The 56,821-nt window shown below is 74.1% G+C and carries 49 protein-coding genes (2 of these 49 running past the window's edge); 27 read left to right on the top strand and 22 right to left on the bottom strand.

The annotated features are described in order from the left end of the window. The 6 genes from ACWEN6_RS29805 to ACWEN6_RS29780 all read left to right on the top strand — a co-directional run. A protein-coding gene (locus ACWEN6_RS29805) for an aminoglycoside phosphotransferase family protein (protein WP_354846786.1) crosses the window boundary here: on the top strand, positions 1–218 show its 3' portion. It extends 778 nt beyond the left edge of the window; 218 of the gene's 996 nt are visible here — the last part of the coding sequence; its start codon lies beyond the left edge, outside the window; it ends in the stop codon at positions 216–218. Then, positions 203–958, top strand: a complete 756-nt coding sequence (locus ACWEN6_RS29800; RefSeq protein WP_452574799.1) for a class I SAM-dependent methyltransferase — start codon at positions 203–205, stop codon at positions 956–958. Before ACWEN6_RS29805 ends, ACWEN6_RS29800 begins: the two co-directional genes overlap by 16 nt. Before the next feature lie 170 nt (positions 959–1,128). Then, on the top strand, positions 1,129–2,016 hold the full coding sequence (locus tag ACWEN6_RS29795; RefSeq protein WP_452574797.1) for an ABC transporter permease: 888 nt from the start codon (positions 1,129–1,131) through the stop codon (positions 2,014–2,016). A 27-nt stretch (positions 2,017–2,043) separates the two neighbouring features. After that, a complete protein-coding gene (locus tag ACWEN6_RS29790) occupies positions 2,044–3,102 on the top strand; it encodes a taurine ABC transporter substrate-binding protein (protein WP_354846778.1) in 1,059 nt (352 codons plus the stop codon). Further along, the gene (locus ACWEN6_RS29785) at positions 3,089–3,910 is read left to right on the top strand and encodes an ABC transporter ATP-binding protein (RefSeq protein WP_452574795.1); all 822 of its coding nucleotides are present in this window, start codon (positions 3,089–3,091) and stop codon (positions 3,908–3,910) included. The genes ACWEN6_RS29790 and ACWEN6_RS29785 overlap by 14 nt, the downstream gene beginning before the upstream one ends. Before the next feature lie 49 nt (positions 3,911–3,959). After that, positions 3,960–4,844 (top strand): TauD/TfdA dioxygenase family protein, encoded by an 885-nt coding sequence (locus tag ACWEN6_RS29780; RefSeq protein WP_380832155.1) that lies wholly within the window; start codon positions 3,960–3,962, stop codon positions 4,842–4,844. A 23-nt stretch (positions 4,845–4,867) separates the two neighbouring features. Here ACWEN6_RS29780 and ACWEN6_RS29775 read toward each other — a convergent pair whose 3' ends face one another. The 6 genes from ACWEN6_RS29775 to ACWEN6_RS29750 form a co-directional block, all read right to left on the bottom strand. After that, positions 4,868–7,027 carry a hypothetical protein gene (locus tag ACWEN6_RS29775; RefSeq protein WP_452574793.1) on the bottom strand — a complete coding sequence of 720 codons (2,160 nt, stop codon included), beginning with the start codon at positions 7,025–7,027 and terminating at the stop codon, positions 4,868–4,870. Between the two features lie 283 nt (positions 7,028–7,310). After that, complete coding sequence (egtD, locus tag ACWEN6_RS29770; protein ID WP_452574791.1) at positions 7,311–8,339, bottom strand: L-histidine N(alpha)-methyltransferase; 1,029 nt, start codon at positions 8,337–8,339, stop codon at positions 7,311–7,313. A gap of 34 nt (positions 8,340–8,373) precedes the next feature. Further along, positions 8,374–9,084, bottom strand: coding sequence for an ergothioneine biosynthesis protein EgtC (egtC, locus tag ACWEN6_RS29765; RefSeq protein ID WP_354846767.1), 711 nt, complete (start codon positions 9,082–9,084; stop codon positions 8,374–8,376). Beyond that, positions 9,085–10,386 carry an ergothioneine biosynthesis protein EgtB gene (gene egtB, locus ACWEN6_RS29760; RefSeq protein ID WP_354920862.1) on the bottom strand — a complete coding sequence of 434 codons (1,302 nt, stop codon included), beginning with the start codon at positions 10,384–10,386 and terminating at the stop codon, positions 9,085–9,087. Further along, positions 10,383–11,615 carry a glutamate-cysteine ligase family protein gene (locus tag ACWEN6_RS29755; RefSeq protein ID WP_354920859.1) on the bottom strand — a complete coding sequence of 411 codons (1,233 nt, stop codon included), beginning with the start codon at positions 11,613–11,615 and terminating at the stop codon, positions 10,383–10,385. Before ACWEN6_RS29755 ends, egtB begins: the two co-directional genes overlap by 4 nt. Before the next feature lie 677 nt (positions 11,616–12,292). Next, positions 12,293–13,402 (bottom strand): glycerophosphodiester phosphodiesterase, encoded by a 1,110-nt coding sequence (locus ACWEN6_RS29750; protein WP_452574790.1) that lies wholly within the window; start codon positions 13,400–13,402, stop codon positions 12,293–12,295. A 193-nt stretch (positions 13,403–13,595) separates the two neighbouring features. Between ACWEN6_RS29750 and ACWEN6_RS29745 the strand changes: the two genes are divergently transcribed. Beyond that, a complete protein-coding gene (locus tag ACWEN6_RS29745; RefSeq protein ID WP_452574788.1) occupies positions 13,596–14,969 on the top strand; it encodes a GH1 family beta-glucosidase in 1,374 nt (457 codons plus the stop codon). A 126-nt stretch (positions 14,970–15,095) separates the two neighbouring features. Here ACWEN6_RS29745 and ACWEN6_RS29740 read toward each other — a convergent pair whose 3' ends face one another. Then, on the bottom strand, positions 15,096–15,626 hold the full coding sequence (locus ACWEN6_RS29740; protein ID WP_354846755.1) for an HAD domain-containing protein: 531 nt from the start codon (positions 15,624–15,626) through the stop codon (positions 15,096–15,098). A gap of 212 nt (positions 15,627–15,838) precedes the next feature. On the opposite strand from ACWEN6_RS29740, the gene sigK reads away from it, so the two are divergent. Both sigK and ACWEN6_RS29730 read left to right on the top strand, forming a co-directional pair. Continuing rightward, a complete protein-coding gene (sigK, locus tag ACWEN6_RS29735; protein ID WP_354920846.1) occupies positions 15,839–16,429 on the top strand; it encodes an ECF RNA polymerase sigma factor SigK in 591 nt (196 codons plus the stop codon). After that, positions 16,426–17,421 carry an anti-sigma factor gene (locus ACWEN6_RS29730; protein ID WP_452574786.1) on the top strand — a complete coding sequence of 332 codons (996 nt, stop codon included), beginning with the start codon at positions 16,426–16,428 and terminating at the stop codon, positions 17,419–17,421. The genes sigK and ACWEN6_RS29730 overlap by 4 nt, the downstream gene beginning before the upstream one ends. 41 nt (positions 17,422–17,462) lie before the next feature. Here ACWEN6_RS29730 and ACWEN6_RS29725 read toward each other — a convergent pair whose 3' ends face one another. Next, the gene (locus ACWEN6_RS29725) at positions 17,463–18,614 is read right to left on the bottom strand and encodes a baeRF10 domain-containing protein (protein ID WP_354920840.1); all 1,152 of its coding nucleotides are present in this window, start codon (positions 18,612–18,614) and stop codon (positions 17,463–17,465) included. Between the two features lie 329 nt (positions 18,615–18,943). On the opposite strand from ACWEN6_RS29725, the gene ACWEN6_RS29720 reads away from it, so the two are divergent. Continuing rightward, a complete protein-coding gene (locus ACWEN6_RS29720; RefSeq protein WP_354846744.1) occupies positions 18,944–19,174 on the top strand; it encodes a hypothetical protein in 231 nt (76 codons plus the stop codon). A gap of 118 nt (positions 19,175–19,292) precedes the next feature. Here ACWEN6_RS29720 and ACWEN6_RS29715 read toward each other — a convergent pair whose 3' ends face one another. After that, the gene (locus tag ACWEN6_RS29715; protein WP_452574784.1) at positions 19,293–22,145 is read right to left on the bottom strand and encodes a helix-turn-helix transcriptional regulator; all 2,853 of its coding nucleotides are present in this window, start codon (positions 22,143–22,145) and stop codon (positions 19,293–19,295) included. 127 nt (positions 22,146–22,272) lie between these two features. Here ACWEN6_RS29715 and ACWEN6_RS29710 point away from each other — a divergent pair, with 127 nt between their 5' ends. From ACWEN6_RS29710 to mtnK, 7 genes are all read left to right on the top strand, one after another. Next, positions 22,273–22,461, top strand: coding sequence for a hypothetical protein (locus ACWEN6_RS29710; RefSeq protein WP_354846738.1), 189 nt, complete (start codon positions 22,273–22,275; stop codon positions 22,459–22,461). A gap of 39 nt (positions 22,462–22,500) precedes the next feature. Then, a complete protein-coding gene (locus ACWEN6_RS29705; protein WP_452574782.1) occupies positions 22,501–25,971 on the top strand; it encodes a hypothetical protein in 3,471 nt (1,156 codons plus the stop codon). Further along, on the top strand, positions 25,968–28,295 hold the full coding sequence (locus ACWEN6_RS29700) for a hypothetical protein (RefSeq protein WP_452574780.1): 2,328 nt from the start codon (positions 25,968–25,970) through the stop codon (positions 28,293–28,295). Before ACWEN6_RS29705 ends, ACWEN6_RS29700 begins: the two co-directional genes overlap by 4 nt. Then, positions 28,292–29,536 carry a ferritin-like domain-containing protein gene (locus tag ACWEN6_RS29695; protein WP_452574778.1) on the top strand — a complete coding sequence of 415 codons (1,245 nt, stop codon included), beginning with the start codon at positions 28,292–28,294 and terminating at the stop codon, positions 29,534–29,536. Before ACWEN6_RS29700 ends, ACWEN6_RS29695 begins: the two co-directional genes overlap by 4 nt. 17 nt (positions 29,537–29,553) lie before the next feature. Beyond that, positions 29,554–31,284 carry a LodA/GoxA family CTQ-dependent oxidase gene (locus ACWEN6_RS29690; RefSeq protein WP_354920823.1) on the top strand — a complete coding sequence of 577 codons (1,731 nt, stop codon included), beginning with the start codon at positions 29,554–29,556 and terminating at the stop codon, positions 31,282–31,284. Further along, positions 31,281–32,510 carry an FAD-dependent monooxygenase gene (locus tag ACWEN6_RS29685; protein WP_452574776.1) on the top strand — a complete coding sequence of 410 codons (1,230 nt, stop codon included), beginning with the start codon at positions 31,281–31,283 and terminating at the stop codon, positions 32,508–32,510. The genes ACWEN6_RS29690 and ACWEN6_RS29685 overlap by 4 nt, the downstream gene beginning before the upstream one ends. Before the next feature lie 207 nt (positions 32,511–32,717). Then, complete coding sequence (mtnK, locus tag ACWEN6_RS29680; RefSeq protein WP_452574774.1) at positions 32,718–33,971, top strand: S-methyl-5-thioribose kinase; 1,254 nt, start codon at positions 32,718–32,720, stop codon at positions 33,969–33,971. Positions 33,972–34,017: 46 nt separating this feature from the next. On the opposite strand, the gene ACWEN6_RS29675 is transcribed toward mtnK, so the two are convergent. Continuing rightward, complete coding sequence (locus ACWEN6_RS29675; RefSeq protein ID WP_452574772.1) at positions 34,018–35,043, bottom strand: nucleoside hydrolase; 1,026 nt, start codon at positions 35,041–35,043, stop codon at positions 34,018–34,020. 29 nt (positions 35,044–35,072) lie between these two features. Then, positions 35,073–36,398 (bottom strand): hypothetical protein, encoded by a 1,326-nt coding sequence (locus ACWEN6_RS29670; RefSeq protein WP_452574770.1) that lies wholly within the window; start codon positions 36,396–36,398, stop codon positions 35,073–35,075. A gap of 376 nt (positions 36,399–36,774) precedes the next feature. On the opposite strand from ACWEN6_RS29670, the gene ACWEN6_RS29665 reads away from it, so the two are divergent. Continuing rightward, a complete protein-coding gene (locus tag ACWEN6_RS29665; protein WP_452574768.1) occupies positions 36,775–38,118 on the top strand; it encodes a lanthionine synthetase LanC family protein in 1,344 nt (447 codons plus the stop codon). Between the two features lie 27 nt (positions 38,119–38,145). On the opposite strand, the gene ACWEN6_RS29660 is transcribed toward ACWEN6_RS29665, so the two are convergent. The 4 genes from ACWEN6_RS29660 to ACWEN6_RS29645 form a co-directional block, all read right to left on the bottom strand. Then, the gene (locus tag ACWEN6_RS29660; RefSeq protein WP_354920808.1) at positions 38,146–39,540 is read right to left on the bottom strand and encodes a sensor histidine kinase; all 1,395 of its coding nucleotides are present in this window, start codon (positions 39,538–39,540) and stop codon (positions 38,146–38,148) included. Positions 39,541–39,634: 94 nt separating this feature from the next. Further along, on the bottom strand, positions 39,635–39,787 hold the full coding sequence (locus ACWEN6_RS29655) for a hypothetical protein (protein WP_354846709.1): 153 nt from the start codon (positions 39,785–39,787) through the stop codon (positions 39,635–39,637). Positions 39,788–39,947: 160 nt separating this feature from the next. Then, the gene (locus tag ACWEN6_RS29650) at positions 39,948–40,646 is read right to left on the bottom strand and encodes an ABC transporter ATP-binding protein (RefSeq protein ID WP_452574766.1); all 699 of its coding nucleotides are present in this window, start codon (positions 40,644–40,646) and stop codon (positions 39,948–39,950) included. Continuing rightward, positions 40,643–41,464, bottom strand: a complete 822-nt coding sequence (locus tag ACWEN6_RS29645) for an ABC transporter permease (RefSeq protein WP_452574764.1) — start codon at positions 41,462–41,464, stop codon at positions 40,643–40,645. Before ACWEN6_RS29645 ends, ACWEN6_RS29650 begins: the two co-directional genes overlap by 4 nt. Positions 41,465–41,583: 119 nt before the next feature. Here ACWEN6_RS29645 and ACWEN6_RS29640 point away from each other — a divergent pair, with 119 nt between their 5' ends. Continuing rightward, a complete protein-coding gene (locus tag ACWEN6_RS29640; protein WP_452574762.1) occupies positions 41,584–42,408 on the top strand; it encodes a DUF1206 domain-containing protein in 825 nt (274 codons plus the stop codon). Between the two features lie 111 nt (positions 42,409–42,519). On the opposite strand, the gene icmF is transcribed toward ACWEN6_RS29640, so the two are convergent. Next, positions 42,520–45,744 carry a fused isobutyryl-CoA mutase/GTPase IcmF gene (gene icmF, locus ACWEN6_RS29635; protein ID WP_354920796.1) on the bottom strand — a complete coding sequence of 1,075 codons (3,225 nt, stop codon included), beginning with the start codon at positions 45,742–45,744 and terminating at the stop codon, positions 42,520–42,522. A gap of 292 nt (positions 45,745–46,036) precedes the next feature. On the opposite strand from icmF, the gene ACWEN6_RS29630 reads away from it, so the two are divergent. The 3 genes from ACWEN6_RS29630 (at position 46,037) to ACWEN6_RS29620 (ending at position 47,212) form a co-directional block, all read left to right on the top strand. After that, positions 46,037–46,573, top strand: a complete 537-nt coding sequence (locus ACWEN6_RS29630) for a MarR family winged helix-turn-helix transcriptional regulator (protein ID WP_354846694.1) — start codon at positions 46,037–46,039, stop codon at positions 46,571–46,573. 170 nt (positions 46,574–46,743) lie between these two features. After that, a complete protein-coding gene (locus ACWEN6_RS29625; RefSeq protein ID WP_354920792.1) occupies positions 46,744–46,992 on the top strand; it encodes a DUF6400 family protein in 249 nt (82 codons plus the stop codon). Further along, positions 46,979–47,212, top strand: coding sequence for a hypothetical protein (locus tag ACWEN6_RS29620; protein ID WP_354846688.1), 234 nt, complete (start codon positions 46,979–46,981; stop codon positions 47,210–47,212). The genes ACWEN6_RS29625 and ACWEN6_RS29620 overlap by 14 nt, the downstream gene beginning before the upstream one ends. Positions 47,213–47,279: 67 nt before the next feature. On the opposite strand, the gene ACWEN6_RS29615 is transcribed toward ACWEN6_RS29620, so the two are convergent. Beyond that, positions 47,280–48,041 (bottom strand): MOSC domain-containing protein, encoded by a 762-nt coding sequence (locus ACWEN6_RS29615; protein ID WP_354920789.1) that lies wholly within the window; start codon positions 48,039–48,041, stop codon positions 47,280–47,282. Between the two features lie 37 nt (positions 48,042–48,078). Beyond that, positions 48,079–49,092: a ketopantoate reductase family protein gene (locus ACWEN6_RS29610; protein ID WP_354920786.1), complete on the bottom strand. Its 1,014-nt coding sequence runs from the start codon at positions 49,090–49,092 to the stop codon at positions 48,079–48,081. A gap of 283 nt (positions 49,093–49,375) precedes the next feature. Between ACWEN6_RS29610 and ACWEN6_RS29605 the strand changes: the two genes are divergently transcribed. The 5 genes from ACWEN6_RS29605 (at position 49,376) to ACWEN6_RS29585 (ending at position 52,943) form a co-directional block, all read left to right on the top strand. Continuing rightward, the gene (locus ACWEN6_RS29605; RefSeq protein ID WP_354920783.1) at positions 49,376–49,534 is read left to right on the top strand and encodes a hypothetical protein; all 159 of its coding nucleotides are present in this window, start codon (positions 49,376–49,378) and stop codon (positions 49,532–49,534) included. A gap of 70 nt (positions 49,535–49,604) precedes the next feature. Further along, positions 49,605–50,111 (top strand): MauE/DoxX family redox-associated membrane protein, encoded by a 507-nt coding sequence (locus ACWEN6_RS29600; protein WP_354920780.1) that lies wholly within the window; start codon positions 49,605–49,607, stop codon positions 50,109–50,111. Continuing rightward, positions 50,111–50,623: a TlpA family protein disulfide reductase gene (locus tag ACWEN6_RS29595; protein ID WP_354920777.1), complete on the top strand. Its 513-nt coding sequence runs from the start codon at positions 50,111–50,113 to the stop codon at positions 50,621–50,623. Before ACWEN6_RS29600 ends, ACWEN6_RS29595 begins: the two co-directional genes overlap by 1 nt. Then, on the top strand, positions 50,620–52,449 hold the full coding sequence (locus ACWEN6_RS29590; protein WP_354920775.1) for an ABC transporter ATP-binding protein: 1,830 nt from the start codon (positions 50,620–50,622) through the stop codon (positions 52,447–52,449). The genes ACWEN6_RS29595 and ACWEN6_RS29590 overlap by 4 nt, the downstream gene beginning before the upstream one ends. Next, a complete protein-coding gene (locus tag ACWEN6_RS29585; RefSeq protein WP_354920772.1) occupies positions 52,446–52,943 on the top strand; it encodes a S26 family signal peptidase in 498 nt (165 codons plus the stop codon). Before ACWEN6_RS29590 ends, ACWEN6_RS29585 begins: the two co-directional genes overlap by 4 nt. 108 nt (positions 52,944–53,051) lie before the next feature. On the opposite strand, the gene ACWEN6_RS29580 is transcribed toward ACWEN6_RS29585, so the two are convergent. The 4 genes in view from ACWEN6_RS29580 to ACWEN6_RS29565 are tightly spaced (at most 5 nt apart) and all read right to left on the bottom strand, a layout consistent with a single transcriptional unit that may run on beyond the window. Then, positions 53,052–54,056: a LacI family DNA-binding transcriptional regulator gene (locus ACWEN6_RS29580; RefSeq protein WP_354846664.1), complete on the bottom strand. Its 1,005-nt coding sequence runs from the start codon at positions 54,054–54,056 to the stop codon at positions 53,052–53,054. A gap of 5 nt (positions 54,057–54,061) precedes the next feature. After that, positions 54,062–54,949 (bottom strand): carbohydrate ABC transporter permease, encoded by an 888-nt coding sequence (locus tag ACWEN6_RS29575; protein ID WP_452574760.1) that lies wholly within the window; start codon positions 54,947–54,949, stop codon positions 54,062–54,064. Continuing rightward, positions 54,946–55,872 (bottom strand): carbohydrate ABC transporter permease, encoded by a 927-nt coding sequence (locus ACWEN6_RS29570; RefSeq protein ID WP_452574758.1) that lies wholly within the window; start codon positions 55,870–55,872, stop codon positions 54,946–54,948. The genes ACWEN6_RS29575 and ACWEN6_RS29570 overlap by 4 nt, the downstream gene beginning before the upstream one ends. Further along, positions 55,869–56,821, bottom strand: the 3' portion of a protein-coding gene (locus ACWEN6_RS29565) for an ABC transporter substrate-binding protein (RefSeq protein ID WP_452574756.1). Its footprint extends 373 nt past the window's final position; the window shows 953 of its 1,326 coding nt (coding positions 374–1,326); the start codon falls outside the window, past its right edge — the gene reads right to left on this strand; it ends in the stop codon at positions 55,869–55,871. Before ACWEN6_RS29565 ends, ACWEN6_RS29570 begins: the two co-directional genes overlap by 4 nt.

The raw sequence follows: 56,821 nt of genomic DNA, 5'->3' as shown, positions 1-56,821 counted from the left end.
AGGTCTACCTGGCCCACGAGCAGATCAAGTCGGCCGTCGTGGACACCGTCCGCTACGCCCAGCTGTTCGTGGATCCCGACTCCGCCCCCGAACCCGAGCCCGAGCTGGTCGCCAAGCTCACCGAGAAGCTCAACAACGCCTACCGCCACTGGGGCGTCTCCCCGCGGGCCGAGGAGGACCAGGTCGAGGCCACCCTGCAGCGGTGGGCGCGGCGGTGATCCGTTTCCGCGGCGAGCTGGCGCGCAACTACGTGGACGGTCGCCGGCTTCCCGAGGAGACGGTGGCCGTGTGGATGCGCGCCGTGGCGCCCTGCATCGCCGTCTCCGGGGGCCCGGTGCTCGACCTGGGGGCGGGCACGGGGCGCTTCTCCCGCGCGCTGGCCGGGCACTTCTCCGTACGGGTGGTCGCCGTCGAGCCCTCGGCGGAGATGCGCGCGGCCGCGGCGGCCGCGGCCGGCCCCGACGTCGGTGTGGTGGGCGGCCGGGCCGAGGCCGTCCCATGCGGGTCCCGGGCCTTCCAGGCGATCTGGGCCTCCCAGGTGGTCCACCACATCGAGGACTTCGACCGGTGCGCCGCCGAGGTGCGCCGGGTTCTGGTCCCGGGGGGCCGGTTCGTCGTCCGCGGCGCCTTCCACGACGCCGAGCGGACGACGCTGTTCCATACCTACTTTCCCGACCTCGTCGTCCTGGCCGAGGAGAGAGGCCGTGCTCTGGCGGCCCTGACGCGCGCGCTGGAAGGGGCCGGGATGGCCGCCGAGCGCCGCGACACGGTCGTCCAGACCTCGGCGCCGACCCTGGCCGCGTTCGCCGGCCAGGTGGCGCTGCGTGCGCACAGCCCGCTGCGCCGCCTGAGCGACGACCGGTTCGCCGAGGGGCTCGAACGCCTGAGGAAGGACGCCGCCCGCTCCCCGGACAGTGGGCCCATCACCAGCGCCATGGATCTCGTCGTCTACTCCTGAGCACACCTCGGCCCGTCCCGCGTTGACGCCGTCCTGCCGTGCGGTCTTTCCGGTGCGCATCGCGCCCTGACCGCGGGGCCGGGCGAGACCGTTGCGCTATTCATGTATTTACGGTAGGAAATACCTATGAAGATGCTGGTCTGTCGGTGGGGGAGCCGGTGAGCTCGTCGGTGTCCGTTCGCTCCGATGTCGTGGGCGCGTCCGGTCCCGGCCGGACCGGCGGCGCGGGCGTGGAGCGTGGTCCCGGACCGTCGGCGGGCGCGCGGAAGGCTCGCCGGGGACGGGTGCGCCGGCTCGGCGCGCGCTTGTTGTCGCTGGTGGTCCTGCTGGTGCTGTGGCAGCTCGTGGCCGTCGCCATGCGCAACCCCTCCTTCATCCCGCCGCCCAGGGCGGTGTGGGACCAGCTCGTGCTCACCTCCACCGTCCACGGCGGCGTCCGGGGGTACAGCGGGCACCTGCTCGTGGAGCACCTGGCGGTCAGCCTGCGCCGCATCCTGATCGGCTCGGTGCTCGGCGTCGCGGCCGGGCTCGCTCTCGGCGTGGTCATGGGCACCGTGTCCTGGATCCGCGTGGTGGCCGAGCCGGTGGTCACCTTCGTCCGCGCCCTGCCGCCGCTGGCCTACTTCAGCCTGCTGGTCATCTGGTTCGGCATCGACGAGAGCCCCAAGCTGTGGCTGCTGACCATCGCCGCGCTCCCGCCGGTCGCCGTCGCCACCGCGTCGGCCGTCTACGGCGCCCCCGGGGAGCTGGTGGAGGCGGCGCGGGCCCTCGGCGCGCGGCGGCGGGACGTCATCGGCGACGTCGTGCTGCCCAGCGCCCTGCCGGAGATCTTCACCGGCGTGCGGCTGGCCGTGGGCATCGCCTACTCCTCGGTCGTCGCGGCGGAGACCATCAACGGCGTTCCCGGCATCGGCGGCATGGTCCGCGACGCCCAGCGTTACCTGCAGACCGACGTCGTGGTGCTCGGGCTGCTCGCCATCGGCATCTCCGGCCTGCTGATCGACGGCGCCCTGCGCCTGCTGGAGCACAGGCTCATCCCCTGGCGCGGCCGCGCCTGAGCCGCGCCCTGAAAGGAAACCCCCGAAATGACCGGAACAGGCCCGCGCCGCCTGCTGCCCCTCGCCGCGATCGCCCTGGCGGCCTGCCTGCTGGCCGCCTGCGGTGACGGCACCGCCTCGGGCGGGCCCGGCGGCGGCGCCTCCGCGGCGGGCAAGACCATCCGCCTGGCCTACCAGGCCTTCCCCAGCGGCGACCTCATCGTGAAGAACAAGCGCTGGCTGGAGGAGGCGCTGCCCGGCTACCGCATCACCTGGACCAAGTTCGACTCCGGCGCCGACATCAACACCGCGTTCGTCGCCAAGAGCGTCGACATCGCCGCCATCGGCTCCAGCCCGGTGGCCCGCGGGCTGTCGGCGCCGCTGAACATCCCTTACCAGGTGGCCTTCGTGCTGGACGTGGCCGGTGACAACGAGGCCCTGGTCGCCCGCGACGGCAGCGGCGTCACCTCGGTGGCCGGGCTGCGCGGCAAGAAGGTGGCCAGCCCATTCGCCTCCACCTCCCACTACAGCCTGCTCGCCGCCCTGGACCGGGCCAAGGTACGCGAGTCGGAGCTGACCGTCGTCGACCTGGAGCCGCAGGACATCCTGGCGGCCTGGACGCGCGGCGACATCGACGCCGCCTACGTGTGGCTGCCGGTGCTGGACACCCTGAAGAAGAACGGCAAGGTGCTGGTCACCAGCCGCGAGCTGGCCACGGCGGGCAAGCCCACCCTGGACCTCGGCGTGGTGTCCACCGCGTTCGCGCAGGCCCACCCCGACGCGGTCGACGCCTGGCGTAAGGCCGAGGCCAGGGCGCTGGACCTGCTCGCGAGCGACCGCGCCGCCGCGGCGGCGGCCGTCGGAGCCGAGCTCAACATCAGCCCCGCCGACGCCGGGCACCAGCTCGACCTCGGCGTCTTCCTCAAGCCCGCCGACCTGCCGGGCCCCGAGTGGCTGGGCACGCCCGGCAAGCCCGGCGGCCTCGCCCGCGACCTGCTCAGCGCCGCGGAGTTCCTGAAGTCCCAGCAGAAGATCGACGCGGTGCCCGACCTCGCGACCGTGGGCGACGCCATCTACAACAAGGGGCTTCCCGATGCCCTCTCCTGACGCCACGGGCACGGCGGCCCCGGACACCGCCCGCCCCTCCGAGCGTGCCGCCGCCGTGGAGGTGCGCGAGGTGGAGCACGTGTACGGCCGGGGCGCGAGCGCCGTCGCCGCGCTCGGGCCGCTGTCGCTGACCGTCGCCGACGGCGCCTTCCTGGTCCTGGTCGGCGCCTCGGGCTGCGGCAAGACCACCCTGCTGCGGCTGGTCGCCGGCTTCGAGCCGCCCACCGCCGGGACGGTCCGCGTCGCCGGCGCCGCGCCGGTGCCCGGCAAGGGGGCCGGCGTCGTGTTCCAGCAGCCGCGGCTGTTCCCCTGGAAGACCGTCGGCGGCAACGTCGAGCTCGCGCTGCGCTACGCCGGGGTGCCCCGCCAGGAGCGCCCCCGAAGGGCTGGGGAGCTGCTGCGGCGGGTGGGCCTGCACGATGTCGCCGCCCGCCGCGTCTGGGAGATCTCCGGCGGCCAGCGGCAGCGCGTCGCGATCGCCCGCGCCCTGGCCGGCGACGACCCGCTGCTGCTGCTCGACGAGCCGTTCGCCGCGCTGGACGCCCTCACCCGCGAGCGGCTGCAGGAGGACCTGCGCCGGATGAGCGCCGAGACCGGACGCACCTCGGTGTTCGTCACCCACAGCATCGACGAGGCGGTGTTCCTCGGCAGCCGCGTCATCGTGCTGAGCGCCCGCCCCGGGCGCGTCGCCCTCGACGTCGAGGTCGACCTGCCGAGGACCGGGCTGGAACCCGACGAGCTGCGCGGCCTGCCACGGTACGCCGCGTTGCGCGCCGAGATCGGCCACGCCGTCCGCGCCGCCGCCTGACCCGGCGGCCACCCACCGCACCGCCGTACGATCGGAACGGAGCAACGAGATGACCTCCACCACAGAGCACCCGGCCGCGACGCTGACGCTCGACCCGCTCGGACCCGCCTTCGGGGCCGAGGTCCTCGGGCTGGACCTGGCCGCCGCGACCGACGCCGAGCTGGCCGCCGTGCGGGCCGCGCTCGTCGAGCGCAAGGTGCTGTTCTTCAGGGGACAGGGCCTCGACGAGGACGGCCAGATCGCCCTCGGGCGGCGGCTGGGCGAGCTGACCCCCTCCCACCCGGTCGTCGCCGGCGTGGACGAGGCCCACCCGGAGATCTACGCCATCGACAGCGCGGACAACGGCTTCGCGGACGTGTGGCACACCGACGTCACCTTCATGCCGCGCCCGCCGCTCGGCTCCATCCTGCGCGCCGTGCGGCTGCCGGAGTCCGGCGGCGACACCAGCTGGGCCGACGGCCAGCTCGCCTACGACTCGCTGTCGCGGCCGGTGCGCGACCTGGTGGACCGGCTGACCGCGGTGCACGACGGCAACCGGGAGTTCGGTTACTACCTCGCCCAGCGGCGCGGCGGCAGGGGCAACGTGTGGGAGGGCGAGACCGTCACCCGCCTTGACCCGGTGGAGCATCCGGTGGTCCGCGTCCACCCCGAGACCGGGCGCAAGGGCATCTTCGTCAACCCCGGTTTCACCTCCCACATCGTCGGCGTCTCCGAGGCCGAGAGCCGCGGCATCCTCGACCTGCTCTACGCCCATCTGACCAAGCCCGAGCACATCGTGCGTCACCGGTGGCGGGCCGGCGACGTGGCCATGTGGGACAACCGCAGCACCTCCCACTACGCCAACCGCGACTACGGCGCCGCGCACCGCGTCATGCACCGCATCACGCTGCGCGGCGACCGGCCGGTCGGGCCGTCCGGCCCCGTCACGGCATAGCGGTGCCCGTCAGGCGCGGCGGTTCAGGCGTCCTCCCACAGCACCTGGCGCGGGACGCGCGGCAGGTGGACGGCGCCGCTGCGGTCGGCCAGCACCATGGCCTTGAGCAGCAGCGGATGCCCCTCGCCCAGGGCGGGCCGGCCGTGGGCGAGGGGAGTGCGGTCCAGCAGCGGGGCGAGCAGGGCGTCCAGGCCCTCGAAGCGGCCGGTCTCGAAGCGGCGCACCGCCTCGTCGTAGCGGCCCTCCAGCAGCAGCGGATGCGACGGGTCCAGCCCGCCCCCGGCCAGGGCCGCGAGCGCGGCGCGGTGGCGGCCGGCCGCCGCGTCGTCGCCGCGGGCGTCCTCGCAGCGGGCGGCGAGCAGCAGCGTCCGCGCGCGGCCCGGGGGATCGCCCGGGACGGCCTCGCACTCCCGCACCCTGGTCAGCAGGCCGGCGGCGGTCTCGGCGTCGCCTCCCATGAGTTCGGCCTCGGCCAGGGCGCGCCGCGCGGCGGCCGTGAGGGCCTCGCCGCCCGGGCCCCCCTCCAGCCGGCCGGCCAGCTCGGCCAGGGCGCCGCGCGCCGCCGCCGCGTCGCCGGCCAGGGCGGTGGCCAGCCCGTGCGCGATGCGCGCCTCGGCCCACAGCCGGAACGACACGTGCGCGGCGAACCACTCGGAAAGGACGGGGGAGCGTTCGAGCAGCCGCAGGACGGTGGCCGGCTCGCGCAGGGCCAGCTCCACCTGGGCGAGGCGCACGGTGTCGTAGTTGGGCCAGTAGGCGATCGGCTGCAGCAGTTCGGCGCGGTGGCGGCGGGCCTCCTGGAGCAGGTGGCGCGCCTCGATCGGCTGGCCCGCCTCCAGCAGGGTCTCGGCGAGCGACACCCGCGCGGCCACCACGTTGATGTCGCCCGGCTCGCCGAGGCGGGCCTGCCGGTCGTCGACCACGGCCTCGGCCAGGCGCAGCCCTGCCACGACGTCGCCGGAGCGCGCCGCCGCGCGGGCGGCCGCCTGGGCGGTCACGGTGTAGCGGCGCCAGGCCGGGGACAGGCCCGCGCCGGGGGCGGCGCCCTCGGCGCGGGCCGACCGGGCCCTTTCGATCAGCTGGGCGGCCTCGGCGGGCCGGCCGGCCTCCATCAGCAGCTCGCCGAGGTTGTGCCGCGCCCGGGCGGCGTACGCGACGCCCTCGGCCGGCTCCCGCGCGGCCAGCTCGTTCTCGGCGACGGCCAGGCAGTCCATGAGGCACGCGCGTGCGGCCTCGAGGTCGCCGTACCTGGCCAGGGCCAGGCCACGGCGGCCGTGCACGTCGCACAGCGAGCTCAGGTCGCCGCCCGGCTCGCCCGGCCGGGGCAGCAGGCGCGTCAGCTCGGCGGCCTCGTCGGCGGCGCGGCGCAGCAGGATGCCGGTGTCGGCGACCGAGCGCAGGACGCCGGCCTGGGCGTCGGTCTCGGCCCGGGTGCCGGGTGCCGAGCGGCGGGCCAGGTCCAGGACGCGTTCGGCCACGTCCAGGTCGTTGATCCACGACCCCGCGAGGGGCACCAGGTGCCGCTCGTACCAGTGGGCGCCCAGCGCCGCCGCCTGACGGTCCACCGGACCGTCGGGATCGTCGGTGAGGGCGTCGAAGGCCAGGTCGGAGAGCTTCTCGGCGCAGGACTCCGCCCATCCGGGCGGCGGCGGGCACACCGCCTGGGCCGCCGCCGCGAGCACGGGGGTCAGATGGCGGGCGTAGGCCAGCACGCGGCCGGCCCAGCCGGCGGAGGCGACCCGCCCGATCGCGCTGCCGGGCCAGCTCGGCGGCTCCTGCGGCGCGGACTGGCGCTTCTCGGAGGTGGCGATGTCGCCGATGCCGAGCTGGACCTGCTGGGTGAGGAAGGACTCGGCGCGGTGGAAGCGGGCGACCAGCAGCAGCGCCTGGGTGACCTGGTCGCGCGCCTCGACCAGGCTGGCCGGCACCGAGGGCGGCTCCTGCGGGCCGTTGCGCTCGGCGAACTCGGCGAAGGCGTGGTCCAGGGCGAGGGCCACCAGCACCCTGCGGCTCTTGACCTCGTTGTAGAGCCAGACCGCGCTGCGCCGGCCGCTGTGGCCCTCGCGGGAGAGCCGCACGGCCGCGGCGACGTCTTCGGCGCGGACGAGGTGGTAGGCCGTGGTGCGGAGGACACCGGCCGCGGCCTCCCCGATCGCCGAGAGGCGTCTTTCCTGCGCCGACACCCTGCGAACCTCCTCGGCCGGTCTTGCGGTATACGCGTCGAGGGATACCGACGGCGAAACGCCAGAGTGATGTCAAAGCATATATCCGGTTCGCGGCAAAGGCCGCATGGGGTGACCCGCTGAGGGATGCCCGTTCACCAGGGGCGGGGCGCGGGCCACCACCATTTCGACCGCATACCGGCACAGAGCCATGGGTTTCCCTGCTTGCCGGAATCCCTCGCCTCTTATGGTTTGTTCCCCAGAAACCGCCGGATGTGGTCAATGTCAGGAAAATTCCACAAAGTTATGTGTGGTGGCGGTCGGCTCCACCTCCGCGCGGTTCCGGGACGAAGGCCAGGACCACGGCGAAGTCCTGCGCCGGGTCGGTGTACCAGCGGGACACCGCGAACCCGGCGCGCTGCAACTCGCGCTCCAGCCGGTAGCGGTAGAACTTCGTGCTGATCTCGGTGCGCATCTCCTCCCCGGCCCGGAAGGGCACCGTCAGCGCCGGCTCGCGGAAGTGGACGCGCATGGGACGAGTGGCCCGCAGCCGCATCTCGACGCGGTGCAGCCGGCCGTCGTACAGGGCGACGTGCTCGAAGGCCTGCGGGGCGAAGTCGGCGCCGAGCTCGCGGTTCATCACGGCGAGCACGTTGCGGTTGAAGGCCGCCGTCACCCCGGCGCCGTCGTCGTAGGCGGCCACCAGCCGCCCGGTGTCCTTCACCAGGTCGGCGCCCAGCAGCAGGCCGTCGCCGGGGGACAGGGTGGCGTGCAGCTCCGACAGGAACGACGCCCGCGCCCGGTCGTCGAGGTTGCCGACGGTGCCGCCGAGGAAGGCGACCAGCCGCCGGCCGATGCGCGGCAGCCGGGCCAGGTGCCGCTCGAAGTCGGCGCAGATCGCCCACACGGCCAGGCCGGGATGGGCGGAGGCGACCCGGCGGGCCGCCGCGTCCAGGGTGGCGGCGTCCACGTCGACCGGCATGTAGGTCTTCAGCGTGCCGGCCCGCGACAGCGCGCCCAGCAGCAGCCCGGTCTTCTCGCTGGTGCCCGAGCCGAGCTCGGCCAGCGTGTCGGCGCCGGACAGCGCGGCGATCTCCTCGGCGTGCTCGCGCAGGATGGCCGTCTCCCGGCGCGCCGGGTAGTACTCCGGCAGCCGGGTGATCCGGGAGAACAGCTCGCTCCCGGTGGCGTCGTAGAACCACTTGGGCGGCAGCCACTTGGGCGCCGAGGTGAGCCCGGCGCGGACGTCCTCGGCCAGCGCGCGGCGCAGGTGGTCGGGGCCGAGGTGGTTGACCGTGTACAGGAACGGCAGCGGGATCTGGGTGACGGACACGCGGGCCTCCTGGTGTGACGGTTGGGCGGGCCGGTCAGAGAGGGTCGGCGCGGACGCCGTCGGGGGTGGCCAGCACCAGGTGCCGGTCCGGGACCGGCTCCCAGCCGGGACGCTCGTCCAGCGGCTCGCTGGCCAGCAGCACCCCCTGGCCGAGGTGGACGAACAGGGTCTCGTTCCACGCGGTCGCGGCCACCGCGTCCCCGTCGCTGACGAGCAGGTTGAGCCGGGCCCCGGGGTCGGCCGTCCCGGCGCCCGCCACCACCTCGCCCACCGCCTCGCACAGCGGGGCGCCCCGGCCGAGCCGGGCGAACACCGCCGCGGCCACCCACGCCGAGTCGCAGGCGCTCTCGGGCTCCCGGCCGTCGATGAGCGGGCCGAGCGCGGACCGCGACACCCGCCCGTTGTGGCTGAGCAGCCACGGCCCCTCGGTGAACGGCGCGGTCGCCGTCTCCTCGACCGGCATGCCGGGGCTGGCCGAGCGGACCGCCGCCATCAGGCAGCCCGAGCGGGCGATCGCGGCCAGCCCGGGGAGGTTGGCGTCGGACCAGATCGGCACCGAGCGCCGGTAGCGCACCGGCTCACGGCGGTGGGCGTCGTACCAGCCGACGCCGAACCCATCGGCGTTGACCGCGCCGCACCGTTGCAGGCGCGGCGCGTACGACTGGCGCAGCAGGCCGTTCCCGGGGTCGCGCAGCAGCGACGCCAGCGGGCGCGGGGCGCCGAGCCAGGCCGCGTGCCGGCACATCTACGCCTCCCCGGGCGCGGCCGGACGGGCGCACCGCAACCCGGCGAAGATCTGCCGGCGGTGCGGAAGGTCCCAGTTGCGGAACGTCGTGCGGACCGCCGAGGGATGGGTGGCCCACGAGCCGCCGCGCAGCACCCGGTAGTGGTCGCCGAAGAACACCTCGCTGTACTGCCGGTAGGGGAAGGCGCGAAAGCCCGGGTAGGGCAGGAAGCAGGACGAGGTCCACTCCCACACCTCCCCGATCATCTGCTCGGCGCCGCACGGGCTCGCCCCGGAGGGGAAGGCGCCCACGGGCGCGGGCCGCGACGCCCTGTGCCCGAGGTTGGCGTGCCGGGGCCCGGGCTCGGCGTCCCCCCACGGGTAGGCGCGGGCCCGTCCGGCGTGGGGGTCCCATCCGCACGCCTTCTCCCACTCGGCCTCGGTGGGCAGCCGCCGGCCGGCCCAGCGGGCGTAGGCGTCGGCCTCGAACCAGCTCACGTGCTGCACCGGCTCCTCGGCGGGCACCGGCTCGGGCCGCCCGAACCGGGTGCGCCACCACGCGCCGGCCTCGCGCGTCCAGAACAACGGCGCCCGGACCTCCCGGCGGACCCGCCACTCCCAGCCGCCCGGGCTCCACCAGCGCGGGTCCTCGTAGCCGCCGTCGTCGAGGAACGCGGTGTAGGCGCCGCAGGTCACCGGGAAGCGGTCGATCCAGTAGGCCGGCAGGTCGACCCGGTGGGCGGGCCGCTCGTTGTCGTAGGCCCACGGCAGCGCGCCGGTCCCGGCGGTGAACGGGCCGGCCGGGACCAGCACCTCGGCGGCGCCCGCCGGCCGTCCGGCGGGCAGGTCGCCGTCGCGCACCAGCCCCGGCAGCCCGCACAGCTGCAAGGTGGCCAGCATCGTCTCGTCGTGCTGGTGCTCGTGCTGCATGACCAGCCCGAACACCAGGCCCTGCGAGCACAGTGGGTCCGGGCGGGACAGGTCGGCGGCGTCCAGCACGTCCAGCACCCGGCCCCGCACGCCGGCGATGTACGCGCGGGCCTCGTCCGGGCGCAGCAGCGGCAGCGCGGGCCGCTCCCCGCGGGGATGGGCGAACGCGTCGTACATCTCGTCGATCTCCGGGCGCAGCGGGGTCAGCCCCCCGGCCTCGCGCAGCACCCACAGCTCCTCGTAGTTGCCGACGTGGGCCAGGTCCCACACCAGGGGGGACATGATGGGGGAGTGCTGGCGCACCAGCACCTCGTCGTCCACGTCGGTGTAGGCCAGCGACCTGGCCCGTCCCGCCTCGAGCTCGGCGGCGATCCGCTCCTTCAGCCCGCTCACGCCGGCACCTCCTCGCCGGTCCAGGGCAGTGGGCCCGTGCCCCGGTCGCGGGCGCGCAGCAGGTCCAGCGCCGGCGAGCGCCCGGGCACCACGTGACGCTCGGCGAAGGACTCCACGCCCGCGACCAGGCCGGGCCCGGCGCCCAGGCGGGGCAGCGCCTCGGCGGCGGCCAGGAAACAGGCCTCCGCGGCGCGCCTGATCCGCGGGTCGCCGAGGCCGGCCTGCGCGCACTGCCACCAGCGGCCGGCGAAGGGCTCGGCCGCGGCGAGCGCGGCGCCGGCGGCCCGGTCGTCCAGCAGCAGCGCCGAGGTCACCGCGACGCAGGCCGGCCACCAGCGGGGGTGCACGGCGTCCAGGTAGCGGATCTCCAGCCATCCGCGCGGCCGGACCGGCGGGAACACCGTCGTCGCGTGGTAGGCCAGGTCGGCGGCCGTGGGCGGGTGGCCGCCGAGGCGGGGCGCCTTCAGCCACCGGCCGAAGGTGGCCCGGTTCGGCGGGGTGGTGCGGCGCGGGCGTTTCTCCGGGACGAGCATGAGGCGGGCGTCCATCAAGTAGCGCGCCCACGCCGCGGCCGGGTCGTCGCCGGAGACGACCGGGTGCGTGCGGGTCGGGTCCAGGTGCAGCCACACGGCCTGGCGGCCCGACATCCACCCGCACGGGCGCCCGTCCAGGATGGGGGAGTTGGCGAAGCAGGCGCTGAGCAGCGGGCCGAGGCGCACGGCGCGATCCCAGCGCTCCGCGGGCCGTGCGCCGAAGTCCACGTTGACCTGGACCGACGCGGTCAGGCACATCATGATCGGCCCGTAGGGCACGCCGAGCAGCTCGGCCATCGCCTCGTAGCGGGGCTGGCGTAGCTGGCGCAGCGGCGTCCGCACCGGGTCCAGGCCCATCCCGGCCAGCACCAGCCCCTCCTCGCGCAGGGCCGCGCGGACGGAGGCGAGGTCGGCGGCCAGGGCTCGCACGGCGTCGGGCAGGGCGCCGGGCGGGCCGGACAGCTCCAGCTGGCCGCCGGGCTCGAAGCTCACGGCGCTGCCTCCGGCGAGCGTGGGGAGCGCCTCGGCGGTCCGCTCGACCCGGACGTGCCGGGAGGGGTCCTCGCGGTCGAAGACCAGGAACTCCAGCTCGACGCCGACGCGGTCGCCGGGGGTGCCCTGGAAGCACCGCCGTGCGAACTCCTCCACCTCCGCCGGGCCGCGGACCCGCGCGTCGCTGTTCTCCGTACCGGTCATGGGCCCTCCTTGGCGGGTGGGACGGTCGGCGGCGAAGCTGGACGGCCTCCTTCGTTCACGACGGTTCACGAGGATTCACGGCGGTTCGCGCGGGTTCGCAAGGGTTCGCAAGGGTCGACGAGGGTCGTGGGGGCGTGCGGTGGCGTGGGAGCGACCTGTGGCGGCGCGCGCGAGGTGCGCGGCGGTGGCCGCCCGCGCGAGGCGGGCGCGATCGCGCGCGGCCGGACGCGGCCGTGCGAGCGGTGGCGGACGGGCGGCGTACCCGTGCCCTCCCGTCAGGGACGGGCTGGGTGGGCAAGGTCAGGATGTAGGGGCCGTTGACGAGGCCTCGGGCCTCGCGGTGGTGAGGTGCGGCCGGGCCGTCCTGCGGCCTCGGCGAGATCGAGCGGACCGATGGGATGGGTTGACCGCCTGCGGACCTCCGTGTCTCCGATCACCGGGGTGTCCTGCTAAGCGTCTGGTACCCGGTCACTACCCGCGATAAAGCACAAATGGGACGATCGACTCAAAGACTCTGATCTACGGATATATGTGAAGGATAAGATCGACCATCGATGGGCGTCGGACATGCGAACGCCCCCGGAGGGCCGGACGGCCTCCGGGGGCGGGGAGCTTCCGGGAGACCCGGGAGCCTTCCTGCCGGCTTTCCGGCCGGCCCGCGAGCGGGCCGGCCGGGCTCAGTCCTCCAGCAGGCGGTCGCGGACCGCGCGGGCGATGCCCGGGTCGTCGGAGAACACCCCGTCCACCCCGAGCGTCAGCAGCCGCTCCAGCCAGCCCATGACGTCGCCGGTCGCGCCGGCGAAGGCCGGGCTGGCCGGGTCGCCGAGCCGGTAGTCGACCGGCAGTTGCGAGTTCTCCGGGCGGATCGTCCAGGTGTGCACCAGCAGCCCGCGCCGGTGCGCGTCCTTGATCAGGCTCGTCGGCGCCAGCAGCCGGCCGTCCGCTCCGGTCGGCACGACGCGGCTGGTCGCCACGCCCACCGCGTCGGCGTACCGGGAGATCTCCCGCAGGCCCTCGGGGGTGACCAGGTCGGCGTAGGTGCGCGGGTCGCCCGCCGCCACCAGGTCGTACGGCGCGCCGCTGGAGTTGATGAGCTGGACCAGCCGCAGCCGGGTCAGCGCTCGCAGCCGCTTGAGGTTGCCGGTCTCGAACGACTGGACGAACACCGGCGCCCGCTCGCCGTCCCAGCCGTACCGCCTGAGGGTGGCCAGCAGCGGCTCCTCCAGAGGCAGGCCGATCGAGGCGAAGTAGGACGGGTGCTTGGTCTCGGGGTAGACGCCCACGCCGTTCTTCTGCGCCAGTTGGACGACCTCCTCGAACGTCGGGATCTGCGCGAGCCCGTCGAAGGCGGTGTTGTCCGGCCGCAGGTCGGGGATGCGCTCCTTGGCCCGCAGCGTGCGCAATTCCGCCAGCGTGAAGTCCTCGGTGAACCAGCCCGTCACCGGCGTGCCGTCGATCGTCTTGGTCGTCCTGCGTCCCGCGAACTCGGGGTGGGCGGCGACGTCGGTGGTCTGGGAGATCTCGTTCTCGTGCCGCGCCACCAGCACGTGGTCCTTGGTGGACACCAGGTCGGGCTCGATGTAGTCGGCCCCGAGCTTGATGGCCGCCTCGTAGGACAACAGCGTGTGCTCGGGCCTGATCGCGCTCGCGCCCCGGTGCCCGATCACCAGCGCGCCGCGCTGCTCGTGCCCCCGCCTGTCGGCCGTCGCGATCTCCGGTCGCAGGGCGACCAGCGCCACCCCGCCCGCCAGAACGGCCAGCGCGCCGGCCATGAACTTCCTCACCATCGGGCACACCCCAACTCTCTCGTCGTCGCGGGGCACGCTAACGGCGAGATCTGTACCCGAAGTGGCGCAGCGGTTAACGACGTCCCGGCCCGGCGGGACCTCCCGGCGGCCGGTACCGTTCTGGCGACCGCACCCGCCCCGCGAGGCGCGGGGCGGCGCGGCATCGGCGGACCACGTCAGGAGCGATCGAGGGATGAGCGTGACACAGGGACGGCAGACGGGCCCGGCGGCCTACCCGCCCGGATTCGTCTGGGGCACGGCGACCGCCGCCTACCAGATCGAGGGCGCGGCGGGCGAGGACGGGCGAGGACCGTCCATCTGGGACGTCTTCTGCCGCGTCCCGGGCGCGGTCGCCGGCGGGGACACCGGCGAGGTGGCCTGCGACCACTACCACCGCTGGCCGGAGGACATCGAGCTGATGGCGGGCCTCGGCGTGGACGCCTACCGGTTCTCGGTGGCCTGGCCGCGGGTGCTGCCCACGGGCTCCGGCCAGGTCAACGAGCGCGGCCTGGACTTCTACCGGCGCCTGGCCGACGCGCTGCTCGAACGCGGCATCGAGCCGTACGTGACCCTCTACCACTGGGACCTGCCGCAGGCGCTGGAGGACCTCGGCGGCTGGCGGGCCCGCGACACCGCCGAGCGGTTCGCCGACTACGCCGAGATCGTGCACGGCGCGCTCGGCGACCGCGTCCGCCACTGGATCACCCTCAACGAGCCGTACTGCTCCTCGATCGTCGGCTACGGCGAGGGACGGCACGCCCCGGGCGCCAAGGAGGGCCACGGCGCCCTGGCCGCCGCCCACCACCTGCTGCTCGCCCACGGCCTGGCTGTGCCGCGGCTGCGCACGCGGGGGGACGAGCGGGTCGGCGTGACGATCAACATGTCGCCCACCGCGCCGGCCGCCGGCACCCCCGAGGACCACGCGGCGGCCCGCCGGATGGACCTGCTGGTCAACCGGCAGTTCACCGAGCCGCTGTTCGGCGGCGCCTACGCCGCCGACATGGCCGAGACCTTCGGGCACATCAGCGACTTCTCCTTCCGCGCGGACGGCGACCTGGCCGTCATCGGCGCCCCGCTGGACTTCCTCGGCCTGAACTACTACTACCGGATCCACGCCGCGGCGGCGCCCTACGACGAGCCCGACCCCGCGCGGCGCTCCGCGTTCGACCTCGGGGTGACCGGCGTGACCCCCGAGGGCGGGCGCACCAACGGGCTGGGCTGGCCGGTCGAGCCGGACGGGCTGTACGAGACCCTCACCGGGCTGGCCGCCCGCTACCCGGCGCTGCCGCCGGTCCTGATCACCGAGAACGGCTACGGGGGGCGGGACGAGCTGGACGACCAGGGCCGGGTGGACTACCTGCGCGACCACCTGGCCGCGGCCCGGCGGGCGATCGCCGCGGGCGTGGACGTACGCGGGTACTTCTGCTGGTCGCTGATCGACAACTTCGAGTGGGCGCGCGGCTACGCGGCGCGCTTCGGGCTCGTGCACGTCGACTACCAGACCCAGCGGCGCACGCCCAAGGCCAGCTACCACTGGCTGCGCGACCACATCGGGCGGGCCGGCTGAGGCTTCGGGAGGCAGGAGGCCGCCGGCTGAGGGCCAGGGCGACGGCGGGCGCGGGCTGAGGCCCGGGGCCACAGAGCGGGCGCGGGCTGAGGGCCGGGGCGACGGCTCCGCGGCCCGGGCCGGCGGTCAGGGCGGCAGGGGCCGCAGCCCGGCGCCGGAGGCGGTGCGGCCGGCCAGCCAGTCGCGGGCCCGCGTCAGGTGCCCGTCGGTCAGGCCGGTGCGCGGGTCCACCTCCACCAGCAGGAACTCCCCGACCGCCGGGTGGTCCTTGAGGTACTGCCAGTCGTGGGCGCCCAGGCTGTCGTCGAACCAGACGAACGGGCGGCCCGCCACGTACTCGGCGACGTGGCGGGTCTTGAAGTGCTCCCCGGCACGGCTGCCGGGGTCGCTGTTGACCGTGATGACCGGCAGCGCGGGCAGGCCGAGGCGCGGGGCGATGTGCTCGTTGGCGTGGTGCTCCCAGGTGGTGGCCCACGCCAGCTCGGCCCCGGTGTCGCGGGCGAGCTCGGCCAGTTTGGCGCCGTGCCGGGAGTTCAGCAGGACGGTGTAGGTGTGGCCGTCCAGGACGCACTCGTACCGCCGCAGCCGCAACGTGGGCCGCCGGGCGGGGTTGAGCACCCCGTCCACGTCCAGCAGTACAAGGGGACGCTTGGTCACGTGCCTCTCCTCGGTCGTCCGGTGCCGGGACCCATGATGCCGCCACGCCGGGCGGGTCGCTCTCAAACTACGGCCTCACCACCGGCTCCGTGGCCGTCACCGGAGGCGCGGGCGGTGGATTCCGCGACTCGATCGGCTCCCGCGCAATCCACGGGCCCTTCTGCGCCGAAGTAGTGGTGTCCGCGTCCACGCCGACGGTTGGAGAAGAAGGCATGAGGCCGACACGAGCCGTGCCCCTGGACGGCGGCCGGCACGACCGGCCGGGTCTGGAGGAGCTGCTGAGACGGCTCGCGCGGGGAGACCGCGCCGCCTTCGAGCAGGTCTACGACATGGTGGCGCCCGCCGTGTACGGGGTGGCCCTGCGGGTGCTGCGCGACCCGGCCCAGGCCGAGGAGGTCGCCCAGGAGGCGCTGATCGAGGTGTGGCGGTCCGCGGCCCGTTTCGAGGCCGCGCGCGGCTCGGGCATGGCGTGGGTGATGACCATCGCCCACCACCGCGCCGTCGACCGCGTGCGCGCGGCGCAGGCGGCGATCGACCGCGAGGACCGCGTGGCCCGGCTGGAGGTGCGCCGGCCCTACGATGACGTCGCCGAGTCGGTGGAGACGACCCTGGAGCAGGAACGGCTGCGCCGCTGCCTGGGCGGCCTCACCGAGCTGCAGCGCGAGTCGGTCACCTACGCCTACTACGGTGGATACACCTACCGTGAGGTCGCCGAGCTGCTGAAGGTGCCGCTGGCGACGGTCAAGACCCGGATGCGCGACGGACTGATCCGCATGCGCGACTGCCTGGGGGTGGAACGATGAGCGGCGATCCGCACACGCTGGCCGGGGCGTACGCGCTGCGCGCGGTCGAGGACGCCGCCGAGCGTCATGCGTTCGAGGAGCACCTGTCCCGGTGCCCGGAGTGCGAGCTGGAGGCGCGCGGGCTGCGCGAGGCCGCCGCCCGCCTGGGCGCCGCGCTCGCGGTGGAGCCGCCGGCCCGCCTGCGGGGGCGCGTCATGGCCGAGATCGGCATGGTCCGCCAGCTCCCGCCGGTCCCCGCCGCCGACCCGGCCGCCGGCAGGGGCCCGCTCTCCTTCCCCGTCCAGCCCCCGCCCGGCCCGGGCCCCGCCCCGGCCGGCGGCGCGAATCCCCTGGGAGGCCCCGGCTTCCCGGGTGCTCCCGGTTCACTTGACGGTTCCGGTTCCCGGGGCGGTGCGGGGTCCGTGGGGGGCCCCGGTTCCGATTCGCCGGGGGCCGGGCCAGGGGGGCCGGCGCCGTTCCCCGGGCCGGGGCAGGGGCCCGGCCGGGGGAGCGGCAGACGGTCGCGGCGGCGGGCGGCGAGCCGGGCCGCCTGGGCGCCGCGCGTGGCGACCGGGCTGGCCGCCGCCTTCCTGGCGGCCGCGGTGGGCCTGGGCGTCGTGGCCGTTCGCACCGGCGACCAGCTCGACCGGGCCCGGGCGGGCGGCGAGCGGCTCGCCGCCGTGCTGGCCGCGCCGGACGCCCGCACCGTCACCCGCACGGCGGACGGGGTCACCGGCACGCTGGTGGTCTCGCGCTCCCAGGGCCGCATGGTGTTCGTCTCGGCAGGGCTGTCCGCCCTGCCCGAGGGGCGCACCTACCAGCTGTGGCGCATCGGGCCCTCGGGCGCCGTCCCCGACGGGCTGACCCGTCCCGGCGCCGACGGCCGCACGCCGCCGGTGGTGCTGGGCACGCCGGGGGACGCCACCAAGGTCGGCGTCACGGTCGAGCCCGCGGGCGGGTCGCGCCGGCCCTCCGGTGATCCGCTTCTGGTGATGCCGCTGCCCCCGGCCTGACCTGCCCTGCCCGCCCTGCCCTGCCTGACCTGCCCGGTCTGTCAGGCCGGGGGGTCGGGCGGGGGCGGTGCGGGAAAGCGGAGGGAGGCGGCGACCAGGTGCTCCTTGAGCTCGGTGTCGGCCTGCACGTGCTCCACCGAGCCGCCCTCCTCGATCACCGCGTCGGCCAGCTCGCCGATCACGTCCGGTGTGCGCCGGGTCGCCTTGCCGCACAGCGGGCAGGCGTCCCCGCCGGTGCCGAGCCAGCCCGACTCGTCGCACACCACGCCCGGCGCCGTCGCCCCTTCCTGGACCAGAAGGGCCTGCACCGCGGCGACCGACCCCGCCCACAGGCAGTCCGCCAGCCCGAGGGCCGCCGGCCTGCGCGTCGCCGACCGCTCCAGCACCTCGGCGACCCAGCGGCGCTCCTCCTCGCGCTCGTAGCGTTCGAGGATGCGCTCGGCGCTGTGCCGGATGTCGGCCGGGGTCGCGGTGCGCGGGTCGACCGAGAAGGTGCCGGCGACCCTCGGACGCAGATGGCGGGGAAGGAAGTCGACGAACCCCGGCACCTCCTCCGGATGCCCGCCCAGGATGATCAGCTCGTACCTGCCGGTGCGGAACAGCTCGTCCACCAGTCGCGCGGCGTTGCGGTAGTGCCGCCGGGTCAGGTCGTCGGCGCGGTTGCGCACGCGGTGCTCGGTGTACCCGTACCAGCCGGCGTAGTTGGACTTGCGCAGCGTGGGGTCCTCCACCTTGCCGGCCTCGCGCATCTCGTCCTGGTACAGCTCCCAAGCCTCGGCCGAGCGCCGGTCGAGCACCAGGACGCAGGAGCGGTGGTACTCGTCGAGCACCGCCAGCATCGGGCGCACCCACGGGGCGGCGTCCACCATGACCCGGTCGCGCACGGTCCGCGGCAGCGGGATCTGCTCGAACAGGTCGGCCCCGCTGCAGGAGAACACCGCCACGGCGCCGGCCTCGGCCCGCTCCAGGCCCTCCATGCCGGCGATGCGCTCGATGTCGCCGCGGATGGACATGCGGGCCTGGCGCCCGAGGGAGCTGTCCTGTCCGAGCGGGCGGATCTCGTGCAGCAGGCTGTTGACGCGGGTGGACAGAGTGGTGTTCCCGTCCGCCCCGACGCTCACGTACAGCGACACCACGGGCACGTCGCCCCCGTTGAAGCGGATGATCCGGTCGATCGTCTCTGCGGTGATCATGCATCGCCCCCGTCGTCGCTCCTGTGACCTCTGTATTCGTTCCCACCCACGGACCGGGGAGGTGGCCGGGTGGCGCGATCAGGGGGACAAGAAACGACAAGGCGGACATGGGGCGACCGGCGAGGCCGGTGGAATCAGGGAGATCAGGGACGGATCGCGTGGCCGCCGGGAGCGGCCGCCTCGCGCTGCTCTACAGTTGGCGTCATGAGCAGGCGCCGCGGGCCCGCGTGACGGCCCGGGGCGCGGCCTGTCCCGCCGGGCCGCCTCCAGCCTCCGCCACGGCCTGCCTGACCGGCGACGACCTCGATCCGCGACCCGAGGAGGACCCATTGAGCAGTGCATCCGCCGACAACCTCGATCTTGCCACCAGCGCCAGGGAGATGGCCGACCGCGAGCCGGCCGGGTCGCTGAACCACGCCGCCGCCACGTCGGTGGCGATCACCTGCGCCACCACGCGCAACATCGCCGAGGCCCGCGCCGTCCTGTACGGGGTGACACCGCCCGACGTGCGGGAGGCCGCGCTCGCGCTGTTCAACCGCCTGTCCGCCGGCGCCGCGTGAACGCCTGACCCCGGCCCGGCGCGCGGATCGGGGTCCGCCGCGAGCCGGGCGTGGACGGCCGCATTCAGGGGGCCCGTGGCCGAACGACGCCCGCGTGCGCACCGGCCCGCTCGACGCCTCAGGTGGGGGAGCCGAAGGCCTCGCTGAGCTGCCTGCGGTTGACGATCGCGAGTTTGCGGTAGACCCGTGCGAGATGGGTCTCCACGGTCTTGGTGGAGATGAACAGGGTCTGGGCGATCTGGCCGTTGCTGTGCCCGTGGAGGGCGAGGAGGGCCACTCTGCGCTCGGCCGGAGTGAGGGCGTCGATGCCGGCGACGGCGGTCCGGCGCGGGCGCATGCCGGCGGCGTGCAGTTCGGCGCGGGCCCGTTCGGCGAGCGGGCGGGCGTGCATGCGGTCCGCCAGCGCCAGGCCCTGTCGGAGCGGTGGCCCGCAGTCGCGGCCACGCCCCGCCCGCCACAGCGCGGCCCCGAGGTCGATGAGGGCGCGGGCGTGCTCGAGCGCCGCGGGGGTTCCCTGCAAGATCTTCGCCGACTCGGCGAGCAGCGAGAGGTCGGGACGCGGCCTGGCGACCAGGCCGGCGACGCGCAGCGCGGCGCCGACGGCCTGCGCCACGCCGACGGTCCGGGCGCGGGCGACGGCCTGGCCGGCCAGTTCCTGGGCGGCGCGGTGGTCGCCGAGGTGGTGCGCGGCGATGGCCGCCGTGCCCCGCCAGGGCAGCAGGCCCGGGTGGTCTATCTCGTAGAGCCGTTCGAGCAGGTGGCCGGCGTCGCGGGCGGCTCGGAGCGCCGCCGCCGGGTCGCCTCGCAGCAGTGACAGCCGGGCGCGGCAGTCGAGGACGAGCGGGGAGTACATGCCGTCCCGCGGATGCGGGTCGGCCAGGTGCAGCGCCTCCTCCGCGGCGTCCTCCTCGCCCCGTTCGAGGTGCACCCAGGCGAGCAGGAAGGCTATCCAGCCGCCCGCGGAGTTCCAGCCTTCGTCGTGCGGCCCGCGGGCCGCCTCCAGGTCGGCCAGGGCCGCGGTCAGCGCCCCCTGGTGGTAGCGGGCCAGCGCCCGGTGGTAGCCGGCGTAACCGTAGGCGAGCACGTCTCCTCTGCGTCGTGCCGCCGACAGCGCGGCGTCGGCCGCGGCCTCGGCCACGACCAGCTCACCGGCGATGACCAGGGCGTGGACGACGATCCCCATCAGTGAGCCGTGGCCGACCGGGTCCACCAGGGGGTCGTGGGCGAGCGCGCCAGAGGCGGCGCGCAGTACCTCGGGTACCGGGTCGCCGTCGAGGGCGAGTTGCAGGGTGAGGTGCGCCAGCAGGCCCGGCCTGCCGGGCGGGCGCCCCTGACGGGCCTCGCGCAGCACCGGCGCCAGCCGCCGGGCGGCGTGGCGGCGCAGCGAAGGATGGAAGCGGGCGATCATCAGGTACTCGGCGAGAACATCCTCCGAGCGCGGGTCGCCCGCCTCGAACAGGTCGAGTGCGGCGTCCTGGGCGACCGCGGCGCCGGAGAAGTCCCCGCGCGAGTTCCGCAGCCGGGCGAGCAGGGTGAGCGCCTCGGCCCTGACAGGGGCGGGCGCGTCGTCGAGCAGGGGGAGCGCTTCGGTGACCGTGTCGTGGGCGGCCATGTCGCCGGCGGTCATCTGGGCGCGGGCCAGTTCGAGCATGAGTTCGCCGGAATGGCGCCCGGCGGTGGCGTCGGCGAGCGCCCGGTGAAGCAGCCGGGTGGCCGCGGCCGGGTCGCCCCGGCGCAGTGCCAGGCCGGCCGCCTCGCGCAGTGTGCGGGCCACGGCGAGATCGCCTTCGGGCTGGGAGACCAGCAGGTGGCCGGCCACCTTCTCCACCCCCTCGCCGTCCTCGGCGAGCAGGTCGGCGGCCCTGCGATGGGCGCGGGCCCGGGCGAAGGCGGGAAGGTCGGCGTGGACGGCCGCGGCGATGAGCGGGTGGAGGAACCCGAGCGGGTCGCCGGGGCGCAGCAGGTGGGCGCCGGCCAGCACGTCGGCGGCCCGCTCGGCGGCCGGGAGGCCGAGGCCGGCGTGACGGGCCGCCCGGCGCAGCGGGGTGCGATCGCCCAGGACGGCGAGCGAGGTGGCGAGGCGGACGGCCTCGGCGGGCAGCCTGGCCAGTCGCGCCAGCACCGAGTGGAGCACGGTGCCGGGCACCATGCCGGCGACGGCGCTCGCGGGCGGGACGTGCCCGTCGGCCTGCAGGGACCGCAGCAACTCGCCGACCAGGAAGGGGTTGCCGCCGCTCGCATGCGCCACGGCGGCGGCCAGGTCGTCCCCGGCGGCGGGGAACACGCCGGCCACCAGCCGTTCGACCGCGCCGGCGGACAGGGGCGCGGGGGCCAGCAGGCGGTTCGGGGGCTGGACGGTCAGCCGGCGCAGCGCCGAGACCTCCGATCCGTCCTCGCCGTCGCGCACGGCGACCACCAAGGCGAGCGGGAGAGCGCCGACTCGGTCGGCGAGCATGGCGAGGAACCGCAGCGACGCCTCATCCGCCCACTGCGCGTCGTCCACGGTGAGCAGCATGGGGCGGACCGCGGCGCCTTCGGTTCCCCATCCGGTCAGGTTGACCGCCAGCCGGCACAGTCCCCGCAGCATGTCGTCGCCGCCCGGTGCCGCCGGAGAAAGCTCCTGGCGAAGAAGCCCGGGAAACAGCGGCGCGGCCGGTGCGGCGAGGCCCGCCGCCAGCCGGGCGCGCTCCTTCGGGCGGGCGGCGGTCAGCGGCGGGGCGAGGAGGTCGAGTGCCACGCCCAGCGCTATCGCCCGCTCCAGTTCGTGCCCGCGGGCCGCCAGCACGAGCAGTCCGTTCGCCTGGGCCTGATCGGCGGCGGCGGCCAGCAGCCGCGTCTTGCCCACTCCGGGCGGCCCCTGCACCACTACCAGGGACCCGCTCCCCATGCGTACGGCCTCCAGCGCCGCCGCCAGTGCCGTCAGCTCGCTGTCACGTTCCAGCAGCAACGATTCCGCCACGCGCTTCGTCACGCCCCCACCGTAAGACCGCGAACGCGCACCGGCCACGAATACCTCCCGGTAAGGGTGGCGTATATCGCCAAATATCAGGGTGTCGACCCTGACGCCGGGCACCGAGCGACGGCGGCAGACTGCGCGGGTGAGCGACTCTGGGCACCGCGTCCGGCTGACCGTGGAAGTCGATCTGCTCGCCGACCCGATCGAAGGCGTCCTGCGTCACGAGCACGGCGCCGACAAGCCGTTCGCGGGCTGGATGTCGCTCATCCGCGCGTTCGAGCTGGCCCTGGACGACGAACGGCTCCGCCCCGCTCCGCCTCCGCCCGGCTGACACACCCCATCCGATGGACCGAGCCTCACGGAGGTCTCCTTGCCGATCGACCATGCCCTGCCCCTGCGCGTCGACTGCGACTCACGCCTGTCGGAGGACGTCTTACCGGTCAAGCCGGTGAGCGTCGATCCCGAAGCGCACAACCACACCTCCATCGCGACGACCGATGACGGAACCCATCTCCTGCTCGCCATAACGCCCGGGACCGGGCTCGCCGAGGTGCGGGCGTCGGGGGAGTCGGCGTCGGGGTACGCCCTTCACCCGCTGCCGAAGGGGGCGCGGGCCCAGGAGGTCGTGACCCTGGTGGACGCGGACGGCCTGGTCAACGCCTTCTACGCCACCGAGCCGGCCCTGCTGCACTCGGTGCGCGACGCCCGCGGTGAATGGGGCGAGCCGGCGGAGCTGGCCGCCTGCACCGGGCTGAGCGTGGCCGAGATCCCGCTGACCGGGGACTTCGCGGTCAGCGGCATCGACGCGCGCGGCGATCTGACGCTCTGCACCGCCGACGGCGGGAAGTGGACCGCGGACCGCGTCGACCTCGGTGGCGAGCTGGTCGGGGGAGAGGCCCGGCTGGCCTTCACCTCACCCGACGCCTGGGTGCTGTTCGCCACCGCCGGTGGCGTGCTGCGGATCTGGCCCGGCACCGGCGACCGGGTGGCCGCGCACCCCGAGGTCGTCAAGGTGGCGGCCCCCGCGGGGCGGCTGCTCGCGACCTACCCGCACGCGGACTCCGCCATGGTCGTGTTCACCGACACCGCGAACAACCTGTACTCCTCGGCGGGGTTCGGCGACACGCCCGTCCGGATCCCGCTCGGCGAGATCGTCCGGGGCACGGCCGTGCTCGACGACGACGGGATGGTCCGGTGCTACGGCTGCGCCCCGGACGGCAGGCTCTGGCAACTTCGGCAGACCGCCTGGACGGCCGATGACGTCCCGGTCTGGGCGCCGATCTTCCCGCTCGACACCGACGCCGTGCAGGTGAGAACCCCCGCCGGCGGCACGGGCGCGCTCGCCGTGACCCGGGCGGACGGCACCGTCGACCTGCTCAGCCGGCCGCGTACCGGCGGCGGATGGACGCGCGTGCCGGTGCACGGCCACGCCGAGGACGCGCCGATGGTGGTGTCCCGGTACCGCACCCGGCTGACCGTCACCGACGCGAACGGCCTGCCGGTGCGCCACAGGGCGATCGAGCTGACCTCCTCGCGGCTGGTGGGCCTGTACAGCGGCGGGCGTACGGTGCTCGCGCGGCCGGGCACGGCCGCGACGCTCACCACCGACGAGACCGGCGCGGTGGAGTTCAGCCAGCCCGCCACCGGCTTCACCGCGGTCACCTTCACCGCGCGCGTCGAAGGGGCGGCGGAGGATCTGCCGATCACCCCGCACGGCTACCTGTACGAGACGCTCGCGGGCAGGGCGCCCCTGTTCAACGGCACCGCGACCATCCCGCCGATGAGCGCGGACATGCTGCGCGCCGCCCGGGGCAAGGACGGCCCGCTGCTTCCCGGCCTGACCCCCGGGCTCGCCAAGGTGGCCGCCGGCGCCGTCATCCGGCTCGCCGCCCTCGGGCCCGGGGGCGCCAAGCCGGACGGGGGGTTCGAGGTGGACCTGCGCGATCCCGGCGCGCCCCGGCTGATCGCCTACGCCACCGCGGACGCCGTCACCGAACGGCTGGCGGCCTTCCACACGGCGGCCGGGCCCGCGACCCTCACGGCCCGGGGCCCCGCGCCGGCGGAGGCGCTCACGGCCGGCGTCCTGGGCAAGAGCCTCGGGGACTGGCTGGTGGACGTCTGGCAGGCCCTGAAGTCGGGCGCGGTCAAGCTCGTCGCCTTCATCGCCCATCCGGACCAGGAGACCTTCTCCGCGCTGGTGGAGTCCGCGAAGGGCGTCTACACCACCGTGGTGGGCCTCGCGCTGGAGGGCCTGGCCGAGGTCGGCTCCCTGATGCAGAGCGTGCTCAACACCATCGAGCTGGCCTTCGACAAGGCGAAGGACCTGTGGCAGGACGCCCTGCACTGGCGCTCGATCTGGCGCACCATGGACGAGTTCTACGGCACCATCACCACCGGCCTGTCCTCGCTCCAGCGGTGGCTGGGCGACTCCGCGGCGGTCGGGACGGGACGCTTCTTCTCCGATCTGAAGTCCGAGCTGAACGCCGGGCTCGACGAGGCCGCGGCCGTGCTGGGGAGCACGACCATCAACGACGTCGGCCGCGGCCGGGTGCGGCTCGGGCTCCGGCCCGCGGGCGGCCGGTCGCCGGGGCTCGCGGCGGCGCTGGAGGGCAGTCCCGCCCAGCACAACTACGTGCTCACGAAGATCCTGGACAACGTGCCGGACCGGCCGGCCGGGACGATGCCCCCGCTCTCCGACGGCTTCACCGGCAAGCTGGTCAAGGCCGTCGAGGACTCCGGCATCCTCGCGGACGGCGGGAAGGCCCTGCAGGACGTGGTGCCGGTGTGCCTCACGCTGTTCCGCGACCCCGCCAAGGCCGGGGAGCTTCGCGTCGCCGACCTGCTGGCGGCGTTGCGCGACCTGATCGACCTGGCGCTCGACGCCTGCGACGTGCTCGTCGTGACGCTGCTGGAGCTGGCGGCCGAGGTCGTGCGGTGGGTCCACGACCTGCTCACCGCGCCGATGGACGATTCGCCGGTGCTCACCTGGATGTGGGACAACCTGGCCAGGCCCAGCGGGAACCGCGACGCGATGACGCTGGGCCGGCTGTTCTGTCTCGCCTTCGCCGCGCCGGTCACCCTCGCGTGCCTGGCCGCCACCGGCCGCGGGCCCTACGACCCGCTCACCAAGGTCCAAGGTGAGGACGTGCTCGCGAAGAGCGTCGCGGCCGGCTCGCCGGCCGCCGCCGGGCCGAGGTACACGCCGCTCGAGGAAGCGCAGTACTACTCCTCCATGGTGCTGATCGGCATCGACATGCTGACCGACGGCGTCAACATGGCCGACGCGCAGTCCGGCGCCGACAGCGTGGGATCGCTGCTGGTCAACGGGCTCGACCTCGCGGCCAACATCATCGTCCAGGGCCTGTTCACCCCGAGCGCCGACTGGAACTGGGCCGCCATGACCAGAGGAGAGAAGATCACCAACGCCACCTGGATCGGCTACTTCGCGCCCATCCTGACCGACGGGGCCTTCCACCTGATCGACCAGGTCAAGGCGATCAGATCGGCGGGCGGTGGCGCGGGGCCCGCGACGGGGGAGGGAGGTGAGGGAACGGACCTCACGATCACCGCCTTCATGGTGAACGTGGGCATCGACGCCGTTCTCGGGCGAGCTCTGATCGCCTTGGGCGTCACCGGCGCCGCCCTGCAACTGAAGGACGACGATCCCGGCGTCTCCTGGCTGGACGTCTTCGAGGCCGTCGTGGGCCCGCTCCCCTGGGCGGGCCAGCCGCTCCTGCTGCCCGAGGTGGTGGAGGCGACCGCCGGGATCTCCCCCATCGTGCAGCTAGGGGTCCTGGACCCTCTCGGCGACTTCGACTGGGACAGGGCGGCCACCCCATGACGACGGACGCGAGCGTCGAAGAGGTCCTGCGTCACCTGCGGGGCAAGGGCGTGACCCAGGGCTGGGACGTGGTGTGCGCCCTGTCGGCGCACAAGGTCAACGAGCTGTTCCAGCGGCAGTTCGTGCAGGACCTCGTGTCCGGGGACCACCTGCCGCCCATCTCGGGCACCGTGCCCATCATCGACGACTACACGGTCGAGTTCGCCGACGTCGTCCTCGGTCATCCGCTGATCGCGTTCGACCCGGCACTGGACCCCCAGGCGGCGCGGCTCACCATCCCGGTCGTCTCCGGGATCGCCCGCACCGTCCTCACCGCGGGCGGGGCGGCCAAGGTCGTCTCCACCCAGTGGATCACCGGCGCGCAGGGCTACACGATCACCGGCACCGTGCCGCTGGGAAAGGTGAAGGGAGAGGTCGAGCACCAGACCCACGTGTCCCTGCGGATCGACGACGGCAAGGACTTCTTCGCCGACCTCGGCGTGCCCGGCGCGACGGGCACGTTGCTCGGCGCGTATTTCCTGCGCCTGCTCGCCGATCCCGGCACCGGGTACCGGCGGTACGCGCTCGGCACGCTGGACTACACGCCGAACGCCACCGACCTCACCCCGGCCGGCGACTTCGAGCTGGCGACCCAGCGGGACCAGGCCGACCCCGCGGACGCCGGGCGGCTGCTGCTGTTCGTGCCCACGGCCTACAACCCCAAGGGCGGCGCGCAGACCTCGCTTCCTCTGGCCAACGTGGTCCCCGCCGGAATGGACACGACGCTGCTGGTGTCCGGCAGGGTGCTGTTCGGCGGCATCCTGCGCGACCTGGTCGCCGGCGTCGTCGGCGCGGGCAACACCGACGCGCACGGCGACGCGTCGGACGCCTGGTCGGTCACGGTCACCGGCGGGAGCATCACCATGCCCGTCCGGTACACCAGCGAGTACGGGACCGTGCAGGCGGGCTGGTGCGGCAAGCCGCAGGACGTCTACGTCACCCTGAAGGACATCGCCTTCCGTTCCTCCGCGGGGGCGCTCACCGGCACCTGGTCGCACGACTGGCAGCAGGCATGGAGCGTCGAGGTCGACCTGCCGGCCCTGCCCACGATCTGCGACGAGGGTCAGGTCACCATGACCGTCGAACTGGACACCACCTACCGGCCCGGCGTCGACCCGGTCACCGCCGAGATCACCTTCACCTCGTCCGGGGGCGTCGGCGTGAGCTTCCCGGCCCCCGACGACTCGTTCTTCAAGAAGATCGACCCTTTCCAGGACGAGCAGGCCCGGCAGCTGACCTGCGACCTCATCGCGAAGGAGATCGTCTACCAGCTCAGCGGCCTGTTCGGCTTCACCGTCCCGCACGTCGGCGCGTTCGCGGTGACCAACCTGCTGTTCCCCGGACGGCAGACCGCCCGGCTGCTGTCGGCCCACGTGCCCGGCGACCTGGTCGCGTTCGGCACGCTGAACGCGCCCGGCTTCGCCGTGTCCCCGCCGCTGTCGGCCGTGACCACGGCCGAGACCGTGCGGCTCGCCGCCGACCGGCCGGTCACCTGGTCGGTCCCGCGCGGCGGCGGCCGGATCGGCGCCGACGGGATGTACACGCCTCCCGCCGGGCTTTCCCGGCCCAAGGTGGTCGTCGTCACGGCCACGGCGCGGGACCCCATCACCGTGGAAGGGGACGACGCCGATGGGGAGGCGGTCCGCGACGCCGCCGGGAAGGGCTTCGCGACGGCCCAGCGGGCGTACGCGGCGGTGGTGGTGACCCCCGCCCAGGTGGCCGTCGCGCCGATCATCTCGGTCTTCGAGGCCCGTGACCAGGCCCGCGCCTTCACCGCGCGGCTGCCCGGGTCCGCCGAGAAGGTCACCTGGTCGATATCTCCGGCCGTCGGGACGGTGGACGACACGGGCCGCTACACCCCGCCCGCGAAGCTGGACCGGCCGGTGGCCGTGACGCTCACCGCGCGAATCGGAAAGGAGAGCGGCAGCGCGCGGATCGTCGTCTTCCCGGCGGCGCCGGTCGCCGTGCAGGTCACCCCGTACGCCCCCGCGCCGCTCGGCCCGGGCGCGGCCCGGTCGTTCACCGCCGCTTTGGGCGGCGACCCGGTGCGGGCCGAGTGGAGCGTCCTGCCGGAGGTGGGGCGGATCGACCAGGACGGCCGCTACACCGCCCCGGAGACGGTGCCCGCCCCGTGCGCCGTGCTCGTGGTGGCACGCGACCCCCGCACCCCGGCCCTCGGCGGCACCGCCGTCGTGCTCCTCACCCCCGACGGCGACGACACCGGCGCCGTCATCCGGCCCACCCCCGCCCAGCTTCCGAACCGACGATCGGACGACCTCTCATGACGCCCCCCGCCGCCAGGCTGTTCCCGCTCACCATGACCCACCGGCCCCTGGACTCCGTCGAGAGGCTGGCCGCCCACCTGCAGACGGCGCTGACCATCGAGCTCTCGACGATCCCGCCCTACCTGTGCGCCCTGTACTCGATCACCGACCCCTCCTCGGAGGCGTCCCGCCTGATCAGGGGCGTGGTGGTCGAGGAGATGCTGCACATGATGCAGGTGGCCAACCTCATGAACGCCATCGGCACGCCCCCCTCGCTGGCGGAGGAGCATGTGCCCGTCTACCCGGCCTACCTGCTCGGCCACGCGGAGGGCGGCCCCTTCATTCAGCTCCAGCCGCTGTCACCCCTGCTCGCGCGCACGGTGTTCATGCAGATAGAGCTGCCCGAGTCCAGCCCGCAGGCGCCCGCCGAGGACGAGCCGTACCACACCATCGGCCAGTTCTACAAGGCCATCGAGCTGGGCTTCGAGAGCTGCGTCGCCAGATACGGCGAGAAGGAGGTGTTCGGGCACGACACCGGGTTCCAGCGTGACGACACCTACTTCGGCCCGGGCGGCGGCGAGCTGCACATCGTGCACGACCTCGACGGCGCGAAGGCCGCCATCACCGAGATCGTCCAGCAGGGCGAGGGGGCCGAGGTGCAGCGGCCGCCGGCGCCGTACGAGGAGCCGTACGGCGGATACGACCACTACGGCGACCGGCTGGACGGCACCTACGGACCGATCCTCGGCACGCCGTGGGAGCTGTCGCACTATGGCAGGTTCGAACGCATCGCCCGCGGCGAGGTGAGCCTGCCGCCGATCTACCCGATGCAGGCCAACCCCTCCGCCGCCGACCTCGACGGCGACTTCCGCAGACTGTCCTACCTGTTCGACAACTGCTACACCCTCGTGCTCACCGCGCTCGGGGAGGCCGTCGGCAAGACGGCCCGCCCCGGCCCGTTCTTCCAGACGGCCTTCCCGGTCATGCAGGCGGCCCTGCCGGCCCTGGCGACCCTGCTGATGGGGACTCCGCTGAACCCGGCCGCCGATCCCGGGCTGGGCCCCAACGCCGGACCGGCCTTCGTGTACCGGCCACGCCCCGTGGAGGAGATCGTGGCCGAGGCGGCCGACCTGCTCGCGCGTCCGCCGTCGGCCTTCGGCGGCGACTACCGGCAGACCTGGCGGCACAACCTCGGCCTCGCCCACCGGGCGCTGGCCGGCGCGGCCGCGGACGACCTCACCCTCAACTCGGCGCACGGATGACAGGGAGACCCGCAGCAATGTCGTATCGAATCCATCCGGCCGTCGGCGTCGTCCGGGTCGGCAACAGCCCCGAGTTCTACCTGGCCCCCGAGCGGCCCGGCACCCTGCCGGTGCTGCCCGGCGGCGGCGCGTTCACCCCAGCCGACTTCCGGGACGCGCGGGGCGCGCTGCGGCGGCAGGGGGAGCGCTTCGAGGTCTACCTCTACCGCGACGAGGCCGACCCCGGCCGTCCCGTGCGGCCGGGTGAGGACGGGGTGGAACGCATCGAGTGGACCGTCCACCTCGCCAACAAGAAGGCGATCTGGTACGAGTTCATGGTCAACGCCGGCGAGTCGGGGTACGCCCCCGACCACCCGCTGCGCAACGCGGCGGTCACCGACCCCGCCGAACGCCAGAAGATGATCATCGATCCGGGTCCGCGCACCCTGAAGGGCCCGGGCGAGTCGGTGGCCTTCTCCCGGACCGACAACCCCGGCGGCTATCCGATGACCTTCCCGCCCGAGGACCTCAAGCCGGCCACGATCGACAGCCTCGGCGAGATGCGCACCGACGAGCTGGGCCGGCTCATCGTGCTCGGCGGGTTCGGCTCCTCGGGCAGCGCCGACGCCGTCCCGGTCGCCGACGACTACGCCAACAACGACAACTGGTGGGACGACACCTCCGACGGGCCGGTGACCGCGCGGCTGATCATGCGGGACGGGCGGGAGGTGGACGTGGACGACTCCGCCTGGGTGCTGGCCGTCCCGCCCCGCTTCGCCCCGGAACTGAGCAACCTCGTCACGCTGTACGACACGATCAGCGACATGGCGGTGCGCAACCTCGGGACCCGGCCCGAGGTCTTCGCCGACGGCTTGTGGCAGCGGGACTTCACCCCCGACTGGGAGGGCGACATCAAGCCCATCCTGGAACGAGCGCACCACTACGGGTGGGTGGTCGCGATCCCCACCCACCCGCACGACATGGACTTCGGCAAGCTCGGCGACCCCTCCCCGGTCTACGCCGGGATGCGGCGGTTCTACTTGGACCTCATCCGGCCGCCAGACGCGCCCGACCGGTTCGCCTCCCCCGACAGCGGGCTGCCGCTCATGCCCTTCCTGGCCGGGGACAACTGCTTCGAACCGGGCCCGCTCTCCTCGCGGTACCTGACCCTCACCCGGACGCAGTTCTTCTACCTGCAGCAGTGGGCCGCGGGGAACTTCACCACCAAGGGGTCGCCCGAACCCTCGCCCGGCGCGCTGCGGGACCGCGTCGCGCTGGAGAACTGCGTCGGCGGCGCCTTCTCCCCGGGCATCGAGATGACCTGGATCTGCCGCAATCCCCGGCTGTACTCCGCGCCGTACCGCATCCGCCGCAAGACCGGGGTGCGGCCGCCGCTGTCCCTGGGGCAGGACCTGGACCAGGGCCTGGAGCCGGGAGACCTGTCCAAGTACATGGCGGTGCCCTGGCAGGCCGACTTCAACGAGTGCTCCGAGCAGCAGGTGGGCGACCGGTTCCTGTGGTGGTGGCCGGTGCAGCGCCCCGACTTCGTCTACGTGGAGGACACCGGTGGCCTGCGGCAGGTGGCCTGGGTGGGCTCCGACGGGGACCAGAACGCCGACGACTACGTGCGGTTCGCCGACGACGTCGAGATGGTCGAGCTGTGGCATCGGCTCGGGTTCGTGGTCAACAAGGGCACCGCCGACGACCCGGTCTTCGTCGAGGTCGAGCGGACCCTGCCCCGCGACACCGCGCCGCCGGAGGGTCCGTGAGCCGCGACGTGGACGCGCGGCGCGACCCGGCCGCGGTGGACGACCTGCCCATGCCGGATGACGGCGGGACCGCACCGGGCGAGGTGGCCGTGATCGGAGCCGGGCCCGCCGGGTGCGCGGCGGCCATCGCGCTCCGGTCCGCCGGCGTCGCCGTCACCCTCCTCGGCGGCGGGCGCGATGAGCCGGTCCGGATGGGCGAGTCCCTCCCCGCGGAGGCCCGTCCGCTGCTGCGCCGGCTCGGCGTGTGGGAGGAATTCGAGCGGGCCGGGCACCCCCCGTCGCCCGGCATGGCCTCCGCGTGGGCGGGGGAGGACCTGGCCTGGCGGGACGCCTTCACCGCCCCGCTCGGCGGCGGATGGCTCATCGACCGCGGCCGCTTCGACGCGAGCCTGGTCGAGGCGGCCAGGTCGGCGGGGGTCACCGTGGTGGACGGAGCGCGTGTCACCGCCGTGCGCCCGGAGGGGGCGGGCTGGCGGCTGTCGATCGCCCCGCCACGGGGCCCGGGCGGAGGGCGAGCGGCGGAGAGTCCCGCCGGACCCCGCGGGCCGCGTGGGCTGCGCGGGCCGCGCGGGCTGCGCGCGGGGTTCGTGGTGGACGCCGCCGGGCGGGCGGGCGTGCTGGCCCGGCGGCACGGCGCACCGCTGCACGCGGACCGGCTGATGTGCGCGTTCACCGTCCTCACGGGGTCCACCGGCCCCGCGGAGCCGCGCGCGATCCGGCGGCCGGTGATCGAGTCGGCCGAGCTCGGCTGGTGGTACGGCGCGGACGCCGGCGAGGGCCGGACGGCCGTCGGCCTGTTCAGCGACGCCGACGTGTTCCGCCGCGCGTCGGCCACGAGCGCGCGGAGCTGGTACGACCTCCTCCGGCGTACCCGGCACGTCTTCGAACTGCTCGGCCGCCCCGGTCCGCCCCCCGCAGTGCGGACCGTCCCCGCCGCCTCCCACTGCCTCACCCGCCTGTACGGCCGGAACTGGGTGGCGGCCGGGGACGCGGCGAGCGCGTTCGACCCGCTGTCCTCGGCCGGCGTCGTCGCCGCCCTGCGATCCGGCCTCGGCGCCGCGACGGGGGTGCTGGCCGCCCTCGACGGCCGGTTCGACGCGCTCGCCGCCTTCCAGCGGCGCACCCAGGTCCAGTACACGTCCTACCTGCTGCGACGCCGCGACCACTACGCGGCCGAGGCCCGCTGGCCCGGCGCGCCCTTCTGGCGCAGACGCGCGCCGGCCTGACCTCCTCCGCTTCCTCTGGCGACGGGCCCTGCCGTCGGCCACGCCGATAAATCCCGCTTTTCATGCATGGATAGTGGACAATAGGGCCCGTGCGCGCCTACCATCCGAAGTGTCCCTTGTGACCTCCGCCGTCGAGCGCGTACGCCTTCGCCGTTCTTCGCGAACGATGTGATGGATCGTGCGTCCTGTGTCACCGCCGAGGAGAACATGACCGCCACGATCGGCACCGAGAGCGCCTACGAAGCGCTCACCGCCGACACCGTCCCCGCCTACATCGCCGGACGGCCCGCGCTGGCCGCCCACTTCGGCCCCGCGCGCGTCACCGGCGTGCGCGAGGCCGGGGACGGCGACCGCAACCTGGTGTTCGTCGTCGAGGCCGCAGGCGGGTCCGGCCTGGTGCTCAAGCAGTCCCTCCCGTACGTGCGCACCGACCCGACCTGGCCGATGACGCCGGACCGCAACGGGTTCGAGGCAGGCGCCCTGCGCGCCCACGGCTTCCTCGCCGGGCGGTACGTCCCGGCCATCTACGACGAGGACCCCGGGCGGCACGTCGTCGCCATCGAGGACCTGTCCGACCACCAGGTGTGGCGCGGCGCGCTGAACGAGGGGCTGCGCCACGAGGGCGCCGCCGCCGACCTCGGCAGATACGCCGCCCGGGTGGCGTTCGGCACCTCGGTGTTCGGGCTCAGCGCCCCCGACCAGAAGGCCGCGCTCGCCGCCTCGGTGAACCCGCAGCTGTGCCGGATCACCGAGGACCTGGTGTACACCGAGCCCTACGTCCGGCACGAGCACAACCGGGTGCTGCCCGCCAACGAGGCCGACGTGGCCGCCTACGCGGGCGACCCCGACGTGCGGGCCGCGGTAGGGGTGGCCAGGCTGACGTTCATGACCAGCGCCCAGGCGCTGATCCACGGCGACCTGCACACCGGCTCGGTGCTGGTGCGCGCCGCCGAGCCGTGGGCGCCGCGCTCGACCAAGGCGTTCGACGCCGAGTTCGCCTTCTACGGCCCGGCCGGCTTCGACGTCGGCACCCTGTGGGGCAACTACGTCCTGGCCGCCGGGCGGGCGCTGGCGCTGGGCGAGGAGGACCATGCCGCCTGGGTGCTCGGCCAGGCCGAGCAGACCTGGCAGGCCTACCAGCGGGAGTTCAGGGACCTGTGGCCGACGCGCGTCTACCCGCGGGTGTTCGGCGACACGGTGCTGCGGCGCTTCCTCGGCCAGGCGCGCGAGGACGCCGTCGCCGTCGCCGGCGCGGAGGCCGCCCGGCGGGTCATCGGCCTGGCCAAGGTCTCCGACCTCGCGACCCTCCCGGAGGAGCCGCGCGCCCGCGCGGCGCGCGGCGTCCTGCGCGCCGCACGGCTGCTGCTGGTGGAGGGCCTGCCCGAGGGCGCCGGCCCGGACGCGGTCGCCCGGCTGTTCGACCGCGTCGGGGACGCCGTGGCCGCCGCGGCCCGGGGCTGAGTTCCGGGCGCATCTCGCGGCCCGGGCGTGGCCACGGCCCGACCCTTCAGGTGGTGGCCCCGCTCGCGTCGCCGGGTGCGGTGGTCCCTCCGGTCAGGGCGGTGAGGAAGCCGCGCAGGAAGCGGGCGGTGTCCACGGCGGTGACCACCCGGGTGTCCGGGGCCGGCTCGTGCGGGAAGGGCGCGGGACGGCCGTCACGGGCGCGCATCAGCCGTGCCCGCCAGAGCGGCCCGTCCGGGAGTACGGCGACGGGCCCGAGTGCGGTCCCGGTCGCCAGGGACGGATCGAGCAGGATGCCCGCCGCCAGCGGGTCGTGCAGCGGGACGCCGCCGCGCCGCCCGGTGCCGTCGCCGAGGCGCAGGTAGGCGCCGAGGATCGCGGCGGCGAAACGGGCGACGGGGGTGCCCGCCGCGTCCAGGGCGGCGATCCCCTCCGGCGGCAGGACGGCCGTCGCGGTGACGTCCACTCCGAGCATGACCAGGTCGGCGCGCGGTGCGGTGGCGACCGCCCGGGCCGCGGCGGGGTCGCGGGCGATGTTGCTGTCGCGGGCCAGCCGGTCGCCGGGGAGGTCGTACGGGCCGGAGCCGCCCATCACCACGACGGAACGATACTTTGTAAAGAGCGCCGGGTCGGTGCGCAACGCCAGCGCGAGATTGGTCAGGGGGCCGAGCGCCAGCAGGTCGAGTTCGCCAGGGCGGTCCCGGGCGAGGCGGACGATCAGCTCCGCGGCGCTCTCGCCGGTCACGGCCGGCATGGGCCGGGGCAGCCCGTGACGGGCGAGGGGGGCGCCGAGCCCGTCGGTCCCGTGCGTCCCCCGGGGGACGGAGGGCGCGCCCGGCAGCGGCCCGGCCGCGCCGCGCGCCACGGGCGGCGCGAGCCCGAGCAGGCGGGTGACGCACCCGATGTTGCGCGCGACGTCCCGCTCCGGACGGTTGCCGGCCACGGACGTCACGGCGGTGATCTCCACCCGCGGGTGCCCGGCCAGGTAGAGCAGCGCGCAGGCGTCGTCGATGCCGGCGTCGGTGTCGACGACGACGTGCCGCGTGACGTCCGCTCCGCGAGGGCCGGTCATGCGGCCCGGCTCTCCCGCCCGGTCGGCCTTCATGTCGCCGTGCGCGGGGGAGGAGCCGGGGGCGTGGAGCCGCCGGCCGGGGTACGGGCGCCGGGAGCGGCGAACACGCCGGTGGCGGGGGCTCCAGGCGTGGCGGGGATGCCGGGCATGGAGGGGACGCCGGGCGGTGCGGGGAAACGGGGCGGGACGACGGCGCCGGAGACGGCGGCACTCGGAGCGGCGGAACCTGCAGTGGCGGACGCTGGGGCGGCGGACCCTGGGGCGGCGGCATTCGAAGCCGCGGCGTGCGGGGTGGTGGCATCGGGGGTGGTGGAGCCGCCGGGCGGGACGGCGAAGTGGTCGGCCACGCGGGCGGGCTCGAAGGCTCCGTGCTCGGTGACGATGCGGGTGATCAGATGGGGCGGCGTGGCGTCGAAGGCCGGATAGTAACCGCGGGTGCCCTCGGCCGCGGTGCGCGTGCCGAGGACGTGCAGCACCTCCTCCCCGTCACGGTGCTCGATCTCGACGTCCGCGATGCCGGGGGACAGTGGGTCGGGGGCGTGGGCGAGCACGTACATCGGCGCGCCGAAGGCCCGGGCGGCGAGCGCCACCGCGAGCGTTCCCACCTTGTTCACCACGTGGCCGTCCATGGTCACCCGGTCGGAGGCGGTCATCGCGACGTCGGCCAGCCCGTCGGCCAGCGCCGAGGGCACCATGCCGTCGGTGATGACGGTGGGCCGGTAGCCCATCTCCACCAGCGTCGCCGCGGTGAGCCGCGCCCCTTGCAGGTAGGGGCGGGTCTCGGTGCAGACGAACTCCAGCCGCTTTCCCATGCGCTCGGCCGCCCGCACGGCCGCGACCAGGTAGGCGTCGCCCCAGCAGTGCGTGAGCACGCGGGCGCCGTCCTCCAGCAACGCGGCGGCGTTGCGGCCGAGCGCGTCCGCGCCCGCGCGGTAGGTGGCGTCGTGGGCGGTCGCCGCCTCGGCGACGGCCGTCACCAGTTCCTCCCCGGAGGCGAGCGCCAGCGGCCCGTCCACGGTGGCCGCCAGGATGGCGGTGACGGCGTCGCGGATGTGGTTGTTGGTCGGCCGGGTGGCGATGAGCCGGCGGCCGGCGGCGCGCAGGCTCTCGGCGGCGGCTCCCGGCCCGGCGCGCCGCGCCTCGCGGGCGGCCAGGGTCATGCCGGCGGTGGCGGCGAACAGCGGGCCGTGGCTCTGGGTGACCATCTGCTCGATGGCCACCGCGACGTCCTCGGCGGTGGCGCAGTGCACCCAGCGGCGCTGGAACGGGTAGACCCTGCGGTCAAGGATGTCCACCCCCTCGTCGGTGGTCCGTACCGAGTCGGCCAGAATCGGTGTGTCGCCAGTGCCGCTCACGTGGCCATCCCTTCATCGAGACCGTGTCGAGTTCCAGAGTGCCCGGCGCCCGTCCCGCTGCACACCCGGCGCCGGCGGGCCCGGCCGATCGAACCGGCTCGCCGAAGGGGATGAACGCCGCAAGTGCCCCAGCGATTATCCATAGTCTCCTGCCTGGCAGACCATGGATAAGGGGGCATCCCATCCGATCGGGCCGGGTTCGCGGGGAAATATGGCTCACGAGGAGCGCTGGAGGCTCCTGCGGGGCCGGTCTCTGTGAGATTGTTTCTGCTGCGGGCGGTGATGGGGCCGGCCGTGTGCCGTGACCGGATGCCGAAGCATTGTCTAGTTTTCCTACCAAATACATAGGTAGACTGGGCCGCGCAGAGGAGGCGACATGAGCCCGGACCCAAGCCACCCGTCGTGGCCCCGAGGCGAGAGCCCGCTGGCCGCGGCCATCTCCACCGGTCGCTGGATCCGGTCGGCCGCCGTCGACGACGAACGCGGGCGCCACTGGCGCGCCAACCCCGACCCCGGACGACGCTCGGCCCGGTCCGGCCGGCCCGGCTCGTTGTACGCGGGCGCCGCGGGCGTCGTGCTGTACTTCCTGGAGCTGGCGGCGGCCACCGGTCACGAGGCCTACCTGGAGGAGGCCAGGAACGGCGCGCGCTACCTGGCCGCCACCTGGCGGGAGGAGGCCGACCTGTCCCTCTACCACGGCCTCACCGGCATCGTGTTCGCGCTGGCCGAGGCCGGGTGGGCCACCGGCGAGGAGAGCTTCTCGGTCGCCGCCAGGGACGCGGCCGACCAGGTGGTGCGCCGCGCGCGCCGCCTGCCCGCCGGCGTCGGCTGGACGGGCGACCCGGCGCAGCGCGGCGACGGCGGCATCATCCTCGGCCTGCTGCACGCCGCGGGCATCCTCGGGGTTCCCGAGTACGAACGGATCGCCGTGGAGGCCGGCGAGCGCGTCGCCGGCCTCGTCGTCCCCGGGCACCGGTTCGGCGAGGAGGGCTGCGCCGACCTGCCGGTGGACGCGGTCACGCCCGGGTTCCTGTCCGGCACGGCCGGCACCGCCTTCCTGCTCGCCCGCCTGTACGGTGTCACCAGGGACGAGCGGTTCCTGCGAGCCGCGCGCCGGGGCGCCGACTTCGTCCGCACCGTCAGCGTGGTGACCGACAAGCACGTCTTCGTTCCGCACCACGTCCCCCAGGGACGCACCCTGCACTACCTCGGTCTGTGCTCGGGGTCGGCGGGGGTGGCCCGGCTGTTCTACGAGATGCACCGCGTGACCGGCGAGCAGGGCCACCTCGACTGGATGGAGCGGCTGGCCGCCGGCATCGCCTGCAGCGGCGTCCCGCGGCGCCGCACCCCCGGCTTCTGGAACGTGGCCTGTCAGTGCTGCGGCGCGGCCGGGCTGGTGGAGCTGTTCGTCGGCCTGTGGGCCGCCACCGGCGCGCGGTCGCACCTCAACTTCGCCCAGCTCCTGGCCGACGACCTGATAGGCCGCGCCACCGGGCACGACGACGCCGGCCACCGCTGGTACCAGGCCTACCGGCGGCTGCGTCCCTGGGAGGTCACCGCCGACACCGGGTACATGATCGGCGCCGCGGGCATCGGCTCGGCGTTGCTGCACCTGCACGCCGCCACGACGGTGGCCGAGCCGCGCCGGGTCATCCTGCTCCCGGACAATCCCTTCCCGGCCATCCCCGTCCCCGCCTCGGCGCTGCGCGGCCCCTCCTGAGCCGCGGGGCCGGCCCTTTCCGCGCCCTCAGACCGGCTCGACGTGCCGCGGCCCGAGCGGGAGGCGGACCACGAAGCGGGCGCCGCGCTCGCTGGGCTCGATCGTCAGGCAGCCGCCGGTCGTCTCGGCGATCTGCCGCGCGATCGACAGGCCGAGCCCCGTGCCGCCGGCGTCCTTGCTGCGCGCGGCGTCCAGGCGGGTGAACCGCTGGAAGATGATCTCCCACTTGTCCGGGGAGATGCCGGCCCCGTCGTCGAGCACCTCGATGATGGCCGTGCCGTGCGAGAAGCGCGGGTCGCCGGGCCGGTCGCCGATGCGCGTGCACACCTTGACGGTGGCCGAGGTCGCGGCGTGCCGCTCGGCGTTGTCCATCAGGTTGGTGAACAGGCGGGCCAGCCGCACCCGGTCGCCCATCACCACCACGCCCGGCTCCAGCTCCTTGCCGATCCTCAGGCGGCTCTGACGGCGCTCCAGCTCGCCGGCGACCAGTTCGGCCAGATCCACCGGCTCGCGGGTGACGGGCGTGCCGGCGTCCAGCCGGGCGACCTGCAGCAGGTCGGACACGATGGCCTGCAACCGGTCCAGGCTGCTCAGCAACGAGCGGCTCATCGCGTTCACGTCGGTCTCGCCGGGGGCGAGCAGGGCCTCCTCCACCTCGGCGCGCATGGCGGTGATGGGGCTGCGCAGGTCGTGGGAGGCGTCGGAGGCGAACCGCCGCTGACGCTCCATCGCCTCCTCCAGCCGGTCCAGCGTGTGGTTGACGCTGTCGGCGAGGCCGTGGATCTCGTCGTTGGCGGCCGGCACCGGCACCCGCCGGCCCGGGCTGGTGGCGACGATCTCGTCGAGCTCGGCGCGGATGGCGTTCACCGGCGACAACGACCCGGTCACCAGCCGGTGGCTGCCGTAGACGGTCACCGCGACGACCGACAGCACCGCGGCGACCGCGAAGGCGGCCAGCAGCGGGTGGACCCACGGACGGATGGGCGGCGCGGCGGCGTAGACGATCCATTCGCGGCCGGCGTGGAAGGTCCGGCGGGCCACGACGATCTGGCACTCGCCGTGCGGGAAGACGCGGTCGCACACCCGGCGCACCGCCTGCTCCTCGCCCGGGGGAGGAGTGAAGGAGGCCATGGGCGGCTTGCCTCGCAGGATGTCGGAGGAGGCGGCGACCCGCCCCTGGGAGTCGACGACCTGCAGATTGCGCACCTGCTCGTGGGGGATCGGCGCGGGCAGCGTGCCCTGCTCGAACACCACGGTGACGCGGCGGGCCGCCGCGGCGACCTCCTCGGTGAGGTACTCACTGGCGTACCGGTTGACGGCCACCAGCATGGCCGCCGACAGCAGTGTGGACAGCAGGGCCGCGATCAGACCTGCGAACAGGGTGAAACGCCCCTTGACCGACCAGCGGTGCCACACGCTCACCGTGATCCCCCCTCTTGCCCCCATGACAAGTGCACCACACCCGTCGCACGTGGGTGTGGCAGGTCGCGGGGGGAAGCCGGCCGGCGGCGGGCCGCTAGTCTGCGGCGCGCGTGGCGGCCTCGGCGGCCTTGGCCGTCAGCGACCGCACCGCTTCGGTCAGATGGGCGACCTGGACCTCGAGGGTGTGGACCCGCGCTTCCAGTTCGCCGGCGCTGGGGGGCTGGTTGGCGACGATCTGCCTCGGCATCGGCGGCCGCTCCTTCCACGAAGTTCACAACGCGGGCCTGGCAACGCGGGGGTGTCCGTCGCGATCCCAGCTCTTTACCTCTGCCCACACAGGGGCGTGGCAAAGCACATCCGGCCCTATAAGCGTACGTGACCTCATCGCGGTGCTCCGGGAGCGACCCCTAGGAGGTCGTGAGGCGCGCGGCATAGCGGGTGCGGGGGTGGCGGGCGACCTCCTCGGGCGTGCCGTCCTGCACGACCGCGCCGTTCTCGACGACGACGAGCCGGTCGGCCAGCGCCGTGGCCTCCGCCGGGTCGTGGGTGACCAGCACGCAGGGCCCGGCGAAGCACGACAGGTGGCGGCGCAGCAGGTCCCGCAGCTCCGGACGCGCGCGGTCGGCGACACCGGCCAGCGGCTCGTCCAGGAGCAGCACCCGGGGGCCGGCGGCCAGCGAGCGGGCCAGCGCCACCCGTTGCGCCTGCTCGCGTGACAGCTCGCCCGGCGTGGCCCGCGCCAGGGCGCCCAGGCCCACGTCGTGCAGCCAGGCGGTCGCGGCCCGGCGGGCCTCGGCGGTGCCCGCGCCGTGGCAGCGCGGCCCGAAGGCCACGTTGTCCAGGACGCTGAGATGGGAGAACAGCAGCGGGTCGCGCAGCACCATGCCGACCGACCGGCGGCCCGGCGGGCGTGCGTACAAAGGAGCGCCGTCGAGCAGGACGTACCCGCCCGCGGGGGCGGCGAGCCCGGCGAGCAGGCGCAGGGCGGTGGTCTTGCCCGCACCGCTCGGACCGGCGAGGGCGACGACCTCCCCGGCGGGGACCCGCAGCCGCACGTCCAGCGAGAACGGCGGGTACGCGGCGACCAGGTGGGCGTCCAGCATCATGCCGGGCCCGCCCAGCGTCCCCGCAGGCAGGCGAGGATCGCCGCCGGCACCGCCAGCAGCACCAGGCTGAGCGCGACGGCGGCCTGCGGGTCTCCGCGCAGGGCCAGGTAGACCGCGGGCGGCGCGGCGGGCGCGGCCGCGGCCAGGCCGCCGGCGAACACCATCGTCGCGCCGAACTCGCCGAGGGCCCGCGCCCAGCACAGCAGGGCGCCGACCGCGGCGCCGGGCGCCAGCAGCGGCAGGGCGACGCGGCGGAACACCGTCCAGGAGGAGGCGCCGAGCAGGGCCGCCGCCTCCTCGACGCGCGCGTCCTGCCGGTTCAGCGTGCCCTCGACCGTGGCGACCAGGAACGGCATCGCCACGAACGCCTGTGCGCACATCACCGCCACGGCGTAGGAGACACCCGGCGCGCCCGCCGGGCCACCCCGGCCCAGCGCCAGCAGCAGCGCCATTCCTCCGGCCACCGGAGGCAGCAGCAGCGTCAGCCTGACCAGGGCGCGCGCGGCCCGCCTGCCCCGGAAGTCCACGCGGGCGAGCATCCACCCCAGCGGGACCCCGGTGACCAGGCAGCCCAGCGTGGCGGCCACGGAGGTGACCAGCGACAGCCACAGCGCCCGCAGCAGGGCCGGTTCGGCGAGGCGGGAGGCGAGCCCCGCCCACGGCGCCCGCAGCACCAGTGCCGCCACCGGAAGGGCAAGCAGCACCAGGGCGGCGGCGGCCGGCGCGGCCAGCACCAGCGGCACCGCGGCGGGCCCGTCGTGGACCGCGCCGCGGCCCGCGCCGGTCAGCCTGCGGCGGGTGGTCTTCAGTACCCTCATGCCGCCTTCATCCCCGGCCGGCCGCCGCGCCACGCGAAGGCCCGGGTCCATGATCGGCATAGCACGTTTACTTCCCGGCTAAATGTGCAGAAGGGAGGGCGTATCGAAAGGAGCGGCCCATGAACTCCGTGGCCTCAGCAGGTCACCAGGCGCGCGGAGCCGCGCGGCAGGCGACCAACAGCCGGACCTTCGACCGTCTCGCCAGGTTCGGGATGGCCTGCCGGGGCGTCCTGTACGCCCTGATCGGCATCCTGGCCCTGCAGATCGCCTTCGGCGGCGGCGGGAAGGAGGCCGACAAGACCGGAGCCGTGCGCACGGTCGCCGAGCAGCCGTTCGGCACCGTCCTGCTGTGGCTCATGGCGCTCGGGTTCCTCGCCCTGGCCGTCTGGCAGCTGTCGGAGGCCGTGGTCAACAGCGGCCTGGACGTCCGGCACCGCGTGGAGGCCGCCGCTCGCGCCGTGGTCTACGGCCTGGTCGTCGGCACCGTTCTCAGCTTCCTGCTGCGCGGCACCACCGGGCAGTCGAGCGACGAGAAGTCCAAGGACCTCACCGCCACCGTCATGGACTGGCCGGGCGGGCAGTGGATCGTCGGCGCCGTCGGCCTCGGCGTCATCGGCCTCGGCCTCTACTGGATCTACTCGGGCGTCACCAAGAAGTTCTGCAAGCACCTGAGCACCGCCGAGATGTCGCCGGCCACCCGCGGCGTCGTGGAGAAGCTCGGCATGATCGGCTACTGCGCCCGCGGCGTGATCGCGGCGGCGGCCGGCGTCTTCTTCGTCCACGCGGCGATCACCTACAACCCCGACGAGGCCAAGGGCATCGACTCCACGCTGCGGTCGTTCGCCGACACCCCGCTCGGCCCGTGGCTGCTGGCCGTGGTGGCCGCCGGCCTGGTCGTCTTCGCCGCCTACTGCTTCTGCGAGGCCCGCTGGCGCCACACCTGAGCCGCCTTCGCGGTAGAGGACCTCGCGACGGACCCGGGCGCCCCGCCCGGGTCCGTCGTCATGTCGTCATGTCGTCATGCCGCCACGGCTCAGGCGTGGCTCACATGTGGCTCAGACATTGCGCCGGTACTGGCCGCCCGCCTCGAACAGCGCCTCGGTGATCTGCCCGAGCGAGCACACCCGGGCGGCGTCCATCAGCGCGGCGAAGGCGTTGCCGTCGGACATGGCGGCCTCCCGCAGCCGCCGCAGCGCCTCGGGCGCCTCGGCCGCGTTCCGCCGCTGGAAGTCGCGCAGCCGCTCGAGCTGGCCGTGCTTCTCCTCCTCGGTGCCGCGGGCCAGCTCCAGCGAGCCGTGCTCGACCGCGCCGCCGGGGTTGCGGAAGGTGTTCACCCCGATGATCGGCAGCGAGCCGTCGTGCTTGCGGGTCTCGTACAGCAGTGACTCGTCCTGGATGCGCCCGCGCTGGTAGCCGGTCTCCATCGCGCCGAGCACGCCGCCGCGCTCCGACAGCCGTTCGAACTCGGCCAGCACCGCCTCCTCCACCAGGTCGGTGAGGTCGTCGATGACGAAGCCGCCCTGGAGCGGGTTCTCGTTCACCGCCAGGCCCCACTCGCGGTTGATGATCATCTGGATGGCCATGGCGCGGCGCACCGACTCGGCGCTCGGGGTGGTGACCGCCTCGTCGTAGGCGTTGGTGTGCAGGCTGTTGCAGTTGTCGTAGATCGCGATCAGGGCCTGGAGGGTGGTGCGGATGTCGTTGAAGTTCATCTCCTGGGCGTGCAGCGACCGCCCGGAGGTCTGGATGTGGTACTTGAGCTTCTGCGCGCGCTCGCCCGCGCCGTAGCGGTCGCGCATGGCCACCGCCCACACCCGGCGCGCCACCCGGCCGAGCACGCTGTACTCGGGGTCCATGCCGTTGGAGAAGAAGAACGACAGGCTCGGCGCGAAGTCGTCGATCGCCATGCCCCGGGCCAGGTAGGCCTCCACGTAGGTGAACCCGTTGGCCAGGGTGAAGGCCAGCTGGGTGATCGGGTTCGCCCCGGCCTCGGCGATGTGGTAGCCCGAGATCGACACCGAGTAGAAGTTGCGCACGTCGTTGGCGATGAACCATTCCTGCACGTCGGCCATCATCCGCAGCGAGAAGTCGGTGGAGAAGATGCAGGTGTTCTGCCCCTGGTCCTCCTTGAGGATGTCGGCCTGCACGGTGCCGCGCACCGTGGACAGCGTCGCGGCGCGCACGCGGGCCGCCTCCTCGGCGGTGGGCTCGCGGCCGTTGTCGGCGCGGAAGCGGTCCAGCGCCTGGTCGGCCGCGGTGTGCAGGAAGAACGCCAGGATGGTCGGGGCCGGTCCGTTGATGGTCATCGACACCGAGGTGGCCGGCGAGGACAGGTCGAAGCCGTCGTACAGCGCCTTCATGTCCTCCAGCGTGGCGATCGACACCCCGGAGGTGCCCACCTTGCCGTACACGTCCGGGCGCTCGGCCGGGTCGTTGCCGTACAGGGTCACCGAGTCGAACGCGGTGGACAGCCGCACGGCGGGCTGGCCCTGCGACAGCAGCTTGAAGCGCCGGTTGGTGCGGAACGGGTCGCCCTCGCCGGCGAACATGCGGATCGGGTCCTCGTCGGCCCGCTTGAACGGGAACACCCCGGCGGTGAAGGGGAAGCGGCCGGGCAGGTTCTCGGCGCGCAGGAAGCGCAGCAGCTCGCCGTGGTCGGTGTAGCGCGGCAGGGCCACGCGCGGCACGCGGCTGCCCGAGAGCGTGGTGCGCCACAGCGGCGTGTGCTGCTCCTTGCCGCGGACGGTGACCACCAGTTCGTCGGCGGAGTAGGCGGCCACGGTCCGCGGCCAGTCCTCCAGCAGGGCGCGGCTGCCGGGCGACAGCTCCTGCTCGGCCCGGTCGCCCAGCGCGTCCAGCTTGTCCAGCGACGCGGCGTCGCCGCCCTCTGCGGCCAGCAGCTCGCGCACCTGGCGCAGTTGCTGGCGGCGTCGCGCCGCCTCGGCCTCCACCCGGGTGCGGCGGTGGTACTCGCGCACGGTCTCGGCGATCTCGGCCAGGTAGCGGGCCCGGGAGGGGGGCACGATGGCCGAGGCCAGGCTGGAGGTGGTGACCGGGGTCTTCGGCAGCAGCCCGAAGCTGTCGGGCAGGCCGCGCTCGGCGAGCAGGTCGCGCAGCCGGTGGTAGAGCGCGGTGACGCCGTCGTCGTTGAAGCGCGAGGCGACGGTGCCGTAGACGGGCATCTCCTCGGGGGAGGCGCCGAAGGCCTGGCGGTTGCGCACGAGCTGGCGGCGCACGTCGCGCAGCGCGTCCTGCGCGCCGCGCCGGTCGAACTTGTTGATCGCGACCACGTCGGCGAAGTCCAGCATGTCGATCTTCTCGAGCTGGGAGCTCGCGCCGAACTCCGGGGTCATGACGTACAGCGACACGTCACTGAAGGGGACGATGGCGGCGTCGCCCTGCCCGATGCCGGGCGTCTCGACGATCACCAGGTCGAACCCGGCGGCCTGGCAGACGGCGATCACGTCGTTCAGGTGATCGGGAAGCTCGTGGGAGCCGCGGGTGGCCATCGAGCGGAAGAACACCCGGTCGCCGCCGAGGCTGTTCATGCGGATGCGGTCGCCCAGCAGGGCGCCGCCGCCCCTGCGCCGGGTGGGGTCCACCGCGATGACGGCGACGCGCAGCTTGTCCTCGTAGTCGGCGCGCACCCGGCGGACCAGTTCGTCGGTGAGGGAGGACTTGCCCGACCCGCCGGTCCCGGTGATGCCGAGCACCGGCACCCGGCGGGCCGCGCCCGCCTCGCGCAGCGCCTGCAGGTAGGACGCGCCGGCCTTGCCGGCCTCGACGTAGGTGATCGCGCGGGCCACGGCCCGCTGGTCGCCGCCGAGCACCGAGGGCGGCTCGCCATCGGCCGCGAGGTCGACGTCGCACGCCTCGACCAGCGTGTTGATCATGCCGGCGAGGCCGAGCCGCTGGCCGTCCTCGGGGGAGAAGATCTTGGTCACGCCGCGGCTCTCCAGCAGGGCGATCTCCTCGGGCACGATCACCCCGCCGCCGCCCCCGTACACCTTGACGTGCCCGGCGCCCCGCTCGCGCAGCAGCTCCACCAGGTAGGTGAAGAACTCGACGTGGCCGCCCTGGTAGGAGCTGATCGCCACGCCCTGGGCGTCCTCCTGGACCGCCGCGGTGACGATCTCCTGCACCGAGCGGTCGTGGCCGAGGTGGACGACCTCGGCGCCCTGGGACTGCAGGATGCGGCGCATGATGTTGATGGCGGCGTCGTGCCCGTCGAACAGCGCGGCAGCGGTCACCACGCGCACGGGGTTGGCAGGTACGTGCACCGGATCTCCTCAGGCAAGTTACTAGGACGTCCTAATAAATTCTAGGACGTCCAACTACCGGCGCGGCCACCGAGTTCCCGATGTCCCCCGATGTCCCTCGGTGTTTCCCGGTGTTCCCGATCGCCCTCGCCCATACGCCGCCCCCCGTTCCTGCTGCCCTCGGCGCCCCCGCGTACACGGCCGTGCCGATGAGCGGGCCGCATGCGCGCCCGATCCCGCCCGGTGCGCGCGGCCGCGGGACGGCCCGGCCGTCCGGGGCGCGGGCGGGGCGGTGGTCGGTAGGATCGGCGATGTGACGCGTGAGGGGTGGCTGGACGAGCGGGAACAGCTCATGTGGCGGGCCTTCGGCGACATGCGTCACCGGCTGGACGCCGCGATCGAGCGCCGGCTCACCGAGGCCGGCCTCTCGACCGCCGACTTCGAGCTGCTGCTGCCGCTGATGGAGGCCCCCGATCGGCGGCTGCGCGCTCGCGAGCTGCGCCTGAAGATCGACTGGGACCGCAGCAGGCTCTCCCACCAGCTCCGGCGCATGGAGAAGCGGGGCCTGCTCGCCCGCGAAGACTGCCCCGGTGACGCGCGGGGGACGATCATCAGGCTGACCGAGGAGGGCGCGGGCGCCATCGCGGCCGCGGTGCCCGGGTACGTCGAGGTCGTCCGCGGGCTGTTCATCGACCTGCTCACCCCTGAAGAGACGCTGATGCTGACCTCTCTGTCGCATCGCGTGCTGGCGCGCATCGCCGGCGAGGCGCTCGGGCCCGGGAAGTCCGTGTACCTCACGACGATCGACCACTCCCTGGCGGCCCAGGACGGCTCCGCCGGCCCGGTCTGAGCTCCGCCGGCCCCGCCGTTCTCGCCGTCCCCGTCGGGGGCCGGTCACGCGGTGGCGTGAGGAGCGTCACGCCGTGGCAACGCGAAGGAGCTGGCATCACCCCCAAAGGCGACATATGGTATTGAAACGGACAAATGTCTTGTCATCGGTCGCCCACGGGAAGTCGCGTCATGAGCCACGACACCGGTCATCCGCCCATCCTCTTCGAGATGGACCTCTCGCTCCACGAAGTACGCCGCCGCGCCGAGGTGGTCGCCGCGCTCGGCCCGGACTGGGATCCGCTGGAGGCGATGCGGGGTGAGCAGGAGGCCTACGACCTGCTCTACTCGGGCCTGGACGCGCGGCAGTCGGAGACCTACGACATGCTCGTGGCCGCCGGGGTGCTCCCGCGGCGGAAGGCCGGCCGTGCTGCCGATTGACCCCGACGCCGACATCGGCCGCCGCGCCTGGATCCCCTGCCCCCGATGCCGCGACGACCGGCACTGCGCCGACTGCGGCTCGGGCCGCAACTGCCGCGACCACTGGCGCTACCTGCTCAGCACCACGGGAAGCGTCCTGCACGTGCAGTGCCCGGGTTGCACCCACCTGTGGGACCACGAGACCCACTTCGGCGCCGGCGGCCCCCGCCCGGCGTTCTGACCGCCTCTGGGGGCGTTGCCCGGTTCGGTGACCGCTCACTGACGCCGAACGCGTGCGGTTCGGCTCCTCACCCGGTGTGGTGGTCCGCCGCCGGTGCCGTGAGCGACACGGTCACCGGATCGCCGACCTGGACGGCGCCGGGGCGTACCACCCGCATGATCAGGCCGAACGTGTTGTCGTGGCCGGAGATCAGGTGCTTCTGCAGCTCCGGCCACCGCTCGCGCCCGTGCGGATCCCAGCTCGGCACCGCGCACCTGACGCACGGCCCGGTGTGCCGGCCGGTCGTGCCGAGGACGACGTCGCCGACGGCGATCGCGACCGCGCCGCTGAAGGACTCCTCGGCGAACGCCGGGGCGTCGAGCTCCAGGTGCAGGTTGGGACGGAAGCGTTCGATCTCCACCGGGGCACCCATCTCCACCTCGAGGGCATGGCGTGAGGCCTCGAAGGTCACCAGCAGCGTCGGCCCGCGGTCCTGCTGCCCGTCGGCCGCGCGCAGCGACACCGGCATCTCCAAGGCGTCCGCCAGCGCGGCGGGCAGGCCGGGGTCGTCCCACGCCCAGGCCGCACCGCTCGCCGAGTACAGCACCGGCGGCCCTGGAGGTTCCGGAGAGCCGTCACAGGTCGCCGGGTAGGCGGCCTCCCAGTCGAGCATCCGCGGGATCTGGCGCACGGTCAGCCGCGTGCCCGCGCGTTCGGGACGCTCGTCGACGAGCGCGTACGCGCGGTCGCCCGCCATCCCGCGGGCGTCCAGCAGGGCGGCGGCGACCCGCTCGCCGCGCAGCGACTTCACCGGCCAGCGGTACAGCCCGCCGATCCTTCCCCGATACATACCAGCAGCTTAGGCGACCGGCCCGCGGGACCGCCCGTCACATGGGCGGCGGGGCCGCGGCCTCCTCCTCTACGAGCTTGAGCAGGGCGGAGATGGTCATCGAACCGGGCGGCCGGTGCTCGCGGGCGAACTCGCCGGCGACCCTGCGCACCGTCTCGTTGGCCGGGGTGGGCACGCCGTGCAGCCGGCCGAGCAGCACGATCTCGCCGTTGAGGTAGTCGGCCTCGATCGAGCCGCTGCCCTTGGCCAGGCTCTGCCACGACGAGCCGCCCGGCCGGTCCACCCCGTCGACCGCCGTCTCGTTGACCTGGTCGCCGCGGGTGCGGCGTTCCTCCTCGGGAGGGGTGTAGGCGATGCCGGCCGCGTCGAGCACGGCCCTGCCCTCGGCCAGCAGGCGTTCCATCAGCGGCTGCGAGCCGGGAACCGGGCCGCAGATCGCCTGGTGGGCGTTGCCGAGGTTGCCGAGCAGCTTGGCGTACTTCCAGCGCATGACGTTCTGGTCCACCGGGGCGGCGAACATGCTGCCGCGCAGGTCGGCGGCGATGCGCTCGGCCGTCTCGTCGGCGCCGCGGGGGTAGCGGCCGAGGGTGAGCATCCCCGACAGCGGCGCCCCGTGGGAGACGACCGTGCCGGGTTCCAGGTGCAGCGCCGGCAGCCACACGCACATGCCGTAGACGCGGCGGAACAGGCGCAGCGCGATCCGCTCGTTCTCGACGGCGTTCTGGGCGCAGACCAGGGGCAGCGCGTCGGCCGCCGCGCCGCCGCCGGCGACCGGGCGCGGCGCCCACTCCTGCAGCATCGCGGCGGTGTCCTGGGTCTTGACGGCGAGCACGAGCACGTCGTCCTCGCGCAGGTCGAGCTCCTCGGGCCCACCGGCGGCGGTGACCGCGACGGTCGCCGCGCCGTGCGGGGAGATCAGGCGCAGGCCGTCCCGGCGGAGGGCTTCCAGGTGGGCGCCCCGTGCGACCAGGACGACGTCGTGCCCGTTCTCCGCGAGCCGGCCGCCGATCGTCCCGCCGACCGCACCGGCGCCGATGATGATATAGCGCATTATGCGATCCTCCCATGATCGTCTCATCGGGCCGCCCAGGGGGCATGCCCTGCCGCCGGGACACGGGATACCCGGGCGGCCGTGCCGGGCGGAACGCCGGTGTCCGACCGGTGACCGGGTTCCGGCCCTTCCGTCGGCGGGATATCTGATGACCAAAAGCGGGCGAACCTGGACATCCTGTGCACCGTTCATGAAAATGATCTCGACCGTTGCGCCGTAATTCGGAAGACCGGATCATCGTGATCACCATCATCTCGCCCCTCGGGGCCGGAGAGGAGACATCATGCTGGGTCTCGTCGACCGTCTGCTGACGCGTGTCGCCCACAAGGTGACCGTGGAGGCCGGGTGCAGCAACTACTACTACTGCTCGGGTGGGGTCAGGTACCTTCGCCAGTGCTGCCTGAACGAGGGGTGCACGACGGTCAGGGTCGGCACCTGCTGACGTCGCCGCGATAAGCGTCCGCGGGCGGCGGCCGGCCGCCGCCGCCCGCCATGGCGGTGGAGGTGCGTGGATGGAGTACGTACGGATCGGATGCGCCTGCCTGGTCGCACTGGTCTTCGCGATGAGCGCGGTGTCGAAGCTGCGGGATCTCGAGGGTTTCCGACGTTCCCTGCCCGCGCTCGTCCCTGCCCGGCGTGAACTCCTGCGGCCGCTGGCGATGGCGGTCGTCGTGCTGGAGGCGCTGGTCCCGATCATGGTCGCGGTGCCGCCGGCCACCTCGTACGGCCTCGCGCTGGCCTGCGCCCTGCTCGTCGCGTTCACCGTGGCGATCGCCCGCGCGCTGGGACGGGGACAGACCGCCCCCTGCCGCTGCTTCGGTGCGTCCGCGGCCCCCCTCGGCCCCCGGCACCTGGTGCGCAACGGCCTGCTGATCACCGCGGCCGTCCTCGGCGGGCTGTCGCCGGGCGGCGCGCCCGTCCTCGCCGGGGCGGTCATCGCAGGTGCGGCGGGACTCATCGCGGCGCTCCTGATCGCCTCCCTCGACGACATCGCCGATCTCTTCGCGAGGAACGCCTGATGCCCTACCTGACCGCCGCCGTCGTGCTCATCGGCGTGCTGTGCGTGCTCAACCTGATCCTCACCCTCGGCCTCGTCCGTCAGATGCGGCGGACCGGCGGGGGAGGCGTCCAGCACGCCGGGCCTCCCCTCGTCCTGGGGCCCGGCTCGCCCGTCGGCGCGTTCACCGCCGTGACCATCGACGGCGAACCGGTGTCCCACGACACGGTCACCGGTCTGGTGGGGTTCTTCTCCGCCGGATGCGAGCCCTGCCACAAGCTGCTTCCCCGCTTCACCGAGCACGCCCGCGCCCTCGGGCGGGAGAACGTGCTGGCGGTGGTCGGCGGGGACGACGCGGAGGCGGTCGAAGCGCTCGCGCCGGTGGCCCGCGTGATCGTGGAGGACTTCGACGGCCCGGTGGCGGGCGCGTTCCAGAACACGTGGACCCCCGCGCTCTACCTGCTCGGCTCCGATCACCACGTCGTCGCCGCCGGCGGACGCCTGGAGGACCTTCCCCTCGCCTCGACCGCATGAGCGATCCCGGCGCGAGCCGGCGGACCGGGACCCGCGAACTGGCCTCGGCCGCCGTGGAGGCCATGGCGCTGACCTGGCGGGCGGCGCCGGGAGGGGTCGCCGGCTACGGCTTCGTGACGCTCGCCGAGGCGGCGGCCCCGATCGCCACGGCGTGGCTGACCAAGACGGTCATCGACCGGCTGACCACTCCCGGCGGCGCGGTCGCGGGCCTCGCGGCCGGGCTGGCGGCGGCCGGCCTGGCCGCCGCCGCCCTCCCCGGAATCGGCCGCTACCTGCGCGCCCAGACCGGACGCCTCGCGCGCGCCGACGCGATCGACCGGCTGTTCGCGGCGGCCGAACGGCAGGTCGGCCTGCGGCGCTTCGAGGATCCGGTGTTCCTCGACCGGCTGCGGCTCGCGCAGGAGGGCGCCGGAACCACCGGCGACCTCGTCAGCGGAGTCTGCGGCACTTTGAACGGCGTGCTGTCGCTCGCCGGGTTCGTCGCGTCCCTGCTGATCCTCAGTCCCGCCATGACCGCGCTGGTGCTGCTGGCCGCCGTCCCGGCGCTCATCGCCGAACTGCTGCTGTCGCGCAGGCGGGCCACCATGCAATGGGACATCGAGCGGATCCACCGCCGCGAGTTCTTCTACTCCCGGCTGCTCACCGGCGTCCAGGCCGCCACGGAGATCCGGCTGTTCGGCATCGGCGCGTTCCTGCGCGCCCGGATGATGGCCGAGCGGCGCAGGGCCGACATCGCCGAAGCGCGGATGGACCGCCGGGAGCTGGTCACCCAGGGCGGCCTCACCACGCTGAGCGCGGCGGTCGCGGGCGCCGGCCTGTGGTGGGCGGTCACGGCGGCCCGCCGGGGCTCCCTCAGCGTCGGCGACGTCGCCATGTTCGTCGCGGCCGTCGCAGGGGTGCAGGCCGCGCTCGACACGCTCGTCTCGTCCCTGGCGTCCGTCCACCAGCGGCTCCTCACCTTCTCCCACTACGTGGCGGTGACCAGGGCCGAGCCGGACCTGCCCAGCGCGGACCGGGGCACGGCCCCCGCGCTGCGCCAGGGCATCGAACTGCGGGACGTCTGGTTCCGCTACAGCGACGACCACCCTTGGGTGCTGCGCGGGGTCGACCTGACGATCCCGCACGGGCGGTCGGTCGCCCTCGTGGGGCTGAACGGCGCCGGCAAGAGCACCCTCATCAGGCTGCTGTCGCGGATGTACGACCCGACCCGCGGCCGGATCCTGTGGGACGGCGTCGATCTGCGGGACATCCCGCCCGCCGATCTCCGGGAGCGGATCAGCGCCGTGTTCCAGGACCACATGAACTACGACATGTCCGCCGCCGAGAACATCGGGCTCGGCCACCTGCCCGCCTTGGACGACCCGGCCCGGATCGAGGAGGCGGCCGTCCGGGCGGGGGTGCACCAGACGCTCTCGGGCCTGCCGCGCGGCTACGACACGCTGCTCACCCGCGTCTTCTTCTCCGAGGCCGACAAGGGCGATCCGGAGACGGGAGTGGTGCTGTCCGGCGGGCAGTGGCAACGCCTCGCGCTGGCCAGAGCCCTGGTCCGTGACGGCAGGGACCTGATGATCCTGGACGAGCCCAGCTCCGGTCTGGACCCCGAGGCCGAGCACGAGGTCCACGCCGGCATCCGGGAGCACCGGGCGGGCCGCACGAGCCTGCTGATCTCCCACCGGCTGAGCGCCGTGCGGGACGCCGACCTCATCGCCGTGCTCCACGAAGGGCGGATCGCCGAACGGGGACCGCACGAGGTCCTGCTCGCCGCGGACGGCCACTACGCCCGCCTGTTCCGGCTCCAGGCCGCGGGATACCAGGAGGCGCAGTGAAGATCGGCAAGCTCCTGCTTCCGGCGTCCGGACTGCTGGCGCTGGGGATGTCGCTGTGGTGGATCCGCCGGCGCTACCTGGTCGCCACCGTCGAGGGGCCCAGCATGGAACCCACTCTGCGCTCCGGCGACAGGCTGCTCGTCCGCAGGACCAGGCGGGTCCACGCCGGCCAGATCGTGGTCGTCAAGATCCCCAACCCGCCGGCCGTGGACGGCCTGCCGCCGGGCCTGGACCCTGCCGACGCGGACAAGGTGCCGGAAAGATACGACCCCGGCTGGCATCTGCTCGTCAAACGGGTGGTCGCGGTGGCCGGCGACCCCGTGCCGAGACGGGCCTTCCTGGCCCTCCGCGATGTGCCCGGGGCCGTCGTGCCTCCGCGCGCCCTGGTCGTGCTGGGCGACAACCCGGACACCAGCTGGGATTCCCGCGACTTCGGCTTCGTCCGGGACGACCAGTTCATCGGCGTCATGGTCCGCGCCCTGCCCTCCGCCTGACCCCGCGCGACGTCCGGCGAGGCGGCCCGCCCGGCGCCGCTCCGGCAGGCCGTACGGCGCCGTGCCTTCGCTCGCGGACGGCCCTCGCCGAGGCGCCCTGCCCGGCTGTCAGGCGGACTCGCGGATCACCAGCTCGGTGGGCAGGATCACCGGTTCGACGCTCTCGGCGCCGTCCACCAGGTCCAGCAGGAGGCGGACGGTCTCCTTCGCCACCTGTTCGAGAGGCTGGCGGATCGTGGTCAGCGGCGGGTGGGTGGACACGGCGACGGCCGAGTCGTCGAACCCGCCGACCGCGACGTCCTCGGGGACCCGCCGCCCGGCGGCGCGCAACGCGGCGAGCGCCCCGGCCGCCATCAGGTCGGACCCGACGAACACCGCGTCGATGGCGGGCGAGCGTTCGAGCAGCTCGGCCATCGCCAGCTCGCCGCCGCGGCGGGTGTAGTCGCCGTGGGCGATGAGCTTCTTGGTCGCCCGCCTGCCGAGGACGTCCGCGAAGCCCTCCAGCCGGCGCAGGCCGCCGGGCGTGTCGAGCGGCCCGGTGATCGTGGCGATGCGCCTGCGGCCCTGGCCGGCGAGGTAACGGGTCATCTGCCGCGCCCCTTCGCGGTCGTCGGCGGCCGCATAGGGAATGACGGTCTCACGGCCGAGGACGGCGCCGCAGGCCACGGCGGGCACCCCGGAGCGCTCCAGCGCGTCCAGCAGCGGGTCGCCGGCGTGCGTGGAGAACAACAGGACGCCGTCGGCGTGCCCGCCGCGCAGGTAGCGCACCACCCGCTCGCGGTCGCCCGCGTCCCCGGCGATCATCAGCACGACGCACACGTCCCGCTGCGCGAGCCGCTGGGTGGCGGTGCGCAGCATGACGCTGAAGTTCGGATCCTCGAACAGCTTCTCCTGGGGCTCCGACAGCACCAGGGCCACCGAACCGGTGCGCTGCGTGACCAGGCTGCGGGCGTTGCGGTTGACCACGTAGCCCGTCTCGGCGATGGCTCGCTCGATCGCGGCGCGGGCCGCCGTGCTCACGTACCGGTCGCCGTTGAGCACGCGCGAGACGGTGCCGCGCGAGATGCCCGCCGCGGCGGCCACGTCGTGGATGGTGGGACGTCTTCTGGACACGCGCATCAGTTTTTCACGGCGCCGCTGGACAGGTCGGTCCGCCAGTACCGCTGCATGGTCAGGAACAACGCGACCAGCGGAATGATCGACAGCAGCGTGCCCGTGATGATCAGGTTGTACAGGGACGGCTGGTTGGCCCCGGCGGCGAGCATCGTGTACAGGCCCACCGTCATCGGGAACCTGTGGTCGTCGCCGAGCATGATGAACGGCAGCAGGAAGTTGTTCCAGATGGCGACGAACTGGAACAGGAAGATGGTGACCATCGCGGGCAACATCAGCGGCAGGGCGACGTCGCGGGCGAGCCGCCCCTCGGTGGCGCCGTCGATGCGCCCGGCCTCCAGCAGCGCGTCGGGGATCGCCGCGGCGGCGTAGATGCGCGCCAGGTAGACGCCGTAGGGGCTGAGGATCTGCGGCAGCAGCACCGACCAGTAGGTGTCGGCCAGCCCGGCCTTGGACAGCAGCAGGTACTGCGGGACGGCCAGCACGACCACGGGCACCAGGATGCCGCCGAGCAGCAGGTTGAACGCCAGGTCGCGGCCGGGGAAGCGGAACTTCGCCAGCGCGTACCCCGAGACGGCCGACACCGCGGTGGACAGCAGCGCGCCGGCGCCGGCGTACAGGACGGTGTTCAGCATCCACAGCCAGAACACCCCGTCGCGGTAGGCGGCCAGGTCGGCCAGGTTGGACAGCAGGCCGGTGCCCGGCGCGAGCGTCGAGGTGGAGAACAGCTCGGCCGGGGACTTGGTGGCGGCGATCACCACCCAGCCGACCGGGAACAGGCAGTACAGCGCGCCGAGCAGCAGCACGGCCGTCGGCGCGGCGCCGAGCGGCCCGCGGCGCCGGCCGGCGGCGGCCCCCCTCCCGGCGGGCACGGCGGTGGTGGCCGGTGTCATGAGCCCTCCCTGAAGGCGCGGTCGCGCACCAGGCGCAGGAACCCGAACGAGAGCACCACCGAGATGGCGGCGATGACCACGGCGGTGGCCGCGGCCGAGTACAGGTCGCCGGTGACGAAGGCGTCCCGGTAGACCTTCATGAGCGGGCTCCAGGTCGTGCTGATGGTGTTGGTCAGCGGGCGCAGCGTCATCGGCTCGGTGAACACCTGGACGGTGGCGATGACCGAGAACACGGTGGTGAGGATGATGGCGGGGGTCAGGATGGGCAGCTTGATCCGCAAGGCGATCTGGGTCTCGCTCGCGCCGTCGATGCGGGCGGCCTCGTAGAACTCGCGCGGCACGGCCCGCAGCGTCGTGTACAGCACCAGCATGTTGAACCCGACGCCGCCCCACACGGCGATGTTGGCCATGGAGAAGGTGACGGTGCCCGCCCCGAGGAGGTTCACCTCGGCCCCGAGCGCCGACAGCGCGTCGTTGACCGGGCTGAGGCTCGGCAGATAGAGGAAGCCCCACAGCAGCGACGCCGCCACCCCCGGCACCGCGTACGGCAGGAAGATCGCGACGCGGGAGAAGCGGGCGAAGCGGACGTGCAGCGAGTCGAGCAGGAGCGCGAAGACCAGCGCCAGCCCGAGCATCACCACCAGCACCAGCGCGCCGTACACCAGCACGCGGGCCCACCCGGCCCACAGCTCGCCGTCGCCCAGCGCGGAGGCGTAGTTCTCCAGACCCGCGAAGATCTCCTTCTTGGCGCCCCTGCCGAGCCCGAGCCCCGAGACCTTGGTCCGGTGCAGGCTGAGATAGATGGTGTAGGCGATGGGCAGCGCCATGAACAGCACGAACAGCACCATCGCCGGGGCCAGGAACAGGTAGGGCGCGGCGCCCGCACGGTGGGTGCGGGCGCCTGCCGTCCGCCGGGGGCTCATGGGGCGATCTGGAACCCGGACTTGCGCATGTCGGCGACGGTCGCGTCCTGCATCGTGCGCACCGCGCCGGAGAACGCGGATCCGTCCTGGACGGCCTTGTCGAAGGCGTCCTTGAAGGCGTTGTAGGTGACGTTGACGTCCGGCCCGAAGGTGAAGCCGCGCGCGGTGGCGCTGATCGCGGCGGCGGTCTTCCAGAAGTCGGGCTGGTTGCCGAAGTACTCGGGAGCCTTGGTCAGGGACGCCTGCCCCTCGGTGGCGGCCGGATAGACCGCGCCCTGCTCCACCAGCGATGCCAGGGCCGCCGGGTCGGTGTTGAGCCAGGTGGCGAACCGCACGGCCGCCGCCTTGCTGGGCGACTTCTCGGCGACGGCGGTGGAGGAGCCGCCCCAGAACCCGGTGTGCCGCTCGCCGGCGCTCCACTGCGGCAGCGGCGCGATCGCCCACTTGCCCTTGCCGTCGGGGGCGTTGCTGGACAGCACCCCTGGACCCCAGACGGCCGACGGCCAGGTGAGCAGCGTGCCGTCGTTGAGCGCCTTGTTCCACTCGGGGGTGAAGTACGGCTTGTCGCCGATCACGCCCTCCTTGACCAGGCCGCCCCAGTAGTCGGCGACCTTGAGGGTGGCCTCGTCGGCGATGTTCACCTTCCAGGACTCCCCGGCGATGGACCACCACTGGGCGCCCGCCTGCTGGGCCAGTCCCGCGAACGAGCCCGGGTCCTTGCTGGAGAAGGTGCCGAGCAGCACCTTGGGGTTCCTCTTGTGCACGGCGCGGGCCGCCTCGGCGTACTCCTCCCAGGTGGTGGGCACCTTCAGGCCGTACTTGGCGAACAGGTCCTCGCGGTAGTAGAGCATCATGGGCCCGCTGTCCTGCGGGATGGCGTAGACCGCGTCGGTGCCCAGGGTGACCAGCCCCCACAGGCCGTCGCCGAACGCGGCCTTCGCGGGTTCGG

It is taken from the genome of Sphaerisporangium sp. NPDC004334 (assembly GCF_053602655.1).
This window is presented reverse-complemented; position numbering and strand designations above follow the sequence as displayed.

Excerpts from the sequence above, each read along its gene's own strand:
- ACWEN6_RS29645 (WP_452574764.1), bottom strand. The coding sequence starts at position 41,464 with ATGAGGGTACTGAAGACCACCCGCCGCAGGCTGACCGGCGCGGGCCGC.
- ACWEN6_RS29725 (WP_354920840.1), bottom strand. The coding sequence starts at position 18,614 with ATGATCACCGCAGAGACGATCGACCGGATCATCCGCTTCAACGGGGGC.
- egtC (WP_354846767.1), bottom strand. The coding sequence starts at position 9,084 with ATGTGCCGGCACGCGGCCTGGCTCGGCGCCCCGCGCCCGCTGGCGTCG.
- ACWEN6_RS29590 (WP_354920775.1), top strand. The coding sequence starts at position 50,620 with ATGAGCGATCCCGGCGCGAGCCGGCGGACCGGGACCCGCGAACTGGCC.
- ACWEN6_RS29575 (WP_452574760.1), bottom strand. The coding sequence starts at position 54,949 with ATGACACCGGCCACCACCGCCGTGCCCGCCGGGAGGGGGGCCGCCGCC.
- ACWEN6_RS29730 (WP_452574786.1), top strand. The coding sequence starts at position 16,426 with ATGAGCGGCGATCCGCACACGCTGGCCGGGGCGTACGCGCTGCGCGCG.
- ACWEN6_RS29780 (WP_380832155.1), top strand. The coding sequence starts at position 3,960 with ATGACCTCCACCACAGAGCACCCGGCCGCGACGCTGACGCTCGACCCG.
- ACWEN6_RS29790 (WP_354846778.1), top strand. The coding sequence starts at position 2,044 with ATGACCGGAACAGGCCCGCGCCGCCTGCTGCCCCTCGCCGCGATCGCC.
- ACWEN6_RS29640 (WP_452574762.1), top strand. The coding sequence starts at position 41,584 with ATGAACTCCGTGGCCTCAGCAGGTCACCAGGCGCGCGGAGCCGCGCGG.
- ACWEN6_RS29615 (WP_354920789.1), bottom strand. The coding sequence starts at position 48,041 with ATGTATCGGGGAAGGATCGGCGGGCTGTACCGCTGGCCGGTGAAGTCG.
- ACWEN6_RS29675 (WP_452574772.1), bottom strand. The coding sequence starts at position 35,043 with ATGACCGGCCCTCGCGGAGCGGACGTCACGCGGCACGTCGTCGTCGAC.
- ACWEN6_RS29750 (WP_452574790.1), bottom strand. The coding sequence starts at position 13,402 with ATGGTGAGGAAGTTCATGGCCGGCGCGCTGGCCGTTCTGGCGGGCGGG.
- ACWEN6_RS29665 (WP_452574768.1), top strand. The coding sequence starts at position 36,775 with ATGAGCCCGGACCCAAGCCACCCGTCGTGGCCCCGAGGCGAGAGCCCG.
- ACWEN6_RS29690 (WP_354920823.1), top strand. The coding sequence starts at position 29,554 with ATGTCGTATCGAATCCATCCGGCCGTCGGCGTCGTCCGGGTCGGCAAC.
- ACWEN6_RS29600 (WP_354920780.1), top strand. The coding sequence starts at position 49,605 with ATGGAGTACGTACGGATCGGATGCGCCTGCCTGGTCGCACTGGTCTTC.
- ACWEN6_RS29745 (WP_452574788.1), top strand. The coding sequence starts at position 13,596 with ATGAGCGTGACACAGGGACGGCAGACGGGCCCGGCGGCCTACCCGCCC.
- mtnK (WP_452574774.1), top strand. The coding sequence starts at position 32,718 with ATGACCGCCACGATCGGCACCGAGAGCGCCTACGAAGCGCTCACCGCC.
- ACWEN6_RS29595 (WP_354920777.1), top strand. The coding sequence starts at position 50,111 with ATGCCCTACCTGACCGCCGCCGTCGTGCTCATCGGCGTGCTGTGCGTG.
- ACWEN6_RS29755 (WP_354920859.1), bottom strand. The coding sequence starts at position 11,615 with ATGACCGGTACGGAGAACAGCGACGCGCGGGTCCGCGGCCCGGCGGAG.
- ACWEN6_RS29610 (WP_354920786.1), bottom strand. The coding sequence starts at position 49,092 with ATGCGCTATATCATCATCGGCGCCGGTGCGGTCGGCGGGACGATCGGC.
- ACWEN6_RS29650 (WP_452574766.1), bottom strand. The coding sequence starts at position 40,646 with ATGATGCTGGACGCCCACCTGGTCGCCGCGTACCCGCCGTTCTCGCTG.
- ACWEN6_RS29605 (WP_354920783.1), top strand. The coding sequence starts at position 49,376 with ATGCTGGGTCTCGTCGACCGTCTGCTGACGCGTGTCGCCCACAAGGTG.
- ACWEN6_RS29625 (WP_354920792.1), top strand. The coding sequence starts at position 46,744 with ATGAGCCACGACACCGGTCATCCGCCCATCCTCTTCGAGATGGACCTC.
- ACWEN6_RS29695 (WP_452574778.1), top strand. The coding sequence starts at position 28,292 with ATGACGCCCCCCGCCGCCAGGCTGTTCCCGCTCACCATGACCCACCGG.
- sigK (WP_354920846.1), top strand. The coding sequence starts at position 15,839 with ATGAGGCCGACACGAGCCGTGCCCCTGGACGGCGGCCGGCACGACCGG.
- ACWEN6_RS29570 (WP_452574758.1), bottom strand. The coding sequence starts at position 55,872 with ATGAGCCCCCGGCGGACGGCAGGCGCCCGCACCCACCGTGCGGGCGCC.
- ACWEN6_RS29655 (WP_354846709.1), bottom strand. The coding sequence starts at position 39,787 with ATGCCGAGGCAGATCGTCGCCAACCAGCCCCCCAGCGCCGGCGAACTG.
- ACWEN6_RS29785 (WP_452574795.1), top strand. The coding sequence starts at position 3,089 with ATGCCCTCTCCTGACGCCACGGGCACGGCGGCCCCGGACACCGCCCGC.
- ACWEN6_RS29700 (WP_452574780.1), top strand. The coding sequence starts at position 25,968 with ATGACGACGGACGCGAGCGTCGAAGAGGTCCTGCGTCACCTGCGGGGC.